Source organism: Photorhabdus sp. RW14-46 (genome assembly GCF_963887965.1).
GTDB lineage: Bacteria > Pseudomonadota > Gammaproteobacteria > Enterobacterales > Enterobacteriaceae > Photorhabdus > Photorhabdus laumondii.
The window spans coordinates 1-57,671 of the sequence record NZ_CAWPHH010000005.1 but is presented as its reverse complement, the minus strand read 5'-3'; the positions used below and the strand labels follow the sequence as shown (position 1 = coordinate 57,671).

40 protein-coding genes and 2 pseudogenes (1 of these 42 running past the window's edge) are annotated in these 57,671 nt (G+C 43.5%); 19 read left to right on the top strand and 23 right to left on the bottom strand.

The genetic code is table 11. The features are described 5' to 3' along the window. From guaB to AACQ38_RS24015, 3 genes and pseudogenes are all read left to right on the top strand, one after another. On the top strand, positions 1 to 701 hold the final stretch of the coding sequence (guaB, locus tag AACQ38_RS06040; protein WP_011146934.1) for an IMP dehydrogenase. It extends 766 nt beyond the left edge of the window; 701 of the gene's 1,467 nt are visible here — the last part of the coding sequence; its start codon lies beyond the left edge, outside the window; it ends in the stop codon at positions 699 to 701. 73 nt (positions 702 to 774) lie between these two features. Then, positions 775 to 2,352, top strand: a complete 1,578-nt coding sequence (gene guaA / locus AACQ38_RS06035) for a glutamine-hydrolyzing GMP synthase (RefSeq protein WP_011146933.1) — start codon at positions 775 to 777, stop codon at positions 2,350 to 2,352. A 996-nt stretch (positions 2,353 to 3,348) separates the two neighbouring features. After that, positions 3,349 to 3,764, top strand: a pseudogene (locus AACQ38_RS24015) (ISNCY family transposase); the annotation flags it as partial. 97 nt (positions 3,765 to 3,861) lie between these two features. Here AACQ38_RS24015 and AACQ38_RS06025 read toward each other — a convergent pair. Continuing rightward, positions 3,862 to 4,458, bottom strand: coding sequence for a type 1 glutamine amidotransferase family protein (locus tag AACQ38_RS06025; protein ID WP_165577670.1), 597 nt, complete (start codon positions 4,456 to 4,458; stop codon positions 3,862 to 3,864). Between the two features lie 706 nt (positions 4,459 to 5,164). Between AACQ38_RS06025 and AACQ38_RS06020 the strand changes: the two genes are divergently transcribed. Next, positions 5,165 to 7,348 (top strand): AAA family ATPase, encoded by a 2,184-nt coding sequence (locus AACQ38_RS06020; RefSeq protein WP_165577669.1) that lies wholly within the window; start codon positions 5,165 to 5,167, stop codon positions 7,346 to 7,348. On the opposite strand, the gene AACQ38_RS06015 is transcribed toward AACQ38_RS06020, so the two are convergent. Together AACQ38_RS06015 and AACQ38_RS06010 are read right to left on the bottom strand one after the other, a co-directional pair. Further along, a complete protein-coding gene (locus AACQ38_RS06015) occupies positions 7,345 to 7,593 on the bottom strand; it encodes a type II toxin-antitoxin system HicB family antitoxin (RefSeq protein WP_165577668.1) in 249 nt (82 codons plus the stop codon). The genes AACQ38_RS06020 and AACQ38_RS06015 overlap by 4 nt on opposite strands. Positions 7,594 to 7,973: 380 nt before the next feature. Then, complete coding sequence (locus AACQ38_RS06010) at positions 7,974 to 8,417, bottom strand: DUF2335 domain-containing protein (RefSeq protein WP_165577667.1); 444 nt, start codon at positions 8,415 to 8,417, stop codon at positions 7,974 to 7,976. Between the two features lie 662 nt (positions 8,418 to 9,079). On the opposite strand from AACQ38_RS06010, the gene rlmA reads away from it, so the two are divergent. Further along, positions 9,080 to 9,898, top strand: coding sequence for a 23S rRNA (guanine(745)-N(1))-methyltransferase (gene rlmA, locus AACQ38_RS06005; RefSeq protein ID WP_165577665.1), 819 nt, complete (start codon positions 9,080 to 9,082; stop codon positions 9,896 to 9,898). A 66-nt stretch (positions 9,899 to 9,964) separates the two neighbouring features. Here the strand turns inward: rlmA and mntP are convergent, their stop codons facing one another. The 9 genes from mntP to pabB all read right to left on the bottom strand — a co-directional run bounded on the left by mntP (position 9,965) and on the right by pabB (position 18,327). Then, the gene (mntP, locus tag AACQ38_RS06000; protein ID WP_011146923.1) at positions 9,965 to 10,546 is read right to left on the bottom strand and encodes a manganese efflux pump MntP; all 582 of its coding nucleotides are present in this window, start codon (positions 10,544 to 10,546) and stop codon (positions 9,965 to 9,967) included. Between the two features lie 425 nt (positions 10,547 to 10,971). Further along, the gene (locus AACQ38_RS05995) at positions 10,972 to 11,430 is read right to left on the bottom strand and encodes a DUF986 family protein (protein ID WP_011146922.1); all 459 of its coding nucleotides are present in this window, start codon (positions 11,428 to 11,430) and stop codon (positions 10,972 to 10,974) included. A gap of 82 nt (positions 11,431 to 11,512) precedes the next feature. Continuing rightward, positions 11,513 to 12,379 (bottom strand): PTS mannose transporter subunit IID, encoded by an 867-nt coding sequence (locus AACQ38_RS05990; RefSeq protein WP_011146921.1) that lies wholly within the window; start codon positions 12,377 to 12,379, stop codon positions 11,513 to 11,515. Between the two features lie 13 nt (positions 12,380 to 12,392). Further along, complete coding sequence (locus tag AACQ38_RS05985; protein ID WP_011146920.1) at positions 12,393 to 13,193, bottom strand: PTS mannose/fructose/sorbose transporter subunit IIC; 801 nt, start codon at positions 13,191 to 13,193, stop codon at positions 12,393 to 12,395. 58 nt (positions 13,194 to 13,251) lie between these two features. After that, positions 13,252 to 14,235: a PTS mannose transporter subunit IIAB gene (gene manX / locus AACQ38_RS05980; protein ID WP_011146919.1), complete on the bottom strand. Its 984-nt coding sequence runs from the start codon at positions 14,233 to 14,235 to the stop codon at positions 13,252 to 13,254. Further along, the gene (locus tag AACQ38_RS05975; RefSeq protein WP_255562913.1) at positions 14,192 to 14,317 is read right to left on the bottom strand and encodes a hypothetical protein; all 126 of its coding nucleotides are present in this window, start codon (positions 14,315 to 14,317) and stop codon (positions 14,192 to 14,194) included. Before AACQ38_RS05975 ends, manX begins: the two co-directional genes overlap by 44 nt. A 540-nt stretch (positions 14,318 to 14,857) precedes the next feature. After that, a complete protein-coding gene (locus tag AACQ38_RS05970; RefSeq protein ID WP_011146918.1) occupies positions 14,858 to 16,222 on the bottom strand; it encodes an L-serine ammonia-lyase in 1,365 nt (454 codons plus the stop codon). Positions 16,223 to 16,396: 174 nt separating this feature from the next. Further along, on the bottom strand, positions 16,397 to 16,960 hold the full coding sequence (locus AACQ38_RS05965) for a CoA pyrophosphatase (protein WP_011146917.1): 564 nt from the start codon (positions 16,958 to 16,960) through the stop codon (positions 16,397 to 16,399). Beyond that, positions 16,957 to 18,327, bottom strand: coding sequence for an aminodeoxychorismate synthase component 1 (gene pabB / locus AACQ38_RS05960; RefSeq protein ID WP_165577664.1), 1,371 nt, complete (start codon positions 18,325 to 18,327; stop codon positions 16,957 to 16,959). The genes AACQ38_RS05965 and pabB overlap by 4 nt, the downstream gene beginning before the upstream one ends. A 139-nt stretch (positions 18,328 to 18,466) precedes the next feature. On the opposite strand from pabB, the gene AACQ38_RS05955 reads away from it, so the two are divergent. The 3 genes from AACQ38_RS05955 to pip all read left to right on the top strand — a co-directional run bounded on the left by AACQ38_RS05955 (position 18,467) and on the right by pip (position 20,155). After that, positions 18,467 to 18,646 carry a YoaH family protein gene (locus AACQ38_RS05955; protein WP_011146915.1) on the top strand — a complete coding sequence of 60 codons (180 nt, stop codon included), beginning with the start codon at positions 18,467 to 18,469 and terminating at the stop codon, positions 18,644 to 18,646. 107 nt (positions 18,647 to 18,753) lie between these two features. After that, the gene (yebF, locus tag AACQ38_RS05950) at positions 18,754 to 19,128 is read left to right on the top strand and encodes a protein YebF (protein ID WP_011146914.1); all 375 of its coding nucleotides are present in this window, start codon (positions 18,754 to 18,756) and stop codon (positions 19,126 to 19,128) included. Between the two features lie 73 nt (positions 19,129 to 19,201). Beyond that, positions 19,202 to 20,155: a prolyl aminopeptidase gene (gene pip, locus AACQ38_RS05945; RefSeq protein WP_011146913.1), complete on the top strand. Its 954-nt coding sequence runs from the start codon at positions 19,202 to 19,204 to the stop codon at positions 20,153 to 20,155. A 177-nt stretch (positions 20,156 to 20,332) separates the two neighbouring features. Here the strand turns inward: pip and AACQ38_RS05940 are convergent, their stop codons facing one another. Next, positions 20,333 to 20,563, bottom strand: a complete 231-nt coding sequence (locus tag AACQ38_RS05940; protein WP_011146912.1) for a DNA polymerase III subunit theta — start codon at positions 20,561 to 20,563, stop codon at positions 20,333 to 20,335. 312 nt (positions 20,564 to 20,875) lie between these two features. Between AACQ38_RS05940 and ftnA the strand changes: the two genes are divergently transcribed. The 4 genes from ftnA to AACQ38_RS05920 all read left to right on the top strand — a co-directional run bounded on the left by ftnA (position 20,876) and on the right by AACQ38_RS05920 (position 23,409). Further along, positions 20,876 to 21,379: a non-heme ferritin gene (gene ftnA, locus AACQ38_RS05935; protein ID WP_011146911.1), complete on the top strand. Its 504-nt coding sequence runs from the start codon at positions 20,876 to 20,878 to the stop codon at positions 21,377 to 21,379. Positions 21,380 to 21,573: 194 nt separating this feature from the next. Further along, positions 21,574 to 21,960 (top strand): CopC domain-containing protein YobA, encoded by a 387-nt coding sequence (yobA, locus tag AACQ38_RS05930; protein ID WP_011146910.1) that lies wholly within the window; start codon positions 21,574 to 21,576, stop codon positions 21,958 to 21,960. Between the two features lie 2 nt (positions 21,961 to 21,962). Beyond that, positions 21,963 to 22,856 (top strand): copper homeostasis membrane protein CopD, encoded by an 894-nt coding sequence (copD, locus tag AACQ38_RS05925; protein ID WP_011146909.1) that lies wholly within the window; start codon positions 21,963 to 21,965, stop codon positions 22,854 to 22,856. Between the two features lie 211 nt (positions 22,857 to 23,067). Continuing rightward, positions 23,068 to 23,409: a YebY family protein gene (locus AACQ38_RS05920; protein ID WP_041380109.1), complete on the top strand. Its 342-nt coding sequence runs from the start codon at positions 23,068 to 23,070 to the stop codon at positions 23,407 to 23,409. A gap of 351 nt (positions 23,410 to 23,760) precedes the next feature. Here AACQ38_RS05920 and AACQ38_RS05915 read toward each other — a convergent pair whose 3' ends face one another. Continuing rightward, complete coding sequence (locus AACQ38_RS05915; protein WP_011146907.1) at positions 23,761 to 24,003, bottom strand: YebV family protein; 243 nt, start codon at positions 24,001 to 24,003, stop codon at positions 23,761 to 23,763. 665 nt (positions 24,004 to 24,668) lie between these two features. Between AACQ38_RS05915 and AACQ38_RS05910 the strand changes: the two genes are divergently transcribed. The 4 genes and pseudogenes from AACQ38_RS05910 to htpX all read left to right on the top strand — a co-directional run bounded on the left by AACQ38_RS05910 (position 24,669) and on the right by htpX (position 29,269). Beyond that, entirely contained in the window at positions 24,669 to 25,166 is a 498-nt protein-coding gene (locus AACQ38_RS05910) for a GAF domain-containing protein (RefSeq protein ID WP_011146906.1), read from the top strand. Between the two features lie 95 nt (positions 25,167 to 25,261). Continuing rightward, positions 25,262 to 25,981, top strand: a complete 720-nt coding sequence (proQ, locus tag AACQ38_RS05905) for an RNA chaperone ProQ (protein WP_011146905.1) — start codon at positions 25,262 to 25,264, stop codon at positions 25,979 to 25,981. A 115-nt stretch (positions 25,982 to 26,096) separates the two neighbouring features. Then, positions 26,097 to 28,052: pseudogene (gene prc, locus AACQ38_RS05900) on the top strand (carboxy terminal-processing peptidase); the annotation flags it as partial. Positions 28,053 to 28,381: 329 nt separating this feature from the next. Then, positions 28,382 to 29,269, top strand: a complete 888-nt coding sequence (gene htpX, locus AACQ38_RS05895) for a protease HtpX (protein ID WP_165577663.1) — start codon at positions 28,382 to 28,384, stop codon at positions 29,267 to 29,269. 67 nt (positions 29,270 to 29,336) lie between these two features. Here htpX and AACQ38_RS05890 read toward each other — a convergent pair whose 3' ends face one another. The 4 genes from AACQ38_RS05890 to hxpB all read right to left on the bottom strand — a co-directional run bounded on the left by AACQ38_RS05890 (position 29,337) and on the right by hxpB (position 32,467). Beyond that, positions 29,337 to 30,728: an L-cystine transporter gene (locus tag AACQ38_RS05890; RefSeq protein WP_165577662.1), complete on the bottom strand. Its 1,392-nt coding sequence runs from the start codon at positions 30,726 to 30,728 to the stop codon at positions 29,337 to 29,339. Positions 30,729 to 30,915: 187 nt separating this feature from the next. Then, complete coding sequence (locus tag AACQ38_RS05885) at positions 30,916 to 31,464, bottom strand: metal-dependent hydrolase (RefSeq protein ID WP_011146901.1); 549 nt, start codon at positions 31,462 to 31,464, stop codon at positions 30,916 to 30,918. 23 nt (positions 31,465 to 31,487) lie between these two features. Continuing rightward, entirely contained in the window at positions 31,488 to 31,628 is a 141-nt protein-coding gene (locus tag AACQ38_RS05880; protein WP_158536477.1) for a hypothetical protein, read from the bottom strand. A 173-nt stretch (positions 31,629 to 31,801) separates the two neighbouring features. Further along, the gene (gene hxpB / locus AACQ38_RS05875; RefSeq protein WP_165577661.1) at positions 31,802 to 32,467 is read right to left on the bottom strand and encodes a hexitol phosphatase HxpB; all 666 of its coding nucleotides are present in this window, start codon (positions 32,465 to 32,467) and stop codon (positions 31,802 to 31,804) included. Positions 32,468 to 32,653: 186 nt separating this feature from the next. Between hxpB and AACQ38_RS05870 the strand changes: the two genes are divergently transcribed. Further along, the gene (locus AACQ38_RS05870; RefSeq protein WP_011146899.1) at positions 32,654 to 33,196 is read left to right on the top strand and encodes a YniB family protein; all 543 of its coding nucleotides are present in this window, start codon (positions 32,654 to 32,656) and stop codon (positions 33,194 to 33,196) included. Positions 33,197 to 33,251: 55 nt separating this feature from the next. Here AACQ38_RS05870 and AACQ38_RS05865 read toward each other — a convergent pair whose 3' ends face one another. The 5 genes from AACQ38_RS05865 to AACQ38_RS05845 all read right to left on the bottom strand — a co-directional run bounded on the left by AACQ38_RS05865 (position 33,252) and on the right by AACQ38_RS05845 (position 37,761). Continuing rightward, positions 33,252 to 34,121 carry a fructosamine kinase family protein gene (locus AACQ38_RS05865; RefSeq protein WP_011146898.1) on the bottom strand — a complete coding sequence of 290 codons (870 nt, stop codon included), beginning with the start codon at positions 34,119 to 34,121 and terminating at the stop codon, positions 33,252 to 33,254. Positions 34,122 to 34,239: 118 nt separating this feature from the next. Next, positions 34,240 to 35,127: a metal ABC transporter permease gene (locus AACQ38_RS05860; RefSeq protein ID WP_011146897.1), complete on the bottom strand. Its 888-nt coding sequence runs from the start codon at positions 35,125 to 35,127 to the stop codon at positions 34,240 to 34,242. After that, on the bottom strand, positions 35,124 to 36,002 hold the full coding sequence (locus AACQ38_RS05855) for a metal ABC transporter permease (protein WP_011146896.1): 879 nt from the start codon (positions 36,000 to 36,002) through the stop codon (positions 35,124 to 35,126). The genes AACQ38_RS05860 and AACQ38_RS05855 overlap by 4 nt, the downstream gene beginning before the upstream one ends. Then, positions 35,999 to 36,895 (bottom strand): manganese/iron ABC transporter ATP-binding protein, encoded by an 897-nt coding sequence (locus AACQ38_RS05850; protein WP_011146895.1) that lies wholly within the window; start codon positions 36,893 to 36,895, stop codon positions 35,999 to 36,001. The genes AACQ38_RS05855 and AACQ38_RS05850 overlap by 4 nt, the downstream gene beginning before the upstream one ends. Then, positions 36,892 to 37,761, bottom strand: coding sequence for a metal ABC transporter substrate-binding protein (locus AACQ38_RS05845; RefSeq protein ID WP_228956983.1), 870 nt, complete (start codon positions 37,759 to 37,761; stop codon positions 36,892 to 36,894). The genes AACQ38_RS05850 and AACQ38_RS05845 overlap by 4 nt, the downstream gene beginning before the upstream one ends. A gap of 268 nt (positions 37,762 to 38,029) precedes the next feature. Here AACQ38_RS05845 and AACQ38_RS05840 point away from each other — a divergent pair, with 268 nt between their 5' ends. Both AACQ38_RS05840 and AACQ38_RS05835 read left to right on the top strand, forming a co-directional pair. Next, the gene (locus tag AACQ38_RS05840) at positions 38,030 to 38,701 is read left to right on the top strand and encodes a transglycosylase SLT domain-containing protein (RefSeq protein ID WP_165577660.1); all 672 of its coding nucleotides are present in this window, start codon (positions 38,030 to 38,032) and stop codon (positions 38,699 to 38,701) included. Positions 38,702 to 39,656: 955 nt separating this feature from the next. Further along, positions 39,657 to 57,671: non-ribosomal peptide synthetase (locus AACQ38_RS05835; RefSeq protein WP_165577659.1), on the top strand; the 18,015-nt coding region annotated here is incomplete at its 3' end.

Here is a 57,671-nt window from a genome sequence, read left to right as displayed (position 1 = left end):
GGGTGTTGCAACGTATCCGTGAAACCCGTGCTAAGTACCCGAATCTACAAATTATTGGTGGTAACGTGGCGACTGGAGAAGGCGCAAAAGCGCTGGTAGCGGCTGGCGTCAATGCGGTTAAAGTCGGTATTGGTCCCGGTTCTATCTGTACTACCCGTATTGTTACTGGTGTAGGGGTGCCACAAATTACCGCTATCTCTGATGCCGTTGAAGCGCTGGAAGGCACCGGTATTCCAGTTATTGCTGATGGTGGTATTCGTTTCTCTGGCGATATTGCCAAAGCCATCGCCGCGGGAGCGTCGTGTGTTATGGTGGGCTCTATGTTGGCAGGGACAGAAGAATCACCAGGAGAAATTGAGCTCTACCAAGGACGTTCATTTAAATCTTATCGTGGTATGGGATCATTGGGGGCGATGTCCAAAGGCTCTTCTGATCGATATTTCCAAACTGATAATGCCGCAGACAAACTGGTGCCGGAAGGTATTGAAGGCCGTGTTGCCTATAAAGGCTTGCTGAAAAACATTGTCCATCAGCAAATGGGAGGCTTGCGTTCCTGTATGGGGCTGACTGGTTGTGCAACTATTGATGAGTTGAGAACCAAAGCAGAATTTGTTCGCATCAGTAATGCCGGTATTCAGGAAAGCCACGTTCACGATGTCACTATCATCAAAGAGTCTCCAAACTACCGGTTAGGTTTGTAATCCATATTTATTGTGGCCCATATAAGGGCCACTTATCTTTATTTGTTACTTGTTTTTTTGGAATTCACCGCACATGACAACTAATATCCATCAGCACCGCATTCTTATCCTTGATTTTGGTTCGCAATATACTCAATTGATTGCTCGCCGTATCCGTGAAATCGGGGTTTATTGTGAACTTTGGGCATGGGATGTCACTGAAGAGCAAATCCGCGAATTTAACCCAAGCGGCATTATTCTTTCCGGTGGCCCGGAAAGTACCACAGCACAAGGAAGTCCACGTGCTCCTGAATATGTTTTCAACGCTGGCGTTCCGGTTCTGGGCGTTTGCTATGGCATGCAAACGATGTCAGTACAGTTTGGTGGTAAGGTAGAAGATTCTACTGAGCGTGAATTTGGGTATGCTCAGGTTGAGATTAAAGCGGAAAGTGCATTATTCCGTGGGATCCAAGATTCATTAAATGAGCAAGGTAAACCATCATTGGATGTATGGATGAGTCACGGTGATAAAGTTACCGCAATTCCCGAGGACTTTATCACTATCGCCAGCACTGATACCTGTCCATTTGCCATCATAGCAAATGAAGAAAAACGTTTTTATGGCGTGCAATTCCACCCGGAAGTCACTCATACCCATCAGGGACAGCGTATATTGGAACGTTTTGTACTGGATGTATGCCAATGTGAAGCGTTGTGGACGCCTGCTTCTATTATCGAAGATACCGTTGTACGCCTGCGTGAACAGGTTGGTGAGGATCACGTTATTTTGGGGCTGTCCGGTGGTGTTGATTCCTCTGTCACTGCATTGTTACTGCATCGTGCAATTGGTAACCGCCTGACCTGTGTATTTGTTGATAATGGTTTACTGCGTTTGAATGAAGCCACTCAAGTGATGGAAATGTTTGCCGGCAAATTTGGACTGAATATTGTTCATGTTCCCGCAGAAGATCGCTTCCTGACTGCACTGGCTGGCATTAATGATCCGGAAGAGAAGCGTAAAACAATTGGCCGTGTGTTTGTTGAAGTCTTTGATGAAGAGGCGAGCAAACAGGCTCAGGTTAAATGGCTGGCACAAGGCACTATTTACCCAGATGTTATCGAATCAGCGGCATCTGCGACCGGCAAAGCACACGTTATCAAATCTCATCATAACGTAGGTGGTTTGCCGGAAGAGATGAAATTGGGTCTGGTGGAACCGCTGAAAGAGTTGTTCAAAGATGAAGTACGTAAAATTGGTTTGGAATTGGGATTGCCTTATGACATGTTGAACCGTCATCCATTCCCAGGCCCAGGTTTGGGCGTTCGTGTACTGGGTGAAGTGAAGAAAGAGTACTGCGATCTGTTACGGCAGGCTGATGCTATTTTCATCGAAGAGCTGCACAAAGCTGATTTGTACAATAAAGTCAGTCAGGCGTTTACCGTATTCTTGCCAGTTCGCTCCGTGGGTGTGATGGGGGATGGTCGTAAATATGACTGGGTTGTTTCGTTGCGAGCAGTAGAAACGATTGATTTTATGACCGCACATTGGGCGCATTTACCATACGATTTCCTAGGCCGGGTTTCTAACCGGATCATCAATGAAGTCAATGGGATATCAAGAGTTGTCTATGATGTCAGCGGCAAACCACCTGCGACTATTGAGTGGGAATAAGTCCTTAGCGTCTATAAATATCCATTGAGATCCAAAAACACCAGTAAAATTAACGTATTTTCTGGTGTTTTTGTTTATGGAGGTCTGTTGAGATCCGTAATCCATAAAAGCTGTATGTTTATATTATGGCAGTATTAAAGATGGATGTAGAGGGCCAGATATTAATGAAAAGTGAGTTAAAATTATTACAGCTTAGAGGTAAGCACTTTGATCGAAATGGTATTCTTAAAGTCGAGATAGCCTAACTAGCAAAGAATAATGTTATCCTGAAAAAAGCGATAGCATTCTTTGTGTAGGAAAGCCTCTGAGGTACTCTAATGGGTTACTTAATTTCAGGATACCTTGAAATCGTACAGAATGACTTGTTCAATGAATAGAAAAGGCAATTGTTGTGATAGCGCGATAATGGAAAACTTTTATCACACACTGAGATCCGATTTGATGTTGGGTAAAGTTTTTCTTGCTAGGTACAGGTAATGAACGTGACATTTAATGATATCTAAGTGTTTTGTAATCAGTATTGTAAATACTCTAGATTGGGTTATTTGTTCTCGGTAGATTATGACTATTGAGTAATTGGGTGAGAATATAATTTCGAGAACAGATGATTTTTTTCAAGGCATTGGTATTATGCCGTATGAGAGTAGATAGTTAATCATGATGTGGTTGTGTAGCACAAATATAGTGCGGCATAAAGGATAAAGCCCTTTTGCTAGAAGAAGGATATTCAGATGTTGGTGATTATGTCAGATAAGGAATTAAATCGGGTTAACGTTATTCAGGCGGTTTCTGAGAAATGCTTGAGACGGAGTGATACTGCGCTCAACTGAAACTGACAGAACGGTAGGTTCAACGGCTCGTCAATCGTTATCGTGAATCAGATACTGCTGCATTAGCTCACGGTCATCGGGGAAAACAGGGCACTACCTGAATCATTTAAACTTCGGGTGTTGGCTCTGCTGCATGAGAATTACAGTAATTTTGGTCCGACATACCGAAAGCGCCGAAGAACTTGATGATATGTTTGCTTGGCAAGAGACTCGTAAGCTGACTAAATCGTTAACCTTCCGATATGACAAAATGATTTATTTGATTGAACCGACAAAAGAAAACTTAAGAATTGCCGGAGAAAATATCAAAGTCTATGACTATCCAGATGGCACATTAGCGTTTAAATATGGCTATTGGTCACTGAATTATCAAGTCTTCGATGAGCTCGATTGTATTAAACAAGGACAAGTCGTTGATAATAAAAGTTTTGGCACGATATTAAAATTCGCTCAGGACAAAATGGATGAATTGGAACGTCAGGGTAAACGAGACAGAAGTCAGAGTATGCCAAACGCCGGGCTCAGGTGCGTTATCAGGAGCAACTCAGAACCATAAATTCTTTACTGTTCAATTCTGAATAATTTAAAGTCAGTTTCAAATTATAACCGAAAGTTGAAAAGTTAATGCAGAAAAAAGGTATGTTAAATATCTATTCAATATTACTGGACTGATGTCTGTCTATTTAAATGGATCTTCTTCATATTGAAGAAGATAATTGTAATAGCCTATTCGAAACAACTCATGATCTTTTTTAATTATATCTGGTGTTTCAAAATTTAGATTTTTTAGTATGTACTCTGAGAATTCAATACATGCCGTACCATTTGCTGTGATTAAATTTCTATCAACAACTACTTGTTTTAAAATAAAATTATCATCATTTTTATATTTATTATAATCTCTCCATAAATATGGGGAATTTCCAGTGTGTTTATAATCATTTAATATTCCATTCCTCGCCAAAAAATCAACAGCCCCACAAATTGCAGCAACAACAACTCCATCATTGAGATAAATGGAAATAAGTTTATTTAGTTTACTTGATTCTATATGCCATGAATTTCCTCCGATCAAGACAAAAAGATCAACGTAGCAGGGAAGGGTATCAATGGAATGATCAATCATGGTGGTGAAACCACCTATTGATTTACAGGTTCCTTTTTCTAGAGAAACAGTCTCTACTGTCCACTCTTTGCTTGCATTCAGCCTACTAGCAAGAAAGGCACCTTCCCAATCTGCATAGTTATCCAGTAAGAAAAAAAAAGCTTTTTTCATCCGCAACTTCCTTTTGTATTTGGACTTAAAATCATTAACCCGCATCCCTATTCTTTCAGATAAAAGGTGACATTTCTGCCTTGCAGGATTGGGTGGCATTTTAAACTTGCAATAACAGGGGGTTGGTTGTTGTCTAGAACGAGAACTAAATATCAGTTAGTATCGGATCTATGTCTTGTTTACAGTTTCGACGTATCGTAACAGATCGATAAGTATTAAATAAGGAACCTCTCCACTGTCATTATCAATGTAATTAATGGGTTGCAAGGAAGAGTGAGCCGCCGCTTACTTAATCATTAACGTCTAGGCCAAGAACGGAAGTGCTGAATCACATTTTCCCACTGCCCATAACGAAAACGACGGTATTTACGAACGAAGACTGACTTTTGTCTGTTCATATTTCCTCCGTTATTTCTAACGACAGTGCGGACCACTGACAATCCTTAAACCTAACAGTTACAAGCATGTAATCTGGATAGCTAAGGAAAATAGGAAAAACGACAGCTCACAATGGATAGTATACAATAAATGTAAAGATATGGAAGTGTTATAATTACATGAAATTGAGAATTATTATGGCTAATTCGTGTGACACTCGACCATACCGGTGGTATAGGTATGTAGTCAATTGAATTTATAAGGTGTTTAAAAATATTAGTTTTTATGTTAAAACATGGGAATTTCGTGTATTTAGAGAGAAAATGATATGATTAAATCGTTGACTATATCTGGAGTTGCTACATATTTGAAAGAGCATGTTGTTGAAATTGATACAAATAAAAAAGTGAACTTATTTTATGGGCAAAATGGTTCTGGGAAATCTACTCTAGGGCGTTATCTGCAATCAATTGATGACAGCCAATTTTTGAATTGCTTGCATGAGCCGAGAAAGAATCAGTTAGATATATTAGTATATAATAATGAATTTATCGAAAGAAATTTTTATACTCATAGTCATCCGGGAATTTTCACTTTGAATGAGGAAAATATAGAAGCAAAAAAAATAATAGAAAGTAAAAGAAATAATAATTCTACTTTAAATGAGAGAAGGAATGTCTTATCTAATAATATTAATGAGTCTAAAGGAGAGATTTCTAGGCTCAAAAGTGAATTGAAAAATTTAGTTTGGGATTATGCTGCGGATTATCGAGATAATAGTAATCCATTGCATCATTATCTGAGAGGTTATAAGAAGAGCAAAGATAAATTTTTCGAAAAAATTCTTGAGTATTCCTGTGATATACAACAAGACATATCACGCTATTCCTTGGAAAAAGAAGTAAATGAATTATTTTCTAATGAGGTAAACTCACTGAATTATTGCACTGAAATTGATAATTATATATATGAAATTGAAACTGATGAAATATTTAATGAGATGATATTAGGTACTAACGATTCATATCTTTCAGCTCTCATAATCAATTTAAATAGCTCTGATTGGATTAAGAAAGGATTGGATTATTTAAGTCTTAGTGATAATAAGTGTCCATTTTGTCAGAAAATTATTCCAATCGATTTTGGGTTAGAAATAAATAAAATATTCAATAATACATATGATAAAAAAATAAATTCAATTAAGGAAAAACTTACTTCATATCAATTTAAGTGTGATAATATTTTTAACGTATTAAAGCAGATTAATCTAGATGAAAGGTTTTTTGATAAAGATAATTTCTATAAATTAACATCTGAGTTGAAAAAAGAAATTCATAATAATATTAGTCTGATTAAGGAAAAAATAACAACACCTAGCAAATGTCTTGAGTTAACTAAAACTAATTATCTTATTTGTGAGATAAATAAGATAATTAATAATATTAACTTAAAGATTAAGGAGTATAATTTAAGATTATCAAACAGAGAGAATTATAAGAAAGAGCTGGAGGTTAAATTTTGGTCGATGCTAAAGAATGGCCTTGTTTCTTATTTCAATTCTTATAAGTTAGAAGTAATAGAATTGGAAAATAAGATAAAAAACTATAATGCAGAGTTAGATAGTATTATTAGTGATATTGATGAAAATAAAAAAATAATAGCTGATAATTTAGCCAGAGTAATTAACATTGATGCTTCAATTGAGAATATTAACAACACACTTCTTAAGATTGGTATTACTGGGTTTCATCTTGAGAAAGTTCATGAGAACTCTGATACATATAAACTAGTACGAAAAGATAGATTAGAGAATGATGTCTACAAGAGTCTTAGTGAAGGAGAAAAGACATTAATAGTTTTCCTTTATTTTATTGAGTATTGTAGTGGCTCAATTCAGAAAGATAATTTTTCACAGAATTCTGATAAGATTATTGTAATAGATGATCCTATTTCTAGCCTTTCACACAATCATGTATATGATGTGGCATCTTTAATTCAACAAAAAATAATAGATGGTGGATTTTCACAGATTTTTATTTTAACACATAATTTATTCTTCTTTCACGAGCTAATTAAAATTAAATGCCATAATTCAGAATGTCCTAAAAATTATAATTTATTTAGAGTGACTAAGAATGAGTATAGTATAATTTCCGAAATGAAACCCAATGAAATAAAGAATGATTATCAGTCATTTTGGCAAGCATTGAAGGATGCAAAAGCAGGAGTAACATCACCTGTTGTTATACCTAATATGATGAGAAATATATTAGAGTATTATTTTACTTTTATCCATCAAGAGGATAGCTTAAGAAAAGCTATCGATAAGATATGTGAAAAAGAACCTGAATACAAAGCGCTGTATCGTTTTATTACTAGAGGATCTCACTCTGATGGTATCAATATTAATGATTATGGGCAAATAGATATACGGCTTTATTTTAATAAATTTAAAAAAGTATTTGAGGAAACTGGATTTCATTCTCATTATGATAAAATGATGAAAGATTAAGGATTCGTTAAGATTGGAGAGGGAATACGTAAGCTGATTTTACCACTGGCTGTGCGTTGAGGGCTGAGTCCATGTTCAGCATAGTAAGTCAAATAATCATCTATTGTCTTTTCAAAAGCAGTGAGTAATTCGCTCACACTATCAGCATGAAAATCGGTCACATCACTAATGCCAGCAATATGACCGATTAAACATTGATCTTCATCGCTATATTCAATTTTTGCAGCATAGCCTTTATATATCATATATTCATGGTGTGATTCCTATAACCTTAAGAAATATATTGGCATCACGTACCGGATAGGGTTTATCTTCCTTAAGTTATATTAAGATATCTCAATTATCAATTTATCTGATATTTGTGACTATTCTACTAATGAAAACGATTAAATTAATGATAAAAAATTTATTATAAGACATTATATTGATTTTTTATGAAGTAAAATTTTAATAAATGATGAGGTAATAGAGTGAGAATTATATATAACCACCAATAGCTTACTGATGGTGCTCCTCTTTTTACTAGCCCTAATTGTTAGGCAGAGTAAAAGTTTATGACAATATACCCGTTATCTTTCAAGTTGCTTCTTTGTTGGCTGCACTCACTTACCCCGGACATCGTTATCTATGCTCCCGGGGATTCCCTCCCTTGCTGCCGCGATGCATCTTGAAATCCATAGGGTATAAATGGTTGCGGATTTCTATTTAAAACATAAATAATCAGAATCGTTGTTACAGTGCCGCTTCCGATAATTGCTGCTAACCAATTATGTCCGTTTAAACCTAAAATTAAAGCGACAGACAGAGAGATAAAAGTAAGTAATAGCCCATAATTTTGTCCTCTTATATTTTTTCTTATCGTTTGTTCTAAAACGACTTTTTCCATCTCGTGTCTGTGCTTCTGTTGTTGTTCGATCAGCGTTAGAAATCGGTCAGCGGCTCCCTTTGTATGTTGTTCATAAAGCGTTAATATTTCTGAATCAGGCAATTGATAATGTAATGGATTGATACCACCTTGATTAGATTGTTTTGCTATTTTAGGGTGTTTTCCGATGACTATTTTTCTCATATATCGTCTCTTTCCCTGTAGATAATATGATTTCATCATTGAATTGTTTTAATACCGTAGCAAAGTCTGCACGGACTTTATCCAGATCATCTGCTAGAGTTTCAACGTCACTTTTCTGTGAGATAAGTTCACAATAGTTTGTGTTGGGCATAATATCGAATTTCGGTGAAATTGATCTTAATTTATTAAAATATTGTATGAAAATGTTCATTATATTATCTGCATTATTAGCTGTTTCTATTAGTTAAATGACTTACTGCCTATCCCAATAGAGCTATTTTATTTGCCCTTCTTTGCCATAAAGAGCGAACCTGGGCAGTGCTCAAAATCCTCACGTACTACGTGTACGCACCGGTTTTTCCGCGCTGTCCGTGTTCACTTTTCATTGATAAGAATGGTCTGCAACAATTACGCCTATTGAGATAGGTTCTTATTAACAATGATATTTTATTTTGATTGAAGAATCATACCCGATAAATATATTTATGCCATAGAAATATTGCGGGCCGTTTCAAAAAAAGGACTGAAAATAATGGAATATAATTTCATTCAAGATAATGATTAGTTGTTTATATAGAATTATTAATTAACATGATTTACGACGATAAGTATCAGAATATGCTATAGTGCTGGCTGGTTTTCGCTGATATTTTTGGAATCTTATGTCTTACCAATGTCCCTTATGTCATCAATCTTTATTGCTCATTCGACAGCAATGGCGCTGTGAGAATAATCATCAGTTTGATTGTGCTAAAGAAGGGTATGTTAATCTGATGCCCGTTCAGCATAAAAGGTCCAAGGAACCGGGGGATAGCCCGGAGATGATGCAATCAAGAAGAGTGTTTTTGGATTCAGGGCATTATCAACCATTACAACGACGGGTTTCGGAATTACTGGAAAAGTATCTGCCAGAAAATGCGGAGAGTTTGTTGGATATAGGATGCGGTGAAGGTTATTACACTGCTGCGGTTGAAGCACAGTTAAGCAAGAGACGTAATTTTAAAATCTATGGGTTAGATGTTGCTAAGATTGCGGTTCGTTATGGCGCTAAGCGCTATCCGGTTGTTAGCTTTTGTGTTGCGTCGAGCCATCGCTTGCCATTTGCCGATCAATCGCTTGCCGGGGTGTTAAGAATTTATGCGCCTTGTAAAGCGGAAGAGTTGGCAAGGGTGGTTAAGCCACAGGGAATTGTTTTGACAGTCACTCCCGGTCCTCGCCATCTTTATCAGCTCAAGGAGTTGATTTATCAAAATATTCATCTTCATCCATTGAAGGCGGAACCGTTGGAAGGATTTGAATTGATAACCGATGAATCGTTATCTTATCCAATGAAATTAGATGGTCTGCAAGCGTATCATTTATTACAGATGACCCCATTTGCCTGGCAAGCAACAGAAGATGTGAAAAATAAGTTGGCAGATAGAGCGCTGTTTGAATGTGAAACTGATTTTATATTGCGGGTCTATCAACGCCTTAATTGATCAAGATTTCAGCCCAAAATATATACCCTATGGCTTTACAGGTGTAAATATTTTGGGCTGGCGGCGTTATTTTGCGTACATAAATAATTCTAGATGTTCAAACAAGATATTGAAGCCAATTGCAATTAGAATCAGCCCACCAATAAGTTCAGCGCGTTTGCCTAACCGTGGGCCAATATAACGGCCAATTAACATACCCAATGTTGCCATAATCATTGTCATCATTCCGATAGCCATCGCAGTATGTACGATATTGACTTCAAGGAACGCTAGCCCAATACCAATTGCCATTGCATCCAGGCTGGTGGCAATGGCTGTTGTTATCAACACAATTGAATTATGGCGGCAGGGTGACTCACACTTTTTTTCCTGCTTTGTTTTGAAACTCTCTGTAATCATTCTACAACCCAGAATGAATAACAGAGTGAAAGCAACCCAGTGATCCCACTCTATAATATATTGGCTGGCATAAAGCCCTAGAGACCAGCCAATCAATGGGGTACAGGCTTCTGCCAAACCAAATATTAAACCGGTACGGATTGCTTCACGAAAATGCGGTCTATGTAGTGCGGCCCCTTTACAAATTGAAGCAGCAAAGGCATCCATTGAAAGTGCTAAAGCTAGGATGAGGGTTGCGTACATATTCATTAATATAGCCTCGGTTGGGTGTTTCCATATACATATAACCCACCCCCAACCAATGATGGTGCTATATGCAATGGTCTTGCCAACCGAATTAATAGCTATCTCATTAGACTATTTCATTTGCTATTTTTAGCAACAATAATGCCTGTTAAGATAGCAATAAGGTTACCCGCACCACGTTTATTTTGTAACGAGCGTGTTGATACGGGCTTTTCAGAAAAATTAACTAAATCGTTTCTCTGAAACAGGCTACTCCCCATGACAATTTAAAAGATAGCACAATAATTCAAAAAGGGAAAATAATATTATTTTTAGGGTTAAGGTATGATATTGATAATAATTATCATTATCTGTTTTATGGGAAAAATAAAAGTCAGCGTAAGGCTGACTGTTTATTGTCTATTTTTTTATTTATTATTTTTTCTTATCTATCTGTTTTCGATGAGAAATTTATAAATTCTTTCTAAATCATCAATTTGGCTTACTGATATATATAATTTCTTGTTTTCTAAACCAATAACCAGAATGCCATCTTCAGATAAATTCATGGTTTTTATCCGGCTATAGGAAATAAAGGTATTTGCATAGAAGAAACCGTTATTTTTAAAAAATAATTTAGGCGAACGTATATAGGCAATATAAATAGTCACCAAGATAGTAAACAGCAATAAATATGTGGTTAAACGGCTACCATAAACAGTAATATTATTATAAACAACAATAAGTATCAGGATAATAAAGATGAGTGCATCAATTTTATGTTTTCTTTTTAGCTTTATTTGTAAGTGAGTTTTCCCTTTTAGAAAATTCACCACGAATTCATCATAAACAGCAAAAGCTAGCATGAGTACGATTAAACCAGTTAATGCTATATCATTAAGGTTCATTCCTTATCCCTGCATTGTTATAAAAAAGAAAATATGGGGAGGAGTGCCTCCCCGAATGATATTGTACTAAAAGATCATTGTACTAGAGACCAAGGAAACCAAATCTGGCACCAATAATCCCCAGAATAAAGAAGCCAATAATGATCCACAGCGCATTGACTTTATGTCGTAATAACCACATACAAGCAAATGTCAGTAAAAGTGGTACCAAGCCTGGCATCAATTGATCGAGGATATTTTGAACCGTGGTTATTGTCTTTTCACCTGTCTGTTGGTTAGGAATTTCTGATACAACCAGCGGGATATTGACTTTCGTCCATTTATTAACTAACGCCCCCATAACAAATAGACCAAGGATTGATGCTCCTTCGGTCATTTTTTGCAGGAAGCCACCACCCATATCCTGAACGATATTGATCCCTTTCTTATAACCATAAGAGATACCTGAATAAAGAACCAACAGGCGTACTAGGTTGAATAAGAAGAAGAATAAGACAGGCCCAAGCCAGCTACCGCTCATTGCCAAGCCCGCACCCAAAGCAGCAAATACTGGGCGGACTGTCCCCCAGAAAATAGGGTCACCAACACCGGCCAATGGCCCCATCAGACCGACTTTGATACCGTTAATCGCACCATCATCGATCGTTGCGCCATTAGCACGCTGTTCCTCCATTGCCAGGGTGACACCCAGTACAGGTGCGACGACGTAAGGGTGAGTGTTAAAGAATTCAAGGTGGCGTTTGAGTGCCTGTTTACGCTCATCGGTATTTTCTGGATACAAACGACGAAGAGCTGGCACCATAGAGAAACAGAAACCCAAAGCCTGCATACGTTCAAAGTTCCATGAACCTTGAAACACATTAGAACGGAGAAATACACCACGGATATCACTGGGTGTCAGTTTTTTCTGGCCTGCTGTCTGAGCAGTCGTTTTTGTTGTATCTAACATGTTGCTCATCCTTTTAATCTAATTCGTTATCAAGGTCGTTATTGGTGTGTCCAGGGGCAGCCGCTACCTGAGATTTGTTATATTTAGGGCTTAGCTGGATGTACAGCACGGCCATAACAATACCAATAATGCCTAATGCAACCAGGTTAAAATCAGTGAATGCTGCTGTGACGAAACCGAGATAGAAGAAGGGCATTAGGTAACCGGCACGCATCATGTTGATAACCATGGCGTAACCCACAACGACGATCATTCCCCCAGCGATATTCAAGCCATCGGTTACCACTTTTGGAATAGAAGCAAGTAACTGCTGGACTTCGTTGGTGCCAACCGATAGTGCAACGATTAGGGCAGGGATGGCGATACGCATAGCCTGGAGCAGTAATGCGGATAGATGGATAAAGCTAATCGCACGCAGGCTGCCACGTTCTGCCGCGTTGTCAGCAGCATGCTGAAAGGCGACTGTGATGGTACGTACAATGATAGTCAGCACTTGCCCCGCTGCTGCCAGTGGAATGGCCAAAGCGATACCTTCACCAATATCACGACCACCCGCGATGACCAAAATCGTTGAGATGATTGATGCTAAGGCCGCATCCGGGGCAATTGCAGCACCGATATTCATCCAGCCAAGAGCGATCATCTCTAGTGTACCGCCGATAATGATACCGGTTGTCATGTCACCAAGAATGATCCCGATTAAGGTACAAGCCACGAGTGGGCGGTGGAATTGAAATTCATCAAGAATGGAATCCATTCCGGCTATACAAGCTACGATGAATATCAATGCAATTTGAACAACGGTAATTTCCATTGTTTGTCTCCTGTAACCAAATTAAATTTGGTAAGAAATTTTTGTCGTTGAGTAATAGTTAAATTGCTCTGATCTGATTTTCGTTTTTAACCTTCTGGAGTAGATCCATCATTTGTAAGCGGCTGTCACTGGCAACTTTGCGGGCTTCAAGTTCAATGCCTCGTTCATTTAGTTTTTTGAAGGCTGCAATATCGGTTTCATCAACGGATATTGCGTTGTTAACTTGCGTTTTTCCTTGACGGAAAGCCATTCCACCAATGTTGACAGAAGTGATATCGACACCGTCTTCGACTAAACGCAAAACATCTGTTGGGTTTGTAAACAGCAACATGACACGCTCATTGGCATATTTCGGGTTGTTATAAACGCGAACACATTTTGCAACATCAACAACGTGAGCACTGAGCCCCGGTGGAGCAACTTGTTTTAGCAAGGTGGTACGGACAGTATCAGCAGCAACTTCATCGCTGACGACAATGATCCGTTTGACATTGGTTTCTTTTGTCCAACGAGTAGCAACCTGACCATGAATGAGGCGGTCGTCAATTCGAGCCAGTGCAATTTTCATATGACCACCGGCTGATGGTGCAAATGAAGGTGCCGCAACGGATGCCACGGGCTTGGCGGGTTCAGCTATTTGAGGTTCTTCTGTTTTCAGGGCCCGGATGCCTTCTTTCCCGGTTTCCAGAGCAACGGAAACCAGTTCTGCCAGAGATGGGTCATCATCTCGACACATAAAGGTTTCAACCAACATTGGAACGTTAACTCCGGTGATGATCTCATAATTCTCTTTATCTACGGCGATACGGCTAGCCGCATTGAATGGACTTCCTCCCCATGTATCGACAAGAAACAGTACACCTTGCTCTGTATTAAGCGTTTCCAGTTTACTGTTGTATTTTTCAAATAAGGTATCGGCATTTTCACCAGGAACGAAGTCAATGTAAGAGACATTTTCTTGCTCTCCAATTAACATCTCTGCGGTATGAAGCAGTTGCTCAGCCGCAGCTCCGTGTGTGCCAATCATAATGGCTATACTCACCTGTTTTCCCCTCTATTAACAATATATACCCGTTATCTTTCAAGTTGCCTCTTTGTTGGCTGCACTCACTCACCCCGGTCACATAATTATCTATACTCCCGGGGATTCGCTCCCTTGCCGTCGCGATCCATCTTGAAACCCATAGGGTATAAACGCAGGATTATTACACAGTTACTGCAATAAATTTGATGAATCATTCCTCCAATAAAAATCTTATTTGTACGAATAATGACCTTTTATCAATATGATACCTAAATATTTGACTTGATTTAGACTTTATCTCTTATTGACTGAAAAAATCGGCTGTTAGATTAACATTAGAAATACCAGAGGAAAATTGCTGTCAGTCAGAAAAAATGAAATAGATAAAAATGTTAACCACAAAACAATTTAATAAGCTAAAAATTGCAAAATTAATTTATAATTATCTGTAATTTGCTTATTGTTAGATATTTATTCTGCCATCGGTAGCATCTTATTAATTTAAAATTGAAAAAATATTCATCTTTTTAGATCAAAAGATGATCATTTTAAGTTTTGGTCAAAAAATATCCCAACCATAGGGTTGGGATATTTTCATTGCAGAAGCATTTACTGATTAAAAAACAGGTTATTTATTTGATTAATCACACTGAACCTTAATTGCCAACCCACCGCGGGATGTTTCACGATATTTGGCGTTCATGTCTTTGCCTGTTTCGTACATGGTTTCAATAACTTTATCGAGAGAAACGCGCGGTTCACTGGTACGGCGCAAAGCCATGCGTGCAGCATTGATTGCTTTTACTGAAGCAATGGCATTTCGTTCAATACAAGGTACTTGTACTTGGCCTGCCACCGGGTCACAGGTAAGGCCGAGGTTATGTTCCATACCGATTTCAGCCGCAATACAGACCTGTTCAGCGCTGCCACCGAGCAGTTCAGCAAGGCCGGCTGCGGCCATTGAGCAGGCAACACCTACTTCCCCTTGGCAACCCACTTCAGCGCCAGATATCGATGCATTCATTTTATATAGGATGCCAATAGCGCCAGAAGCCAGGAAATAGCGGATATAGAGCTCTGGTGTTACAGGTTCAATACAATGGTTGTAATAAGCGAGTACGGCAGGAACAATGCCACAAGCGCCGTTGGTTGGTGCGGTAACAACACGCCCACCCGCAGCATTTTCTTCATTGACTGCCAAGGCAAACATATTCACCAAATCCACGACATTCATTGGATCATTAGACAAATTGTTTGATGAGGTCAGCATACGATGTAATGCCGCTGCCCGGCGTGGTACACGCAGTGGGCCAGGTAAAATCCCTTCGGTGTTCAAACCACGTTCAATACAAGCCTGCATGGTATCCCAGACATCGGCAAAATAGGCATTAATTTCTTCTTTGCTGTGGAGATCCAGTTCGTTTTTCATCATTAAACCGGAAATAGATAACCCGGTTTTATTACAATTCATCAGTAATTCTTTTGCTGAATTGAATGGATATGAAACCGGTTTGGTATCCTGAGAGGGTTTACCAAAGTGCTCTTCATCAACAATAAAACCACCACCAATCGAGTAGTAGGTTTTGCTATAAACTTTTTTGTCCCCCGCGAATGCGTGAATTTGCATGCCGTTTTCATGTAATGACAGATTATCACTTCGGAAAACCATGCCGCTATCACGTGGGAAATCGACTTCATGTAAACCGTTGGCTAGTTTAATACGCTGTGTTTGCTCTACATCACGAATAAAACCGGGGATCGAATCAATATCAACGGTGGCGGGTAAATTACCTGCCAGACCCATGATAATGGCGATATCCGTATGATGACCCTTGCCGGTTAATGAGAGTGAGCCGTAAACATCGACGGCTACACGCGTGATAGAAGGCATTAATCCCTGGTTTACCAGATCGTCGACAAACTGTTTGCCGGCTTTCATCGGGCCAACCGTATGAGAGCTAGATGGGCCAATACCGACCTTAAACATGTCGAAAACGCTAATCACGCTAGACTCCTTAAAAAAGATAGAAATGATATAGTTATATATATTGAGGTACGCTACTTTACTGTGATTTAGTAGTGTTGATAAGGGAGTTTACAGGTTTTTTTGAATTATGATAGCAACAGCGATAAAGATGGGTAAAAAAAATACAAATTTGTTATCCTTAAATGATTTGGATCAAACCTGAACTTGTTGAGCTAATTGATGAATTATTGTCGCTGTTAATCCCCAAATGAGATGCTGCTGATACCAGTAAAAATAGACACGATGCTGCTGACCACGGCGACTAACATCAAGATAATGATAACTCGAAAGTGAAAGTGCTTCAGATAGAGGAACTTCGAATATTTTGGCAACTTCTGCCGGGTTGCTGTGGAGGGATAATCCGGGGGGCAATAATCCGACAATAGGCGTTACCAGATAGCCGCCGCTGCTATTTAAAGGGGCGAGTTGTCCCAGAACCTGAACTTTCTGATGAGGTATGTTAACTTCTTCTTCCGCTTCCCGTAGTGCTGTCGCGATTATTGATTTATCTTTAGGATCAGCAACGCCCCCTGGAAAGGCGACTTGACCGGCATGTGATCGTAAAGTGGCTGAGCGTCGGGTCAATAATAACGTTGGCTTCGGTTTGCAGATGATTGGTAATAACACCGCAGCATGGCGGTTGTTATCTGAAAGCCGTTTAGGTGGTGGTGGAAGTTGTAACTGAAATCTGTTAACGAAATCAGACAGTGATATCATATTACTTTTATTTTCCCTAGTTGCGGTAAGATACGATTCAACTTATCAAATGTTTCCTGATACTCTTTTTCAGCAATGCTGTCGGCAACGATTCCGCCACCGGCCCAGCAATATATTTTTTCTTTCTCAGTTAAGAGGGTACGTATGGTGATATTGCTGTCCATTGTGCCACAGAAACTAATATAGCCAATTGAACCACAATATCCATGTCGGCGGTGAGGTTCAAGCTCTTCTATTATTTCCATTGCTCTGATTTTAGGCGCTCCGGTAATAGAACCACCGGGAAAGCAGGCGCGTAATAAATCCGTAGCATGTTGTTCATTTGGCAGTGTTGCGGTGATTGTGCTAACCAGATGATGAACGGCAGGGAATTGTTCAACTAAAAACAATTCAGGAACTTTAACTGACCCCGGTGTGGCTACCCGGCCAATATCATTACGCAATAAATCGACGATCATCAAATTTTCAGCCTGGTCTTTTTTCGAGGCGGCCAGTTTTACAGCTTGCAGTACGTCCTTTTCTGTATCACTTAAGCGCGGTAATGTTCCCTTAATCGGGCGAGTTTGAATTTGTTTATTCTCCAGGAGTAAAAAACGTTCAGGAGAGACGCTGATAACGCTGTTTTCCGGTAAACGAATAAAGGCGGAAAAAGGTGCACGGTTGTTCTCATTAAGTTTTATGAATGCTTGCCATTCATCTCCTTGGTAATCAGCGCAAAATCGTTGTGCCAGGTTAACTTGATAACAATCACCACTTAACAGATAGTGATGAATGCAGTTAATTTTCTCATGATATTGTTTGGCACTCATATTTGATTGCCACTCACTGGTCAACGTAAAAGCCATTTTTGGCGAAACTTGGTGAGAAGTAAGCCAGTTCAGGTGCGTGTCAACATCACTGTAGCTGAATAAAATCACCTCTTTTTTGTGATGATCAACAATCAGCGCCCAGTCATAAATACCGATTGCCATATCTGGAAATGACAACTCATTTTTGGCTTGTGATGGTAACTCTTCAAGGTAGCGCCCAAGATCATATCCCCATAGACCTAGCGCACCGCCCTGAAATGGCAAATCAGGATCACGCTTTGCTGTAATATTTAATTTTTCTAGTTGTCTTTTTAGCAGGTAAAAGGGATCTTCCTCAGTAATATAGCTATCGCCATCTTCATTTATTTCAGTTGATTTATTATGACTAAGCAGTGTTATCCGTGGTTCTGCAACCAGAATATCGAACCGATTATGAGGATGGTTGGCAGCACCAGAATGGAGCAGCATTGCCCAAGACTGATTTGAAATCGGCGCAAAATAGTTGATGGCAGCGTCTGGTTGATAGGGTAATTGCCGTTTTTGTAGTGAAATGCTCATTATCGTGTTGGTTTAGCAGTTGTAATGCAAAAGTGAGTCTTGATTTTAATCCTTACAGATTAACATAGAAATCCATTCCTTACTTGAGTTAAAAATCGCTATACTCTTCGGCATAGATCACTTTATAGAGGTTATTATCATGTTTTCAGCGATGCCAGCTTTATCCCATGAGGAACAGCAACGAGCAGTAGAAAAAATTCAGCAATTGATGGTTGAAGGAATGAGCAGTGGCGAAGCGATTGCGTTGGTTGCACAAGAACTTCGTGAGCGGCATCGAGGAAAAGAGCAGGTTAATGTGGTGTTTGATGATGAAAAATGAACATAATTAAATTATTTATTTAACAATAATCACACATTTGTTTTACCTGACATGTTAGGTTAGCTCCATATTTAATCTCTTATTTTGAGATATTAACGGGAGGTAGTATGAAAACATGTCATATCATTAACAGAGTTGGCCTATCAGGTGTTGCACTTTTGCTCACTGTTTCATTCACAGTATCTGCTGTGTCGGAGAACAAACGTGTTGATAAATTTATTTCTTGTGACAATTTAACTAAATCGCAAATTGCCGCTCAAGTAAAGCGTGATTTTCTGCAAAACCGCATTAACCATTGGTCAGAAGATAGAAAGCAATTGGGAACTTCTAAACCAGTGGTGTGGGTAAAGGCGGAAAATATCACTGGCGATAAAGAGATATTAAAAATTCCGCTGACTGTTCGTGGTTCTAAGCGTGACAAAGATTACCGTGTTGTCGTTGATTGTCAGCAAAATACGATTAGCTATAGTGAATTGAAATAACATTTTCTGATAGTTATCTCTACCCGTCATTTGACGGATACCAGATTTGGTGTTAGCCAGTAAAGGAAATGTTATGTCAGAATTGAAAAAATTATATCCGGCTTGTGAAGCTTATCGTTCGGGGTATTTGGATACAGGCGACGGTCATCAAATTTATTGGGAATTGTGTGGTAATCCTGTAGGTAAGCCGGCTGTATTTATTCATGGTGGGCCGGGCGGTGGTATTGCCTCTTATCACCGTCGGTTATTCGACCCAAAGAAATATCATGTCATGTTATTTGATCAGCGTGGTTGTGGGCGTTCAAAACCTCATGCCAGCTTGGAAAATAATACCACTTGGCATTTAGTTGAAGATATTGAGCGTTTACGTCAATTGATGGGAGTCGAAAAATGGCTGGTATTTGGTGGTTCGTGGGGTTCAACTTTATCTTTAGTTTACGCCCAAACTCATCCTCAACACGTTTCTGAATTAATTCTTCGGGGAATTTTCTTACTGAGGCCACAAGAGTTGCACTGGTATTATCAGGATGGTGCTTCTAATTTCTTCCCTGACAAGTGGCAACGAACGGTATCTATTTTATCGGAGGAAGAACGAAAGGATGTGATCAAAGCGTATAATAAGCGGCTGACTAATCATGATCTTCGGGTGCAATTAGAAGCCGCGCGTCTCTGGAGTTTGTGGGAAGGAGAGACGGTAACATTGCTTCCTTCAAATAGTGTAGAGTGCTTTACGGAAGATGAGTTTGCTTTGGCATTTGCTCGGATTGAGAACCACTATTTTATCAATGAGGGTTTTATGAATGAGGAGCAGCAACTGTTGAATAATATTGACGTTATACGGGATATTCCGGCAGTTATCATTCATGGCCGGTATGATATGGCTTGCCGGGTGCAAAATGCCTGGGATCTGGCGCAGGCATGGCCGGAAGCGGAATTACATATTATTGAAGGAGCAGGGCATTCATTTGATGAGCCGGGTATTTTACATCAGCTTATTAGTGCAACAGATAGGTTTGCCGCTCAGTAATTGGATATATACCCAATGGATTTCAAGATGGATTGCGACGGCAAGGGAGTGAATCCCCAGGCTCATAGAGAACTATGTGACTGGGGTGAGCGAGTGCAGCCAACAAAGAGGCAACTTGAAAGATAACGGGTATAACCACCGGTTATCCGGTGGTTATACCTAATTCTTACTGGATGATCAGCGGCCTTTGGGTTCGTAGGGTAAATTGGAAAGTTGTTTGGATAATTGGCGATAATGGACTAAACGTTGTTGAAAATATTGCCGCAGATGTTCGGGTTGTTCTTGTTCAACTGTATCAGGAAGTACTGGCATATTGTAACGTTCCTTAAAGGCTACGCCAGAAGCTGCCAAATCAACATTCACTTTGTCCATATTCTCTGTAGAAAGTTCGGCCAGATTGTGTTTCATCAGTGTCTCTCTCATTTACAAAGTGATAAAGCTAATCCAGACTGGTTTTTCTGGCAAGGTATGAATTGATTATTTTATAAAGATAAATAATATTCATTATCATTAAATATAAAAATTCCTTAATGAAGATTATTTTGTAAATGTAATTCATTTTCATTTGAATATATTAAATGAGATTCATTTTCATTTTTTTATTAAAAATATATTTATATTTCAATGTGATATCTGTTTTTGATTTATTTTTATTATTTGGTTTTATTATTTTCATTTAATTGGCATAATATAGTTCAATTAATAACTGGAGTATCTATTATGTTAAATCAAGAAGTGGTTAATAAATTAAATGAGCAGATGAATCTGGAGTTCTATTCTGCGAATTTATATCTGCAAATGAGTGCATGGTGTAGTGAACAAGGGTTACCAGGTGCCGCTGCGTTTTTTAAATCGCATTCTCAGGAAGAGATGCAGCATATGCATCGCTTGTTTGAGTATCTGAGTGATACAGGCACAATGCCACGTTTGGGGCAAATTGATGCACCTTCGGCCGATTATGAATCTATATCTCATGTACTCAATAGAACTTATGATCACGAGAGATTTATTACTGCCGAAATTAATAAACTTGCTCATTTGGCGATAACCACGCAGGATTATTCTACTTTTAATTTTCTGCAATGGTATGTAGCAGAACAGCATGAAGAAGAGAAATTGTTTAAATCTATCCTTGATAAACTGGATATGGTTGGTGAGGATGGTAAAGCACTTTTCTTATTAGATAAGGATCTGAAAGGTCTGGCTGCTGCAAATCCTGTCTAATGAAATGGAATTAATTCACCGCAGTAGTCGCAATAACTTTAGGTATTTAAAGTCAATACTGCGGTTTTCCTTTATTTTTGCGCGATAGTTCACAAGACGAAATTCTTATTGTAAGTTATCGCAGATAAAATAACTCTTTTGATATAAAATGATGACAATTCATAGAGATTCATTTGAAAATTAAGAGGTTATTGATGACCATTAGCACAATCCGCTCTTTTGGCCGAAAACTATCTGCTTTAATTGTCCTTTTTGTTGCCATATCTTGCCAGCAAGCTTTGGCCCATGCGCATTTAACAGAACAAATTCCGGCAGAAGATACTACAGTAGAAAATACACCTCAGGTGATCACGCTAAGCTTTTCGGAAGGTATTGAGCTGAGTTTTAGTAAAGTAAAAGTGATTGGTCCTGAAAATAAACCCATTAAAACGGGAAAGTTAAAGCTTGATCCGGCAACTAATACAAAACTTATTCTTCCTATCGAAGATAAACTGACGACAGGGAGATATGATGTTAACTGGAGCGTGGTCTCTGTTGATGGGCATAAGACTAAAGGTGTCTATAGCTTTACAGTGAAATAATTATGTCTCTAGCGGCGCTGTATGTTCTTTGTCGCTTCACGCATTTCGTGGCAGTTATGTTAGTGTTTGGCTTTAGCATATTTACTGCCATATTGGTTCCTGAGCGTTTATCTGTTCTGATTGATGCGCGCCTTCGTTTAGGGGTAATTATCAGTACAGTTGTGACATTAGTAACAACAATTGGATGGTTGGCAATTCAATCGGGAATAATGGGTGATGGTTGGCAGGATATTTGTAATCTAGAAATCTGGTTGGCAGTATTGGGAACAACTTTTGGTAAAGTTTGGCAATGGCAAATACTGGTTTCAATAGTTGCTACAGGGTTTTTGTTTATCAGTAAACAAAAAGTCAGAAATATTTTGATGTTAATCAGTTCTGCTGTTTTACTCTCCTGCCATGCCTTTATCGGCCATTCGGTGATGCATGATGGGATAACAGGTGTTTTTTCTCAGATTAATCAGGTAATTCACTTAGTGAGTGTTGGATACTGGTTTGGTGGATTATGGCCGTTTTTGTTATGCTTGCAATTTTTACGGATACAAAATGAATTGGCTATAGGGTTGGATAAACAGATTATGATCTCTATGATGCGTTTTTCCACATATGGTCACGTTGCTGTAACCCTGATTATCATTACTGGCATTATAAGCAGCTTAATTTTGCTGCCGAACTGGCCGAAATATAGCGGTAGTGAATATCAATCCATGCTATGGCTGAAGATAGCATTGGTGGTGGGTATGGTGATGCTTGCATTAATTAACCGCTATATCCTGGTTCCTAAACTGAAGCAACCTGGCCGCTATCAATTGTTGATTATCAATAGTTGGGTTGAAATTATTCTTGGGGCATTGGTTCTATTATGTGTTGCTGTTTTTGCTACTTATCAGCCGATTTGATGTTCTTAATTAAGCGCCTATCTCAATATACCCTATGGATTTCAAGATCCATTTCGCTTGCTTTTATACCCGTCATCTTTCAAGTTGCCTCTTTGTTGGCTGCACTCCCTCACCCCGGTCACATCGTTATCTATGCTCCCGGGGATTCGCTCCCTTGCCGTCGCGATGCAGCTTGAAATCTATAAGGTATATATCTACATTGGTAACTATTATGAAACGTTTACTTTTATTACTTTCCTTATTTTGTCTCTCTTTTCAAAATGTTGCTGCACCGATTGAAACGGTGAGTAAACTACAATTTGGTGATAAATGGGCATTTACGCGGGAAGAGGTGATGTTGGATTGCCGAGCAAATAAGGCTCTGTTTGTGATTAATCCAAGTACGTTAGTGCAATACCCATTGAATGATATAGCCACGGATATGATGAAGGTAGGGAAAGTGAATGCTAAGTCTTTGGATATTATTCTATTGGCTGATAGCAAAAATCCGACTCAAAAAATGAGTATAGAGCCATTCCAACAAGCCGCTTTAGCATTGTGCGATAAGAGATAATGTCATTGAGTAAGCAATATACCCGTTATCTTTCAAGTTGCCTCTTTGTTGGCTGCGCTCGCTCACCCCGGTCACATCGTTATCTATGCTCCCGGGGATTCACTCTCTTGCCGTCGCGATGCATCTTGAAATCCGTAGGGTATAGCGTCTATTTTGGCTTAATGGAAGATGTTGTTTTTGATTATTTATTATCCAAAAAGTTGGTAAAAGGCAAGTATGTCAGCTATTCTTTAAATTGTAAGTTGTTTTTCGTCTCAATGACACTTTTAGCGCACGGCTCTTAAGAGCCATTTTCCCTAGGCCGAGTAGAGGAGTCAACTCGGCCTTTTTTTATCACAAGTTTTGTGGACATCAGACCACCCTCATAACCCATGCATGTTTTTGTCTATCATAATGCTTTCGGTAGAGAAGAATGTGTTTATCGTTGAGTAAGGCGGGAATACTGGTATGTTCATCCCATCCATCCAACTGCATACAAAGTTCCTGGTCGGAATTACAAGGAATACTAATGGTGATATCGTCTTCTTGGGAAGGTGAAGAGAGAATAGCATCATCAATTTCGTAGCTGGAAATTCTTAATTTTGTCTGGTTCATTATCGCTCCTTAACTTTTAGATAACAGGTAAGACCAGTGGGGCCATCATTGAGAATAGATCAAATAGCTGAGATTGCCAGTAATAATATTTTCTGTGTTGGATAATCGGTAGATGATATTGCTGTTATAATGATCTGTTCTAAAACTTACTCTTGTCATATTGCTTTTTTTATCTCTGCTATTCTTTGACCTTTTATACATTCAGTAGGAAATATTTATTTGGTGTGGTAGTAAGGACTCAAAGTGTTGGTGATGGTGTGGTAACTGCAATAATTCTATGGATAAATTGTTTGAATGTTTTGTTTTTTTACTACACCACTAGTCAACTCTCAAATGAAAGAGGCTAATGAACGACACTACTATCAGATAATTGATCTTTATAATTGTGTAAGAACTCAATTTGATTTTATTGTATGAGGGCATAGAGGCACTAACAGTGAATCATATTCATACTGGTTGTACCTCTGATAATGTTTTGGTGAAGTAGTGTTATCTCACTAGCCTTTGCAAGCACTTAATAAATATAATTAAAGAATATCTTATTAAAGGCAGTAAAAAATTTACGTCAGTGTGACAGACTGTTAACCTTATTGTTATGGGCATTTGATGTTTTTTTGATATAAAAATAGAGATGCGTTTTGTGAATTTCATCGGATAGGTCAATTATGAATAAAAATGAGTTCTATCGGGAGCTTACGGGGGACCTAAAAGCTCTGTTGTCTGGTGAGTATGACTTAATAGCGACGCTGGCTAATGCCAGTGCATTGTTGTATGAACGTTTGCATGACGTTAACTGGGTTGGCTTTTACTTGATTGATGGTAATACGTTGGTGTTAGGCCCATTTCAAGGAAAAGTTGCTTGTGTCAGAATACCTGTTGGCAAGGGGGTATGCGGAACGGCTGTATTGGAAAAGCGTATCCAGCGTGTTGATGATGTTCATGCGTTCCCTGGTCATATCGCCTGTGATGTTGCTAGTAACGCTGAAATTGTGTTGCCGTTGATCGTAAGCGATAGAATTATCGGTGTATTGGATATTGATAGTACGGTCTTTAATAGGTTCGACGAGAAAGACGAATTTGGCTTACAAGCTCTTATTGATGGGCTTTGTGCTCATTTAGAACAGTGCGTTGTGCCGAAATATGTTGAATTGAATGTAACTTAACATATGGATAACGTGGCATTTATCAGCAACGCTATTATAATGACGCCAGTTCATGCCTATGCTGGTTGGCAAAACCGTTGTAATCAGGAAATTTCATGGAAAATCAACCTAAGTTGAATAGTAGTAAAGAGATTATTGCTTTTTTAGCTGAGCGTTTCCCGCTCTGTTTCGTAGCCGAAGGTGAAGCTCGTCCCTTAAAGATCGGTATTTTTCAAGATATCGTTGAACGTATTCAGGACGAAGAGTGTTTAAGTAAAACACAACTGCGCTCCGCCTTACGTCTGTACACATCAAGTTGGCGTTACCTGTATGGTGTGAAAGAAGGTGCCCAGCGTGTTGACCTTGATGGTAATTCATGCGGTGAATTGGAAGCGGAACACATTGAGCACGCTCTCCAGCAACTGACTGAAGCCAAAGCACGGGTTCAGGCACAGCGTGCAGAGCAAAGAGCTAAAAAACGTGAAGCTGAAAATGTGGCTGCTGGTGAAAAAAATGAACGGCCCACAGCCAAGAAACCCGCTCCTCGTCGCCGTGCTAATAATACTGAGGGGGAAAAGCGGCAGCCACCACGCCCGCAAAAGCGCCCTCAGCAAGCACGTAAACCAGTTGCTAAACCTGTTCAAGCTAAACCTATTCAAGCTGCACCGATTCAGATTGTCGATGTTTCATCGCTGAAAATTGGTCAGGAAATTAAAGTAAGAGTGGGTAAAAGTTCAGTGGATGCTTCTGTGCTTGAAGTCGCCAAAGATGGTGTACGGGTACAATTGCCTTCCGGTTTGGCAATGATTGTACGCGCAGAACATTTACAGTTCTGATACGGAGGCCGACCTGGGCATGAACAAATTCGTCAGACTGGCTTTTGTCTTAGGTGTTTCAATTTTTGGTACTTGTTATGCAAATACAAACAGTCCAGTGGCTGTTCCTGTTGGTATTGAACAATTACCTATATTGAAGCAAGAACCTCAGCATTCAACAGTTAGCGAGCGGGTAACATCCCGCTTCACTCGTTCTCATTATCGCCAATTTGATTTAAATGGTGATTTTTCGGCAAAAATATTTGACCGCTATCTCAATATACTGGATTACAGCCATAACATATTATTGGCGTCAGATGTTGCTCAGTATGCCGATAAGAAAAAGTTGTTAGGCAAGGAATTGGAAAATGGGAATCTGGAAATTCCGTATGACTTGTTTAATTTGTTACAGAAACGTCGCTTTGAGCGTTATCAGTACGCTTTATCGCGTCTTGAACAGCCAATGAGTTTTGATGGTAACGATACAATTGATGTTGATCGTTCCAAAGCCCCTTGGCCACAGAGTGTGGAAGAGCTAAATAAACTTTGGGATGCTAAAGTTAAATATGATTGGCTCAACCTCAAGCTCAGCGGCAAAGAGGACAATAAAATCAAAGAGATGCTTACCAAACGCTATCAATCCGCGTTAAAACGTCTGACACAAAGCCAGAGTGAAGATGTTTTCCAATTGATTATGACAGCGTTTGCCCGTGAAATTGATCCTCATACCAATTATCTTTCACCACGCAATACTGAACAGTTTAACTCAGAAATGAGTCTTTCCCTGGAAGGGATTGGTGCTGTTTTGCAAATAGATGATGACTACACGGTTATAAATTCTTTGGTTGCTGGTGGACCTGCTGCTAAAAGCAAAGCACTAAACGTAGGTGATAAGATTATCGGCGTTGCCCAGTCAGGAAAGTCTATGGTGGATATTATTGGCTGGCGTTTGGATGATGTGGTTGCGCTGATTAAAGGACCTAAAGGGAGCAAAGTACGGCTTGAGGTTGTTTCTGATACCAAAGGGGCAAAACCACGTACTGTTATTTTAACTCGCGAACAGATCCGTTTGGAAGATCGGGCTGTGAAGATGTCAGTTAAGACAATCGGTCAGGAAAAAGTGGGCGTGCTTGATATCCCCGGTTTTTATGTTGGTTTGACTGATAATGTTAAAACTCAATTACAAAAACTGACCAAACAGCATGTCAGTGCTATTGTCATTGATTTGCGTAGCAATGGTGGTGGTGCACTGACAGAGGCGGTTTCTTTATCAGGCTTGTTTCTCCCAAGTGGCCCGGTTGTCCAGGTTAGAGATAATAATGGGAAAGTTCGTCAGGATTCTGATACTGATGAAGTGGTGTACTATAAAGGACCTTTGGTTGTTCTGGTGGACCATTTTAGTGCTTCTGCTTCTGAAATTTTTGCCGCAGCAATGCAGGATTATGGGCGAGCGTTGATTGTTGGTGAACCGACTTTTGGTAAAGGTACAGTTCAGCAATACCGTTCTTTGAGTCGTATTTATGATCAAATGATGCGCCCTGATTGGCCATCACTGGGGTCTGTCCAATATACGATTCAGAAGTTTTATCGTGTGGATGGCGGTAGTACTCAGCGTAAAGGGGTGACTCCTGATATCGTAATGCCTACGGGGGTTGATCCGGCAGAAACCGGCGAAAGTTTCGAAGATAATGCTTTGCCTTGGGATAGCATTCCTCCTGCCCGTTATACAGGGTCTAAAGTTATTGCTGCATTGGTTCCTCAGTTGAATGTTGTTCACAATATCCGCATTACAACTGATCCAGAATTCAAGTATATCAATGAGGATATTGCTCACTATAAGGCGCTGAAAGAGCATAAAAATATTGTTTCTCTGAACTATGCACAAAGAGAAAAAGAAAATAAAGAAGCGGATGCTCTGAAGTTGAATCGCATAAATGATCGCTTTAAACGCGAAGGTAAAAAACCGTTAACTTCACTGGATGATTTGCCTAAAGATTATCAGGGGCCAGATCCCTATCTTGATGAATCAGTGAAGATTGCACTTGATTTAGCGCACCAACCTGCTGAGAAAATGTTGGCTAAATCTAAGTAAAATAATGGGTTAAAGCTTGTTAATGATTAATGTCCAATATCGTTCGCTTGGGATGTTTTGAGTGAACGATATTGTGCTGTCAGTAATATGAACAGTCTTTTTCTTTTCAGGAAAGATGAATTATTTCACATTTTCTCAGCATTACCAGGTATTAGCGTGTTTTGTTTAACCAATTGGTGTTAGGCTAATGTAGGTTTTTTTATGATTTTGTAAAGTTGTGTTGGTTTTATCGCTTAACAGGCTAAAAGCCTTGAATATAGTAAGAACAGCCTTATTTATAGAGTAGTTCTGAAAGTGCATTGATTTATTAATAAAGGAAGCCGGTTTTTATGATGCGAATTGTTTTGTTCCTCCTCACTAACCTCGCTGTTATGTTGGTGTTCGGGATAATACTTTCTTTGACAGGAATTCAGGGGAGTAGTGTACAAGGTTTGATGATTATGGCTGGCCTGTTCGGTTTCGGTGGGGCGTTTGTTTCTCTGCTGATGTCCAAATGGATGGCCCTGCGTTCTGTGGGTGGTCAGGTCATCGAACAGCCAGCAAACGAAGTTGAACATTGGTTAGTTGAAACTGTTCGCCGTCAAGCGGAACAAGTCAATATTGCCATGCCCCAGGTTGCGATTTATGCCGCGTCTGATATTAACGCATTCGCTACCGGAGCGCGTCGTAATGCTTCTCTGGTTGCTGTCAGCAGCGGTCTATTGGATAACATGAGTAGGGCAGAAGCAGAAGCTGTTATTGCTCATGAGATTAGTCATATTGCTAATGGTGATATGGTGACGATGACCTTGTTGCAAGGGATAGTAAATACTTTCGTTATCTTTATTTCCCGTCTACTGGCTCAAGCTGTATCAAGTTTCCTGTCTGGCAATAGTGACGAGGAAGAGAGTAACTCCTCTGGCAATCCGATTGTTTACATGGTTGCTTCAATGGTGTTGGAAATAGTATTTGGTATTCTGGCGAGCATTATCACGATGTGGTTCTCGCGTTATCGCGAATTCCATGCAGATGCAGGTTCTGCTAAGTTGGTCGGTCGTGAGAAAATGATCGCTGCTTTACAGCGTCTGAAAACCAGTTATGAACCGCAGGAAGAAGGCAGTATGATGGCGTTCTGTATTAATGGTAAATCAAAGACATTCAGTGAGCTGTTCATGTCTCACCCGCCATTGGACAAACGTATTGAAGCACTGCGTAGTGGGCAATACCTGAATAAATAATATTGTGAATCAAATAAAAGCCGGGGAAATCAAATCCCGGCTTTTTTACAGTTTTTGAAGTTTTAAATTATAGCTGACTTAATTCAACATGTTCTTCCTGATCGAAGATAGTTTTATCAGTTTGTCCCATCAGTTGGCTGGTAATAGTGCCAGCAGTCATTGAACCACTTACATTCAGTGCCGTACGGCCCATATCAATGAGAGGCTCAACAGAAATCAATAAAGCAATCAACGTTACAGGTAATCCCATTGCGGGTAAGACAATCAGTGCTGCAAACGTAGCACCGCCACCCACACCGGCAACGCCAGCAGAGCTGATAGTGACAATGCCAACGAGTGTTGCAATCCACATCGGGTCGAGTGGGTTTATGCCCACTGTTGGCGCAACCATTGCGGCCAACATGGCGGGATAAATCCCGGCACAGCCATTCTGACCGATTGTTGCTCCAAAAGATGCTGAAAAGCTGGCGATTGATTCTGGTACGCCAATACGGAGTGTCTGGGTTTCGACATTCAGTGGAATACTGGCAGCACTGGAACGGCTGCTGAATGCAAAAGTCAACACTGGCCAAGTTTTTTTGAAAAATCTGAGTGGATTGATGCCGAAGAGAGAAAGTAGAAACCCATGAGCAACAAATACTAGTGCTAGTGCAATGTAGGATGCGATAACAAAGGTTCCCAGTTTTGCAATTTCATAGATATTAGAGTTGGCGACAACTTTGGTCATCAGGGCCATAACACCATACGGTGTTAAGCGCATAACCAGACGAACCAGTTTCATTACCCATGCCTGTATAGTGTCAATAGCGATTAATATGCGTTCACCCCTCTCATGATCATCTTTCAACATTTGCAGGGCAGCGATACCTAAGAAGGTTGCAAAAATAACAATGCTGATAACAGAAGTTGGGTTAGCGCCGGTTAAATCTGCGAACGGATTTTTAGGAATAAAAGATAAAATCAATTGTGGTACAGATAAGTCAGAGACTTTGCTGACATAGTTGTTTTCGATAGCAGACAGACGTGTTGTTTCTTGGGGACCTTGAATCAGACCTTCAGCAGTCAGGCCGAACAGGTTGATAATCATGATACCGATAAGCGCTGCAATCATTGTCGTGAATAACAACGTCCCGATAGTCAGAAAGCTGATTTTTCCTAGAGAAGATGCTTTGTGTAATTTGGCAACTGCACTCAAAATAGAGGCAAATACCAGAGGCATAATGACCATTTGTAGAAGTTGTACGTAGCCATTACCTACAATGTTGAACCATGATATGGATTCCTTCACTATGGTATTATCAGAACCATAAACTAGTTGCAGTGCTAAGCCAAAAATAATGCCAATGGCAAGGCCCGCAAAAACCTTTTTCGACAGGTTCCATTGCCGTGAACTGGCTTTTGACAATAGCAAAAGCAGTGCTACGAAGACGAGCACATTCGAAATGAGTGGTAAATTCATCCCCAAACTCCAGAATTCAATTTAGTTAAGTTATAAGTTGTATCGAATCGTGTAGGTTTGCAAACGAACACATTACAACAAGCAGTTGGGGAATATAGTATCAGCTTAAACTATTCTCATTTATAACTATAAAGAATTTAATATAACAAATGTGACTTTTAAGATTTATTTTTAGTCAATTAAAGCATTAGAAATAGAGATCTTTGATGCGATTTATATAAAAAAGTATAGAAGATTCAATATCTTCTGGTAGAAAAACGGCAATGACAATTAATAAGGCAGAAATAAACCTTTCTGCTTTCTTATTTCCTTGCTTGCCAAGCACAGGTAGACAGAAACGTATTTTGATTGGCCATAATAACGGCACACCAGCAGGTGTTAGCATATCTGCAATCAGATGGCTCAAATAGCCAACAATCATGGCATGAAAAAAATCAGTTGGGATTAGCCACTCTTCGGGGATTTTTAGCCAAAATAAAGTAATCCCTAATATGAGAGCAAGTAAACTGTGAGTAAAGCCTCTATGACCACAGAGTTTGGCAATAGGAATGGAGATAAATCTGAATAATCTACCCAAGGTTGAATTAGGGTGATCGATATCGGGTAACAAGGCAGTAAGCAGTACCCCTGGTAGCATATGCAGCCAATCTCCATTAGCTATCTCTGGTGTTATTTCTAGCTTGTGTGCCAAGATAATGCTGGCAACTGAAAATAAAAGATGCCCTTCTGCGGTCATAAATTCCTCTGACTAATAACTGTCTATCCATACAGTCGGCGAAGTATAGAGGGTTTTATGTGGGTAAGATAGAGGGTGAAAAGCAAAAATATCTTATTTATTAATATATACCCGTCATCTTTCAAGTTGCCTCTTTGTTGGCTGCACTCACTCACCCCAGTCACATAGTTAGCTATGCTCCCGGGGATTCGCTCCCTTGCCGTCGCGATGCAGCTTGAAATCCATAGGGTATATAGCGTTAATTTTTTGTTTGACAGAATAAGACATAAGCGCTATGGCTGCTATGTGAACAATAAGAAGCTGCCATCGGCATAAGTGATGGCAGCTAAAGTGATAATCAGGTGATGTTCATGGCAGTGAGTTGTTCGAGAGAATGCAGTTTAATATCTGCGAGAACCCAACGTGGATCATCAAAGTGATGAGCAGATGGCACAACGATTGAACGCATTCTTGCAGCTTTTGTTGCTATCATTCCATTGAATGAATCTTCCAGGGCCACACAATTTATCGGAGCGACATCCAATTGTTCAGCAGCGCGTAAATAAACTTCGGGATTAGGTTTACTGTGAGGTAATTTGGCAGCAGAAACGACAGTATCAAAATAGTGATTAAGACTGAACATTTCGAGTACTTGTTCCAGCATATATTGTGGAGAAGCTGAGGCCAGGCCGATTTTCAGTCCTTGTTTGCGGCAAAGGTTTAAAGCATATTCAACACCTGGGAGTAAGGGACGGTTTTCTTTTACCAAATCGATAACATGGTCGGTAATTCGCTGTTCCACGTCTGATTTTGATACCCCTTGCCAGGGAGAAGCCTGGTACCAAAGTTCCACAACTTGATCAATTCGCAACCCAAGAGTATCTGGTAGTTTTTCTGCTAAAGAAAAATCCAGACCTAATTCACTAAATACTTCTTTTTCTCCTTGGGTCCAATAGGGTTCAGAGTCAATCAGTAAGCCGTCCATATCGAAAATGGCCGCTTTTATTGGTAAATGAAAAGACATTTAAGTATCTCTCTCTGGTCAGACAGTTAGCGAAAGCTGATTGTAACAATCTCAGTAGGTGAAATCTTTTCCTGATCGGGAACATGGTAAGAAATGCTTAGTTAATTAAATATAAAGTTAAATTTGGTGATTGATGGGCTATGATTAGCCAAAAATAAAATCTGCTTATTGTTATGAGGGGTATCGATGACTTACCAAAAAGCCGGATACATCGCTATTATTAAGCGAGTTTTAGGTTGGATGATTTTTGTTCCGGCACTTTTATCGACTATTGTTTCTGTGATTAACCTTGCCTGGTTGCACGGTATTAAAGGTGATGGTATCAATGCTGTTTTGGATGATTTCCTGAAAATGATGGCTGAAGTGGTGCGTTTTAATACCCCATTTCTGGATTTCTTCTGGAAAAATTCACCAACACCTGATCGTCTGGCTGGTTTTACCGGATCAACGCTTGGTTTCCTGATTATCTATTTTCTTATTTTTTTCGGCCTTGCTATGAATGCGTCAGGTCAACGGATATACAGACAAGTGAAGTTTATACGAGAAAACATTGAAGATCAGCTTATTATTGAAAAAGCTAAAGGCAATGATAGCCTGACAAGAGAACAGATTGAATTAAAAATTAAACTTCCTCGTCATACATTGTTCAGTCAGATTTATATCTTATATATTTCACCGGTAATTATCGGTGCAATTTTTTATTTTCTATTGAAAATCTTAGGCTGGTAGATTCTCCGGTTGGCTATAGCTGCGGAATAAGTATTTTCGCAGCCTGATTGCCCATCTATTGGCTATTTTCAGTCAAAATATTATCGATAATATTTTGAGCCGTAATAAGATTATCACCACCAAATAGATTACACCGGTTAAGCAAATAATAGAGCTGATATACAGGTTGCCGTTCAATAAAGTTGGTAGGGAGTGGCCATATACTCTGATAGCCATCAAAAATTTGCATTGGTAAATCAGGGTATAACGGTAACATAGCGAAATCACATTCACGATCTCCCCAATAACAGGCTGGGTCGAAGGCAACGGCTTGGTCATCCAGCGAAGCACAATTAGCAGGCCAGAGATCGCCATGTAACAGAGAGGGTTGTGGCTGATGGTGTTGAAGTTTGTTACTTATAGCTTGAACGATATTGTCAATATCACCAAATATCATGTTTTTTTCTGCTGCGATTTGTAATTGCCAACCAACCCGCTTTTCCGCATAAAATTGATGCCAACGTCGTTGCCAGCTATTAGGTTGTGGAGTTGTTGCCAGCATATTGTCAAAATCAAAGCCGAATTGAGGTTGTTCACTCCATTGATGAAGTTTTGCCAGTTGTTGACCGAAGCAATAGGCACTGTGAAGGTCAAAAGATTTTAAAGGCAGAAATTCAAGCAATAGAAAGCTATGGTCACGAGTGTTGCCAATACCATAAACAGTTGGAACACGGATAGTTTGGCTGCGTGCCAGGAGTTCAAGCTGTTCTGATTCTGCTTTGAAGACAGGGAGCATTTCGCGCAGATTTGATTTGACAAAAACTTGTTGTTTTCCATGTGTGACTCGCCAAGCTTGGTGGATGTCTCCTCCGGCTAACTCAGTTTTATCGTGAATTTCAGCAACACCGAAATGTTCGTTTAACAAACGATTTACTGTCTGCCACATGGTTCACCTCTCTATGTCGTCAATTACTTTATGAACAATTATAGTCAGAGAAAACATATGATCAGGTAAAAAAGATGATTAACAGGGTTATATCTCAAAACAGATATAACCCTTTTTGTTATTGATTGGGCTCGTTAGAGATTTGTAGGGCTGCTTGATACGTTTTACGTTTGGATTTTGCTCTTACAAGTTTTATCTGACTGTAAGCCAGTGCCAGTGTAAAGAAGATAGCCTGAACAATAACAATGCATGGCCCCGTTGCACCATCAATGTGGAAACTGATCAGAGTACCCAGGACACTGGAACTGACTGATGCAATGATAGCGACAATTAACATTCGGTCAAAACTGCGGCATAACATGAAAGCGATAATGCCTGGTGATATCAACATTGCGATAACCAAAATCATTCCCACGGCTTGCAGGGAAGCGACGATGGTCATGGACAGCAGGCAAAGCAAACCGTAATGCAAAAGTTTAACAGGCAATCCTACTACGCGTGCTTGGTTCGGATCGAAGCAATAAAGCATGAAGTCTTTGCGCTTTAGCAGTATCACCGCCATAGTGATGCAGGTAATCCATAATGTTTGATGCAACTCATCTTTAGTGATCCCTAGTATATTTCCGAACAGAATATGAGTCAGATGTTGGTCGGTATCTATGCGGGCAAAAAGAACTAAACCAAAGGCAAACATGCCTGAAAAAACAATTCCCATGACAGTATCTTCTTTTATCCGGCTATGTTCTTTCAGATATCCTGTTGCAACAGCACAAAAGATACCGGAAAGGAATGCGCCAATAGCCAGCGGTATACCGGCAGCAAAAGCCAGCACAATACCTGGTAATACCGCGTGAGAAATGGCGTCCCCCATTAACGACCAGCCTTTAAGAACCAGATAACAAGAGAGTATTGCACATACCGCGCCTGTTACAATCGCTGCGAATATTGCCCGTTGCATAAATGGAAACATAAACGGCTCAGTGAGTAACTGTGTCAACTCATTCATAATTGTGTTGTCTCCTGAGCCAAGGCTGAGGATTCTTTTCTGGCACGTATACGTGAAGCGAATAGCCCATGCTTTGGTGCAAAGAAGAATGCTAGTAGGAAAATAATGGTTTGCAGCGTGACAATGACACCACCAGTAGCGCCGTTAAGGAAGAAGCTTAGGTAAGCGCCAAATGCACTGGTCAGGGAACCAATAGTAACGGCAATGATCAGCAGGTGCTTAAAACGATCTGTTAATAAGTAAGCTGTTGCGCCTGGAGTGACAACCATTGCAATCACCAGAATAGCGCCGACAGTTTGTAAGGCTGCGACAGTACAAGCACTCAACAAAGTAAAAAAAATGATTTTCATCCGCAAGGGAGATAAGCCGATAGAGCGAGCATGCGTTTCATCAAAAAATACAATTAGCAAATCTTTCCAGATAAACATGAGCACGATAAATGAAATCGCAATAATGATTTCAACTTGGAGAACATCTTCATCCGCGATGCCAAGGATATTGCCGAAAATAATAGTTTGTACGTTAACTGATGTAGGATTGAGGGAAACGATTAATAAGCCGGCCGCAAAGAAAGTGGAAAAAATGAACCCGATTACTGCATCTTCACGTAACCGAGTGATATGACGAACTAAAGTCATAGATAGAGCTGCCAGCATTCCGGTAAAAAAAGCACCACCTGCATAAGGAAGACCCAGCGCATAAGCACCAGCGACGCCAGGCACAACTGAGTGAGAGAGCGCGTCTCCCATCAATGACCAGCCTTTTAACATCAGGTAGGAAGAAAGGAAGGCACAGACAGCACCGACAATGGCACTAACCCAGATGGCTTTTACCATGTAATTATAGTGAAAAGGTTGCAGCAAAAGTTCTGTCATGATTGACGCTTCTCCTTATGCTGACCCTGCCTTGGCGGAACATGATGATCACGACCATAAAATACGGCTGCGCGTTCATCATCAGTAATAACAGTCAAGGAGCGTGGATCATCATCATCATGTAATTCCGGACCGGATAGATTAATATGACGAAGCACGCCACCAAAAGTCATCTCTAAATTTTTTTGGGTGAACGTTGTTTCTGTTGGGCCACTTGCTAGAACCGTTCGGTTGATGAGGATAACATGATCGCAGAATTCAGGCACGCTACCGAGGTTATGTGTAGAAACCAGAACTAGATGGCCCTCATCACGTAAATCACACAACAGGTCGATGATGGCATTCTCTGTTTTTACATCAACACCAGTAAAAGGTTCATCTAGTAATAGAACTTTACCTTCCTGAGCCAGAGCCCTTGCAAGAAAAACCCGTTTTTTCTGTCCGCCTGAGAGTTCGCCAATCTGTCGGTTGCGTAAGGCCGTTAAGCCGACACGTTCAAGTGCTTTATCAACAGCTTGGTGATCTCTTTTACTTGGGATTCTCAGGAATCCCATTTTCCCATAGCGGCCCATCATAACGACATCAGAAACCAATACTGGAAAGTTCCAGTCGACTTCTTCTGTTTGAGGGACATATGCAATAATATTTTTCTTCAAAGCATTTTTGACTGGCATATCACTCAGCGTTACTTTTCCCTGAGATGGACTTACCAGTCCCATGATAGTCTTAAACAATGTGGATTTACCACTACCGTTAATGCCCACCAACGCACAAATAGTTCCACCGGTGATAGAAAAACTTGCATCATAAATAGCTGTGTGACCGTTGTTATAAGTCACAGTGGCGTCATCAACGACTAAATGAGGACGTTCGAACAGTATATTGCTATTCATTGATTAAATCCTTTTGCGATTGTATCTACAGTTTTGTTCAGTAAATCAATATAAGTTGGTACTGGGCCACTACTGCCGGAGAGTGAATCTACATAAAGAACGCCACCATAACGGGCATCTGTTTCTTTACTGACTTGTTTAGCCGGTTTATCTGAAATTGTACTTTCGCTAAATACAACGGGGATTTTGTTTGCTCTTACAGTATCAATGACATGACGAACTTGTTGTGGTGAACCTTGTTCTTCCGCATTAATTGGCCATAGATAAACTTCCTTGAATTGGTAATCTTTAGCTAAATAGCTAAAAGCCCCTTCACTAGTGACTAGCCAACGCTGATCCTGTGGAATACGGGAAAGACGTTCTCTCAGTGGAGAATCCAGTTGTGCGATTTTTTCAGCATAGGCTTTGGCATTCTTATTATAAGTTTCTGTATTTTTAGGATCGTATTTCACAAATGCTTGGCGAATATTCTCAATATAGATTAAAGCATTTGTGGGTGACATCCAGGCGTGGGGATTAGGGTTCCCGTTGTAAGGCCCTTCACGGATAGGGAGTGGTTCAATGCCGTCAGTAATAACAACGGCAGGTACATCTTTAAGGTTTTCAAAGAAGCGTTCAAACCAGCGTTCTAGATTTAGCCCATTCCAAAGGATCAAATCAGCATGTTGAGATTTTATAATATCTTTGGGAGTGGGTTGGTAATCATGGATTTCGGCACCAGGTTTAGTAATTGATTCAACAATTGCTGCATCACCCGCTACATTTTGTGCGATATCTTGAATGATAGTAAAGGTCGTGACAACTTTAAATTGTTTGGCGGCGGATACCGGATGACTAAATAGAATGACAGATAAGAGAATCAACATAATTCCCAGAACAGGAGGAGAAAGTAACAGCAGAGAAAGTTTTTTCTTCATAAATTCAAACCTTACTTGTTATAAGTATATGATAACGATTATCAATATCATTTAAGTAAAGTCAAGATGATAAAATTTGGAAACAACGATTGTTGTGATAGTCATTCCATATGATATGAACATGAATACAGTGAAAAGTTAAGTAAAAATATTTTTAGATTGTAAACGAAATTGTATATGCTGCGCTTTAGTAACATTTGATCCAGAGGATTATAGGGTGAAATTAAAACTGAGCTTTGTGGCACTGGTCGTGCTGTTAGTCGGTTGTGCTGAGAGAAATGTTCAGCAAACAAATGTTGGCAAACAGTCCGGTCAGCAACGTATGCTTAGCAATACTGCCAACGCAGCTAGAATTTCTTCTTCTTTCCCGTCGACGCCTTTTGATACCTTTATTCAACAAGCATCCAATCGGTACGGTGTTGATGAAACGCTGATCAGAGCGATTATTCAAGTTGAATCCGGTTTTCGTCCTAATGCAGTCAGTAAATCGAATGCAATTGGCCTTATGCAAATTAAAGCATCGACAGCAGGTCGGGATGTGTATCGACAGAAAGGGCGTTCTGGTCAGCCAACAACGCGTGAGTTGAAAGATCCTAAAACTAATATTGATCTTGGCACGGCTTATATCAGTATCCTGAAAGAGCAACATCTGGCAGGTATTGATAACCCTGAAACTCTCTACTACGCCACTATTGTTGCCTACGTAAATGGTGCGGGTGCTCTTTTACGTACTTTTAATGCAGATCGTCAATTAGCCGTTAATAAAATAAACCGCATGACGCCGGATGAGTTTTATCAGTATGTTCAGGATAATCATCCAGCACCTCAGGCTCCGCGCTATTTGTGGAAGGTGAAAAAGGCTTATCGTTCGTTAGTAATGGTAGATTGAGTCGCTGGTAAAAATGACGATTCTATTTACGACAACCTCACATTGGACAAGGGCTTACGGCAGTTTTTGCTAAATTTAACTGCGAAAGGCTTGCACTCAATCTGTAGTGGATTCTGGAAGATAAAATGATCCCTTCTTTGATGCTAATTGTGGAGGAGGGGGCTTTAATATATGTGTTCACTGGTGTTTACAAGCTAAAAGGTATGAGACCTCATTTCAATTTACATCATGCGATGGTAAATATCGTTTGATATCCGATAATTCATATCTAAAGAAGGGCTCTCTTCGAATATGTTTCTTAATGATCAATACGGTATTTAACCAATGTTGAACTCAGCTATATTATAACAAAACAATATAGCTAGATTGATTCTAATTAGAAATTGTTTTCTTATGGGGTTAAAGATAACTAACTTCTACATTAACTATAGCGATTTATTACCATTAAATAACATGTACTAAAATTGATTTTAGCCTGAACTTATATTTTAAAGTAATTAAATATACGGGGTACCTTTGTAAATGTTTAATAAATTGTACTTTATGTGGCATTTTATCTGCACCTTGTTTGAAGGGGATATGTTATTTTTCAATAAATTACCTAATTTTCCCGTGTTAATGTTAATAGTCGTTGATGATTTTAGTCTAAGCTATGGAATTAAGTGTCAATCAAAAGTGCTTATCCAAAAAATAAGGATGAAATAGAACATATAGTTACGTTTCATGAATAACAATTTCCCGTTCTTAGGAAAGTTATCATTACAGAATTGCTAATAATTAAGTTATTTACATCCAATTCCAGAGAGAAAGCATTTCCTGAGTATTTTAATTAATGCTTAACGTACCCGTTTTTATTTCACCGAGGGTGGGTGGGACAACAGTTAAGAAAAAACACTTGTGACGACTGTCAAGAATGACAGTTGCCAAATATCTAACAGATTTGTTGAGGTAGTAGATGAAAGATAGCATTACTAAAAAAGCGGAAAGTATCCTTAAAGCCGAACTTCTCTCTCAGACACCAGAAAATATAACCAATAACGTAAAGAATATACCTGCTCTGCCACGTAGCTGCATCATAGTCGGGGGAACGACTCTTGCGGTGTTCTGTGCCGAACAAATTCAGGCGGCTGGGCATACGATACAAGCAATGCTGACTACCGATACCGTTCTGCAAACATGGGCTGCCGGGCAAGGGATCGTTTGTGTGAATTCCGTCGAAGCATTACAAGCACAAATTGCGCAACACCCTGTGGACTGGCTTTTCTCAATCGTTAATCCGATTATCCTGCCTGTATCACTGATTGGGCAGATTCGCGGCGGCGCTTTTAATTATCACAATAGCCCACTACCACGTTATGCGGGCAGTCATGCAACTTCTTGGGCGCTGTTAGCACGGGAGACACACTATGCCGTTTCGTGGCATTGCATTGAGGAGGGGGTAGATACCGGTGATATTGCCGTGCAATGGCCAGTATCTATTGAGGAGCACGATAATGCGTTTTCATTGAATCTGAAATGCTATCAGGCGGCTCAGGAAGGGTTTATTAAGCTGCTTCGGGATCTTGATCAGGGTGAGTTGGTGACTCATCCGCAAGATCTGACACGACGGAGTTTTTATACTCAGTCTCGTCGTCCCGATGGTGGGGGATATTTGTGTTGGCAGCAGCCGGGTGAGGCACTTTCAGCTTTAGTACGCGCGTTAGATTTTGGCGAAAATTATTTAAATCCACTGGGTTGCCCGAAACTGTTACTGAAATGGGGCACAGTACGGATTTCCTGGCTTCAACGGCTGAATCACTATTCTGGGGGGGCACCCGGTACGTTGATTGCTGTAGAAGAGGGTGCTTGGCAGGTAACAACCGGAAGTGAGGATGTCAGGATCGGAGGGTTTGCCACACTTGAGGGTAAATTACTCTCCGCCGGGGAGCTTGCCGATATATCAGAACTCAAGCCGGGCAAACAGTTGCCTCTGCTTTCTTCGCAACAGGCTCAGAATGTAAAAGATATCCTCCAGGCACTTGCACCCAGTGAATCATTCTGGCGTGAGCGTCTTGCCTCTTTGATATCGCTGCAATTACCTTTCGAAACTGCCGGAAAATCAGCAGCCCCTAAATGGGCATTAAGTGCCTGGCAATCTCCGCTATTAGAAAATAGTGAAAAGTTAAAAAATGGTGAAAAAGCCCCATTGCCGATACTGTTACAGACATTCGCTATTTATCTTGCGCGTTTGACTCATCAGACCGAATTCCAAATCGGCTGGTGTGTGGATAGGGTGAAAAATGAACCAGACCTGTTGTCTGGTTTGGCGCCGGTGGTGCCAATGACTGTTAAGGTGGAGTTTGATCAGCCATGGTGTACGGTAGCGAACTGGATGAATGATGAGTTTGCACGGCTGGTGCAGCATCGTACATTTTGCCGCGATCTCCTTTCTCGTTCTCCTTCACTGTGTGCTATCTCGGCATTAACAACAAGCCGCCCGTGGCGAGTTGCGGTCTCTTTCATACCGGATGACAAGCCGTGGGAGCAGAATGCGTTAGGTGAATTGTTGACACTCCAGATGAATACTCAGGGTGGTTTTCGCTGGATCTACGATACAAACCGTTTGAGTGCGGAAGTGGTTCAGCGGATGAGTGAACATTTACAGGTGTTGTCATCATCGGCGGAAGAAAAGGATGATATTCCCGTCTGGCAACTTAATTTGTTGCCTGAAGCTGAACGCACGCTGCTACTGGAAACCTGGAATGCAACCCAAACACGATACCCTGACCAAACATGTATTCACCGGTTGTTTGAGCAACAGGCAGAGAAAACCCCGGATGCCACGGCGCTGGTGTATGAAGAACACATTCTCAGTTATGCCGAATTAAATGCCCGTGCTAATCGGCTGGCGCATCAACTGATAACGTTGGGAGTCGCACCAGAGCAGCAGGTGGCAATTTGTGTCGCGAGTTCACCGGCGCGGATCGTGGGACTGCTGGCAGTACTGAAAGCCGGGGGGGCCTATGTACCGCTAGATCCGGCTTATCCGGGGGAACGTCTGGTTCATATTTTAACCGATGCTGTGCCAGCTATTGTGCTGGCAGATAATACGGGACGTGCCGCGTTAGGCGAAAAAGTGCTGGCAGCGTTAACTGTACTGTATCCGAATAGTTTGCCTGATCAGCCGGATAGCAACCCGCAAGTATCGGCATTAACCCCACGCCATCTGGCGTATGTGATTTATACCTCCGGTTCGACCGGCATACCAAAGGGCGTGATGGTTGAACACCGTGGGCTGGTTAACCTGATTCAGGAAAAAATCGTTCAGTTTGAGATTCATCCGGGTAGCCGGATGTTGCAGTTTGCCTCATTTGGCTTTGATGCCAGTGTCTGGGAAACCATGATGGCATTGTGCAGTGGGGCCACTTTGGCGATCCCGGCTGATACGGTTCGTCAGGAGCCCCGTTATCTCTGGCATTATCTGGAAGAGCAGGCGATAACTCACGCCTGTCTGACCCCGGCCCTGCTCCGGGAGGGGACTGATTTACCGGAAATGACGATAAGACCGACGCTGATACTCGGTGGTGAGGCACCCAGCGCAACGCTGCTTCAAGCCCTGAGCCGTCGGGCAACGGTGTTTAATGCCTATGGCCCGACGGAAATCACGGTGTGTGCGACCACCTGGCGTTGTCCGTCAGACTACACTGAGGGTGTCATTGCGATTGGACGTCCGACAGTTAACACACAGGTTTATTTGCTGAATACTGACGGCCAGCCGGTGCCGTTAGGGGCAGTCGGAGAGCTCTATATTGGCGGTATCGGGGTAGCGCGAGGCTATCTCAACCGGCCTGATTTGACGGCGGAACGTTTTCTGGCCGATCCATTTAGCGATAAGCCGGATGCCCGTCTGTACCGGACCGGGGATTTAGCCCGCTACCTGCCGGATGGCAATCTGGAATTCCTGGGCCGTAATGACCAGCAGGTGAAAATCCGCGGTTTTCGCATTGAACCGGGGGAAATCGAAGCCCGATTAATGGAACACCCGGCGGTGAGCGAAGCGCTGGTGCTGGCTTTGAACGATGGTCAGGATAAACGGTTGGTGGCTTATGTGATGGCAGAAGCGGATGACCAGTTGGTTAACAGCTTGCGTGCCTATCTGAGTGCCATTTTACCGGATTACATGGTGCCGACAGCCTTTGTACGCCTGGATACCTTCCCGTTGACGCCGAACGGCAAACTGGATCGCCGGGCACTGCCCGCGCCGGGGGAGGAAGCTTTTGCCCGTCAGGCTTATGCAGCGCCGCAAGGGGAGACAGAATCTCTGCTGTCTGCTGTCTGGGGTGAGTTGTTGGGCATTGAACAGGTTAGTCGGCATGACAGCTTCTTTGCTCTGGGAGGTCATTCATTGCTGGCGGTGCGGATGGTTGAACGTTTGCGTAATGCGGGGTTAACGCTGGCAGTACGTGATTTATTCCAATCTCCAGTGTTATCTGAATTTGCCCAAACAGTAGGGCAGTCACAGGCGGTGATAGTGCCGGCAAATATCATGACTCCTGCGATCACAGCACTGACACCCGAGATGTTGCCGTTGATTGATCTCACTCAGTCTGAGATTGACCATATTGTGGCGCAGGTACCGGGTGGGGTTGCCAATATTCAGGATATTTATGGTTTGTCACCGTTGCAGGACGGCATCCTGTTCCACCATCTGCTGGCGAATAAAGGTGACCCGTATCTATTTGTTAGCAAGATGGTTTTTGCTGACCGCGCCCTGTTGGATAGCTATTTAGTGGCAGTGCAACAAGTGGTTAATCGCCACGATATCCTGCGTACCGCCTTTGTTTGGCAAGGATTATCAGCGCCGGTACAAGTCGTTTGGCGTCAGGCGCAATTATCAGTCACTGAATTGACATTAGACCCGGTTGATGGGCCGGTCCGTGATCAGTTAGCTCAGTATTTTGACCTACATCACCATCGCCTCGACTTGAACCAAGCACCTTTGTTGCACTTTGGGGTAGCGCAGGAGGAGGATGGTCGCTGGAGCGTACTGCAATTGCTGCATCATCTGATTGGCGACCATACGACGCTGGAAGTGATGAACGGTGAAATTCAGGCTTATCTTGCCGGACAGGAAGGGAACTTACCTGTGCCGATCCCTTTCCGCAATCTGGTGGCTCAGGCCCGGTTGGGGGTGAGTCAAGCCGAACATACCCGCTTCTTTACTGAGATGTTGGCTGAGGTGGATCAACCGACGCTGCCATTCGGGTTGATGGAGGTACATCGGGATGGTTCTCAGGTGACGGAATCGTACCGGATGTTACCCGCTACATTGAATGACCGTCTGCGCAGTCAGGCCCAGCGTCTGGGTGTCAGTTTGGCGACTTTGTGCCATTTGGCCTGGGCACAGGTGTTGTCACATACCAGCGGACAGGAGAAAGTGGTGTTCGGCACCGTGTTGTTTGGGCGGATGCAGGTAGGGCAAGGCGCTGACAGCGGTATGGGGCTGTTTATCAATACCTTGCCGTTACGACTGGATATAAATGATGCTTCGGTACAGGACAGTGTACAGGCTGTGCATACCCGGCTGGCGGAATTGCTGGATCATGAACATATGTCACTGGCATTGGCCCAGCGTTGCAGTAGGGTGCCAGGGGAAATTCCGCTCTTCAGTGCTTTGCTGAACTATCGACATAATGATCAACCAACACTCCCAAATAAAGAGGTGCCAGGTATTGAATTCCTAGGCGCACAGGAACGAACCAACTATCCGTTTGTGCTGTCAGTCGAGGACGGTGGGTCTACTTTGGGATTGACTGCTCAGGTGGTACAGCCGTTTGAGTCGGAACGAGTATGCGGTTATATGCAACAGGCGCTGGAAAGTCTGGCTGAGGCCCTTGAACAGCGTCCGGAGACACCGGTACGAACACTGAATATCTTGCCGGCAGCAGAGAAAAAGCTGTTGCTGGAAACTTGGAATGCAACTGCAACCGAAACGTCGTATCCAGATCACAGTTGTATTCACCGACTGTTTGAACAATGGGCAAAGAAAAGTCCGGATGCCACAGCACTGGTGTATGAAGAACAGATCCTCAGCTATGCCAATCTCAATGCCTGCGCCAACCGTCTGGCGCATCAACTGATCGCGTTGGGAGTCACACCGGACCAACGGGTGGCGGTTTGCGTGTCACGTTCACCGGCAATGGTGGCGGGGGTATTAGCCGTGCTGAAAGCGGGTGGAGCTTATGTGCCGCTAGATCCAGCTTATCCTAGTGCGCGTTTGGCACATATTCTGACCGATGCTGCCCCGGCTGTTGTGCTGGCGGATAAGGCCGGCAAGGTTGCACTGGGTGAGGAAGCACTTACTGGACTAACGGTACTGGACCCCAATATTTTGCCTAACCAAGTAGACAGCAACCCGCAGATATCTGGACTGACTTCGCGGCATCTGGCCTATGTGATTTATACCTCCGGTTCCACTGGGGTGCCCAAAGGGGTGATGATTGAGCACCGCAATACGGTTAACTTTCTGTATTGGGCTCAGCAGGCTTTTGAAACGGAAGAGATCCGGGAGGTGCTTTTCTCGACGTCAATGAATTTCGACCTGTCCATTTTTGAATGTTTTGTGCCGTTGTCCCAAGGGGCGACAATTCATCTGGTGGAGGATGCCCTGTCATTGATGCAGCATGCCTTGCCGGTGACCTTGATCAACTCAGTCCCGTCTGCGATGAAACCGTTATTGCAGGCTCAGGCGCTGATGGCGTCGGTTCATACCGTTAATCTGGCGGGGGAACCGCTTAAAGGTGCCTTAATTGAACAGATTTTCGAAAAAACGCAAATACAACGGTTGTGTAATCTCTATGGACCTTCTGAAACGACAACCTATTCTGCCTGGTTGCCAATACAGCGGGGTGACAGGATTATTGAAAGTATCGGCCGTCCGATAGCCAATACCCGCCTTTACTTACTGGACGAGAATGGTCAGCCGGTACCGTTGGGCGTGGTGGGGGAAATTTATATTGGGGGGGCGGGAGTGGCACGTGGCTACTTCAATCGCCCTGATTTAACGGCGGAACGGTTCTTGATTGATCCGTTTAGTGATGTGCCGGATGCCCGTATGTACCGTACCGGGGATTTGGCTCGTTATTTTCCAGACGGTAATCTGGAGTTCCTGGGCCGCAATGACCAGCAGGTGAAAATCCGTGGTTTCCGCATTGAGCCGGGGGAAATCGAAGCCCGATTAATGGAACACCCAGCGGTGAGTGAGGCGGTTGTACTGGCACTGGATGATGATCAGGATAAACGGTTGGTGGCTTATGTGGTGGCAGAAGCGGATGAGGCATTGATTAACCGTCTGCATGCGCACTTAAGTGCGGTTTTACCAGATTATATGGTGCCAGCCGCTTTTGTCTGTCTGGATGCCTTCCCGCTGACGCCAAATGGCAAACTGGATCGGCGGGCATTACCAGCCCTAGGGGAAGAAGATTTTGCCCGGCAGATTTACGCTGCACCGTCAGGGGAGATGGAAACCACATTGGCGGCTATCTGGCGTGAATTACTCGGTGTTGAGCGGGTCAGTCGGTATGATAACTTTTTCGCACTGGGTGGTCATTCGCTGTTGGCGGTGAGGATGATGAATCGGATAGCCGCGTTGGGGATTGAATTACCGCTGTCCACGCTGTTTACATTCCCGTCTTTGATAGCTTTTGCTGAAGTGATGCGTACCCAGTTTGATGAGTCAGGCGCGGCATTGCCCGCTATCGTTCCGCTATCCCGTGAGGATCACCAATTGCCGTTGTCATTTGCGCAACAACGGCTTTGGTTCCTGGCCCAGCTTAACGGCGTGAGTGAGACCTATCATATTCCATTGGCCCTGCGTTTGCGTGGTCGATTGGATATCACCGCTTGGCAACAGGCGCTTGATAAGTTGTTTGCCCGCCATGAAGCATTGCGTTCTGTTTTTGTTGCTGTTGACGGCCAGCCACAGGTGGAATTGTTGCCGGTGGCATCAAGCTTGCTGATGAAAAAATATGATCTGCGTGACACGCCTGATGTGGATGACCAGCTTGCATTTCTCTCTGCTCAGGAAGCCAGTGCGCCGTTTGATCTTGCCCGTGGCCCATTAATTCGTTCCAGTCTGGTACAACTGGCTGACAATGAACACGTTTTCTTGCTGACCCAGCATCATATTGTTTCCGATGGCTGGTCTTTAGGGATACTAAAATCAGAATTGGAGGCGCTTTATTCGGCTCACTTGAATCAACAGCCGGATCCGTTGCCACCGTTGACAATTCAGTACCCTGATTACGCCGCCTGGCAGCGTCAATGGTTGTCGGCTGAACGCATACAGTCCCAATCTGATTATTGGCGCACGAGGCTGGTTGATGCACCGATTCTTCTGGATTTGCCTACTGACCGGCCACGTCCGCCTCAGCAGTCGTTTGCCGGGGCCTTATTGCCCGTCAATCTGGATGCGGAGTTAACCCAATCCCTTAAGCGCCTGAGTGAGCAACAGGGTGTCACGTTGTTTATGACCCTGTTGGCGGCTTGGACAGCAGTTCTATCGCGCCTGTCAGGTCAGGAAGATTTGGTTGTCGGTACGCCAAGCGCGGGCCGTAGTCGGCAGGAAGTAGAATCTTTAATCGGTTTCTTTGTGAATACGCTGGCGTTGCGGATGGATTTATCCGGTGCACCGAATGTGACGGAATTGCTGGCGCGCGTACGACAAACTGCACTGGCGGCACAGGAACATCAGGATCTCCCGTTTGAACAGGTGGTGGAAATTGTGCAACCGCCGCGCCGACTAGCGCATACTCCGCTATTTCAGGTGATATTTGCCTGGCAGAACAATGAAAACATAGAATGGCGGTTGCCAGGGTTGGCGGTTTCACTTGCGGATCAACCTATTGATATCGCTAAGTTTGATCTTGAATTGAGCCTGTCTGAAGTGGACGGCAGAGTTGTCGGTTATCTGAATTATGCTACGGCGCTATTTGATCAAGCGACCATTGAGCGGCAGGTGGGCTATCTCCATACCGTATTGCGGGGGATGGCAACTAACCCTCAACAGCCGGTCGGGAAAATCGATATCCTGACCGTGACGGAGCGCAAGTTGTTATTGGAAACTTGGAACGCGACCAAAACGTCGTATCCAGATCACGGTTGTATTCACCGACTATTTGAGCAACAGGCAGAGAAAACCCCTGATGCGATAGCGCTGGTGTATGAAAAATACATTCTCAGTTATGCCGAATTAAATGCCCGTGCTAATCGGCTGGCGCATCAACTGATAACGTTGGGAGTCGCACCAGAGCAGCGGGTGGCAATTTGCGTCGCGAGTTCGCCGGCGCGGATAGTGGGACTGCTGGCAGTACTGAAAGCTGGGGGTGCCTATGTACCGCTAGACCCGGCTTATCCGGGGGAACGTCTGATTCATATTTTAACCGATGCTGCCCCCGCTATTGTACTGGCAGATAATACGGGACGTGCCGCGTTAGGCGAAAAAGTGCTGGCAGCGTTAACTGTACTGGATCCGAATAGCCTGCCTGATCAACCGGATAGCAACCCGCAAGTACCGGTATTAACCCCACATCATCTGGCGTATGTGATTTATACCTCCGGTTCAACCGGCATACCAAAGGGAGTGATGGTTGAACATCGTGGGCTGGTTAACCTGATTCAGGAAAAAATCGTTCAGTTTGATATTCATCCGGGTAGCCGGATGTTGCAGTTTGCCTCATTTGGCTTTGATGCCGGCGTTTGGGAAACCATGATGGCATTGTGTAGTGGAGCCACTTTGGCGATCCCGGCTGATACGGTTCGTCAGGAGCCTCGTTATCTCTGGCATTATCTGGAAGAGCAGGAGATAACTCACGCCTGTCTGACCCCGGCCCTGCTCCGGGAGGGGACTGATTTGCCGGAAATGACGATAAGACCGACGCTGATACTCGGTGGTGAAGCACCCAGTACAACGTTGCTTCAAGCACTGTGTCGTCGGGCAACGGTGTTTAATGCGTATGGCCCAACAGAAATTACGGTGTGTGCGGCCACCTGGCGTTGTCCGTCAGACTACACTGAGGGTGTCATTGCGATTGGGCGTCCGACAGCTAACACACAGATTTATTTGCTGAATACTGACGGCCAGCCGGTGCCGTTAGGGGCAGTTGGTGAGCTCTATATTGGTGGTATCGGGGTAGCGCGAGGCTATCTCAACCGACCTGATTTGACGGCGGAACGTTTTCTGGCCGATCCGTTTAGCGATAAGCCGGATGCCCGCCTGTATCGGACTGGGGATTTAGCCCGCTATCTACCGGATGGCAATCTGGAATTCCTGGGCCGCAATGACCAACAGGTGAAAATCCGTGGTTTCCGCATTGAACCAGGAGAAATCGAGGCCCGATTGTTGGAGTACCCGGCGGTGAGTGAAGCGCTGGTGCTAGCTTTAGGTGACGGTCAGGATAAACGGTTGGTGGCTTATGTAGCAGCAGAAGCGAATGACCAGTTGGTTAACCATCTGCGTACTCACCTGAGCGCCATTTTGCCGGATTACATGGTACCGGCAGCCTTTGTACGTTTGGATGCCTTCCCGTTGACGCCAAATGGCAAACTGGATCGCCGGGCTCTACCAGCGCCGGGGGCGGAAGCCTTTGCCCGTCAGGTTTATGCAGCGCCGCAAGGGGAGACCGAAACCCTGATGGCTGCTATCTGGAGCGAGTTGTTGGGCATTGAACAGGTTAGTCGGCATGACAGCTTCTTTGCTCTGGGTGGTCATTCATTGCTGGCGGTGCGGATGGTTGAACGTTTGCGTAATGCGGGGTTAACGCTGGCAGTACGTGATTTATTCCAATCCCCAGTGTTATCTGAATTTGCCCAAACAGTAGGGCAATCACCGGTGGTGGTGGTGCCGGCAAATGTCATTACCCCGGCGATCACAACACTTACACCCGAAATGTTGCCATTGATTGATCTCACTCAGTCTGAAATTGACCATATCATTGAACAAGTACCGGGTGGGGTGGCCAATATTCAAGATATCTATGCCCTGTCACCATTGCAGGACGGCATCTTGTTCCACCATTTGCTGGCGAATAAAGGTGACCCATATCTATTGGTCAGCCAAATGATTTTTGCTGATCGTTCGTTGTTGGATCGTTATCTGGCGGCAGTGCAACAGGTGGTTAATCGCCACGATATTTTGCGTACCGCCTTTGTTTGGCAAGGATTATCAGCGCCGGTACAAGTCGTTTGGCGTCAGGCTCAATTGTCAGTCACGGAACTGACATTAGACCCGGTTGATGGGCCGGTCCGAGACCAGTTAGCTCAACATTTTGACCCACGCCATCATCGCCTCGACTTGAACCAAGCACCTTTGTTGCATTTTGCGATAGCGCAGGAGGACGATGGTCGCTGGAGTGTACTGCAATTGCTGCATCACCTGATTGGCGACCATACGACGCTGGAAGTGATGAACGGTGAGGTTCAGGCTTATCTTGCAGGACAGGAAGAGAGCTTGCCTGCGCCAGCCCCTTTCCGCAATCTGGTGGCTCAGGCCCGGTTGGGCGTGAGTCAGGCTGAGCATACCCGCTTCTTTACTGACATGCTGGCAGAAGTGGACGAACCGACGCTGCCGTTCGGGTTGACGGAGATATATCGGGATGGTTCGCAGGTGACAGAATTTCACCGAATGTTACCTGCTAAGTTGAATGACCGCCTGCGCAGTCAGGCTCGGCGTCTGGACGTCAGTTTGGCGACTTTGTGCCATTTGGCCTGGGCACAGGTGTTGTCGCGTACCAGTGGACGGGAACAAGTGGTGTTCGGCACCGTGCTGTTTGGGCGGATGCAGGCCGGGCAAGGCGCTGATAGTGGCATGGGGCTGTTTATCAATACCTTACCGTTACGATTAGATATGGATGAGACCTCGGTGCAGGACAGTGTGCGGTTAGCCCATACCCGGTTAGCCGGATTGCTGGAGCATGAACATGCTTCACTGGCACTGGCTCAACGTTGCAGTGGGGTATTGGGGGAAGTGCCTCTCTTTAGCGCGTTACTGAACTACCGGCATAGTACGCAGCCGGTTACCACGGATGCAATCATCAGCGGTATTGAATTCCTTAGCGAGCAAGAGCGCACTAACTATCCGTTTGTCTTGTCGGTAGAGGATTTTGGTCATGCACTGGGGCTGACGACGCAAATTGTTCAACCGATTGATCCAGAGCGAATATGTGGTTATATGCAACAGGCGCTGGAAAGTTTGGTGGAAGCACTTGAACAGGCACCGGAAACACCGATACGGGCATTGAATATCTTGCCAGCAGCGGAAAAAAGGTTGTTGCTGGAGACTTGGAATGCAACTCAGGTGCCATATCCTGACCAATGTTGTGTTCACCAGCTATTTGAACAACAGGCAGGAAACACGCCTGATGCGATAGCGCTGGTGTATGGAGAACACATTCTCAGCTACGCCGAATTAAATGCTCGTGCCAACTGGTTGGCACACTGGTTAATTGGGCAGGGGATCCAGCCGGATGACCGGGTCGCTGTGCAGTTAGAACGTTCTATTGAACTGGTGGTGGCTCAATTGGCTATCCTCAAGGCCGGGGCCGTTTATGTACCGATCGATCCCCGCGTACCGGATGAACGGAAGTACTGGCTGATAAGCGACTGTGCAGCCAAATTATTGCTTACGGATATCCCGGTTGACTTGGCCGATAAGATCGGCGCTATCAGTGGGGAAGATTACCCCAATCCTGACTTGCCCCGCATCAGTACTGAGCTGGCTTATATTATGTATACCTCCGGCTCGACTGGTACCCCAAAAGGGGTGTTGGTACCGCATCGTGCGGTGGCCCGGCTGGTCATCAATAATGGTTATGCCGAAATCGGACCGGATGATCGGGTCGCGTTTGGAGCTAACCCGTCTTTCGATGCCAGCACCTTTGAAGTTTGGGCTCCTTTGCTGAATGGTGGTGCGTTGGTGGTTATTGATCATGCCACTGTGCTAACGCCCAAAGAGTTTGCCCTGGCATTACAGACTTATCGCATTACTGTGTTGTGGTTAAGTGTCGGGCTATTTAACCGGCTGGTAGCAGAGTTGTCCCCGGTTCTCCCGCAGCTCAAAATCCTGATTGTCGGCGGTGATGTGCTAGATCCGCATGTGATGGCGCAAGTTCTACGTGATAACCCGCCGCAACAGTTATTAAGTGCTTATGGACCCAGTGAGGGCACCACCTTTACCACCACCTACTGTATTACAGCGTTACCGTCGGTAGTGGCGAGAATCCCCATTGGCCGGCCGATAGCCAATGCACGCATTTATCTGCTGGATACTTACGGTCAGCCGGTACCGTTGGGTGCGATCGGTGAGATTTATGTGGGGGGAGATGGGGTCGCTTGTGGCTATCTTAATCGTCCTGACCAGACTGCTGAGCGTTTCCTGACAGATCCATTTAGTGATCAACCGGATGCCCGTATGTACCGGACTGGGGATCTGGCCCGTTATCTACCAGACGGTAATTTGGAATTTCTGGGCCGTAATGACCAACAGGTGAAAATTCGCGGTTTCCGCATTGAACCGGGGGAAGTTGAAGCCCGATTGCTGGAACACCCGGCAGTGCATGAAGCGGTTGTGCTAGTGGTGGATGACGGTCAGGACAAACGGCTGGTGGCTTATGTGGTGGCAGAAGCGGATGAGATGCTGGTTAACCATCTGCGTGATCACTTAAGTGCGGTGTTGCCGGATTATATGGTACCGGCTGCTTTTGTCTGTTTGGATGCCTTCCCGCTGACGCCGAACGGCAAGCTGGACCGTCGGGCGCTACCGGTACCGGGGGAAGAAGATTTTGCCCGGCAAATTTACGCTGTACCGTCAGGGGAAATGGAAACCACATTGGCGGCTATCTGGCGTGAATTATTGGGTGTTGAGCGGATTAGCCGGTATGACAACTTTTTCGCACTGGGTGGTCATTCGCTGTTGGCGGTGCGAATGATAAACCGGATAGCGGCTTTGGGGATCGAATTACCGCTGTCTACGTTGTTTAAATTTCCGTCTTTGATGGCTTTTGCTGAAGTGATGCATGCCCAGTTTGATGAGTCGGACAGAATATTACCCGCTATCATTCCACTATCCCGTGAAGGCCAATTGCCGTTGTCATTTGCGCAACAGCGTCTGTGGCTCCTGGCGCAGTTTGAGGGGGTGAGTGAGACCTATCATATTCCGCTGGCTCTGCGTTTGTGTGGTCGGCTGGATATCGCCACCTGGCAACAGGCGCTTGATACGCTGTTTGCCCGTCACGAAGCGTTGCGCTCTGTTTTTGTTGCTGTTGACGGCCAGCCGCAGGTGGAATTGTTGCCGGCGGCATTAGGTTGGCCGATGAAAAAATATGATCTGCGTAACACACCTGACGTGGATGCGCAGCTTGCCTCTCTCTCTACTCAGGAAGCTGGTACGCCGTTTGATCTTGCCCGTGGTCCATTAATTCGTTCTGCTCTGGTACAACTGGCTAATGATGAACATGTCTTCCTGCTGACCCTGCATCATATTATTTTCGATGGCTGGTCTGTCAGCGTATTGATGCGTGAATTGAACGCCCTTTATATCGCTTTTTTTACCGGGCAACCGGATCCGTTGTCTCCGTTGACGATTCAGTATCCTGATTACGCCGCTTGGCAGCGTCAATGGCTATCGGCTGAACGCATACAGTTTCAATCTGATTATTGGCGCGCGAGACTGGTTGATGCACCGGTTCTACTGGATTTGCCTACTGATCGGCCACGTCCACCTCGGCAGTCATTTACCGGAAATATCTTGCCCGTCAGTCTGGATGCGGAGTTAACGCAATCCCTTAAACGCTTGAGTGAGCAACAAGGTGTCACGTTATTTATGACCCTGTTAGCGGCTTGGGCGACGGTTTTATCGCGCTTATCAGGTCAGGAAGATCTGGTTATCGGTACGCCGAGTGCCGGTCGCAGTCGGCAAGAAGTGGAATCCCTGATTGGTTTCTTTGTGAATACACTGGCGTTGCGGATGGATTTATCCGGTGCACCGAATGTAACAGAATTGTTGGCGCATGTGCGACAAACTGCATTGGCGGCCCAGGAGCATCAGGACCTACCCTTTGAACAGGTGGTAGAAATCGTGCAACCGCTGCGCCGATTAGCGCATACTCCGCTATTTCAGGTGATATTTGCTTGGCAGAGTAATGAGAATACGGAATGGCAATTGCCGGGACTGACGGTTTTACCTGCCGATCAACTCATCGATATCGCTAAATTTGATCTTGAATTGAGCCTATCTGAGGTGGACGGAAGAATTGTCGGTTATCTGAATTATGCCACTGCTCTATTTGATCAGGCGACCATTGAGCGGCAGGTGGGTTATCTCCATACCGTATTGCGGGCGATGGCGGCTAACCCTCAACAGCTGGTCGGGAAAATCGATATCCTGACTGTAGCGGAACGTAAGCTGTTATTGGAAACCTGGAGCACGACCGAAACGTCGTATCCAGATCACGGTTGTATTCACCGACTATTTGAGCAATGGGCAGAGAAGAATCCGGATGCTACGGCACTGATGTATGAAGGGCAAGCCATCAGTTATGCCGAATTAAATACGAGTGCTAATCGGCTGGCGCACCAACTGATTACGTTGGGTGTGGTGCCGGATCAGCGAGTGGCGATTTGTGTGGCGCGTTCACCAGCAATGATAGTCGGGTTGTTAGCGGTGCTGAAAGCGGGTGGTGCTTATGTGCCACTGGATCCGGCTTATTCGGGCGAGCGTCTGGGGCATATTCTGGTTGATGCCAAACCGGCTATTTTGTTGGCGGATAATACTGGACGTGCTGCGTTGGGTGAGAAAGCACTTGCAGACTTGATTATGCTCGATCCGAATATCCTGTTTGACCAAGCGGACAGTAATCCGCTGATACCTGAATTGACTGAACGACATTTGGCCTATGTGGTTTACACCTCGGGCTCGACTGGCACGCCGAAAGGGGTGATGGTGGAACATCGTGGGGTAGTTAACTTGGCTCTGGCTCAAATTACCCGGTTTAGCGTTGATGAAACCAGTCGAATATTGCAATTTGCCTCATCGGGTTTTGATGCCAGTGTCTCGGAGATCATGACAGCGTTAAGTGGCGGGGCCTGTTTGGTTATTCCTACCGATATTATCCGCCAGGACCCGCGTCGTCTTTGGTCTTATCTGGAAAAACAAGCAGTAACGCACGCTTTCCTGCCACCGGCTCTGTTCCGGGAAGAGAGCGATTTACCGGTAATAACGATAAAGCCTACGTTAATATTTGCAGGAGAAGCACCGGGTTCAACCCTGTTCCGGGCGTTGTGTGATCGGGTAAATTTGTTCAATGATTATGGCCCGACGGAAATTACGGTTTGCGCCACCTCTTGGTCTTGCCCATCAGACTATACGGATGCATGGGTTCCTATTGGGCGTCCAACAACCAACACACGGGTTTATCTGCTGGATACTTATGGTCAGCCGGTACCATTGGGGACGGTGGGGGAACTGTATATCGGTGGCGTAGGTGTCGCACGTGGTTATCTCAATTATCCTGAGTTGACTGCTGAACGTTTCCTAACTGATCCGTTCAGTAATGAACCTGATGCCCGCTTGTATCGCACCGGGGATTTGGCTCGTTACCTGCCGGACGGCAATCTGATATTCGTTGGTCGTAACGATCAACAGGTTAAAATCAGGGGGTTCCGTATTGAGCCGCAAGAAATTGAAGCGCGGCTGATGGAGCATACTGCGGTAAGTGGAGCATTGGTACTGGCGTTAAGTGACGGGCAGTACAAACGGCTGGTGGCTTATGTAGTGGCAGAGCCAGATGACGGATTGACGGCGAGCTTGCGTGGATATCTGAGTGCTATTTTGCCTGATTATATGGTGCCGGCCGCTTTTGTACGCCTGAATGCCTTCCCGCTGACCCCAAACGGCAAGCTGGATCATCGGGCACTGCCAGCGCCGGAGGCGGATGCCTTTGCTCGTCAGGTTTATGCCGCGCCGCAAGGGGAAACAGAAATCCTATTGGCCACTATCTGGAGCGAGTTGTTGGGTATTGAACAGATTAGTCGGCACGACAGCTTCTTTGCCTTGGGCGGCCATTCTCTGCTTGCAGTGCGGATGATTGAACGTCTGCGTAATGCGGGATTAACGCTGGCGGTGCATGATCTATTCCAATCCCCGGTGTTATCGGCATTTGCCGAAACAGTAGGGCAGTCACAAGCGGTGGTGGTGCCGGAGAATGTTATTACCCCGGCGACCACGGCACTCACACCTGAGATGTTGCCGTTGATTGAGCTGACCCAAACTGAGATTGACTATATTGTGCAACAAATGCCGGGTGGAATAGTTAATATTCAGGATATCTATGCCCTGTCGCCGTTACAGGACGGTATTCTGTTCCACCACTTATTAACCAATGAAGGCGACCCGTATCTGTTAGTCAGCCAGATGGCCTTTGCTGATCGTTCGTTGCTGGATAGTTATCTGGTGGCGGTGCAACAGGTGGTTAATCGCCACGATACTCTGCGTACCGCCTTTATTTGGCAAGGATTATCTGCACCGGTTCAGGTTGTTTGGCGTCAGGCACCGTTATCAGTTGTGGAACTGATATTAGATCCTGCTGACGGACCGGTTTATGAGCAATTGGCTCAACGTTTTAATCCGCGTCAGCATCGTCTCGATCTGGGCCAAGCGCCACTGTTACGTTTTGTTATTGCACAGGAAATGGATGGTCGTTGGATTGCACTGCAATTACAGCATCATTTGATTGGCGACCATACGACACTGGAAGTGATGAACCGCGAAGTTCAGGCGTACCTTACCGGGCAGGAAGAGAGCCTGCCTGTGCCGGTCCCTTTCCGCAATCTGGTGGCTCAGGTTCGTCTGGGGGTGAATCAGGCCGAGCATACCCGCTTCTTTACTGACATGTTAGCTGAGGTGGATCAACCGACGTTGCCATTCGGATTGACGGAAGTACATCGGGATGGTTCTCAGATGACCCAATCGTACCGAATGTTGCCCGCCATACTGAACAACCGCTTGCGTAGTCAGGCCCGGCGTCTGGGTGTCAGTCTAGCAGCGCTGTGCCATCTAGCCTGGGCACAGGTATTGTCGCGTACCAGTGGACAGGAGAAAGTGGTATTCGGCACCGTATTGTTTGGACGGATGCAGACCGGGCAAGGGACTGACAGCAGTATGGGGCTGTTTATCAATACCTTGCCGTTACGGCTAGATATGGATGATACCCCAGTACGAGGGCGTGTACAGGCAGCACACGCCCGGCTAGCCGAGTTACTGGAGCATGAACATGCTTCACTGGCGATGGCTCAACGTTGCAGTGGGATACAAGGTGAAGTTCCACTCTTTAGTGCTTTGTTGAATTACCGGCATAGTGCGTTATCCGCGACTTCGAATGAAATCATGAATGGTGTTGAGTTTCTTGGCGCGCAGGAACGTACCAACTATCCGTTTACTCTATCGGTGGAGGATTTTGGTAATGCGTTGGGGCTAACAACGCAAATTGTCCAGCCATTTGATCCGGAACGGGTGTGCGGTTATATGCAACAAGCGCTGGAAAGTTTGGCAGAAACACTTGAGCTGGCCCCGGAAACGCCGGTACGGACGTTGGAAATTTTGCCCGAGGCTGAACGCACTTTGTTATTAAAAACCTGGAATGAGACAGAAATTGCCTATTCTGACCCGCTGTGTATCCATCAATTATTTGAACAACAAGTGGAGAAAAACCCGGACGCCACAGCACTGGTGTATGAAGAACAGACGTACAGCTATGCGGAACTGAATACCCGCGCTAACCGACTAGCCCATCAACTGATTGCGCTGGGTATTGTGCCAGACCAGCGAGTAGCGATTTGCGTGACACGTTCACCGACGATGATTGTGGGCTTGCTGGCGGTGTTGAAAGCGGGTGGTGCCTATGTTCCATTGGACCCGGCTTATCCAGGGGAACGTTTGGCA

Coding starts and splice junctions, on each gene's coding strand:
- guaA (WP_011146933.1), top strand. CDS start 775: ATGACAACTAATATCCATCAGCACCGCATTCTTATCCTTGATTTTGGT.
- AACQ38_RS06025 (WP_165577670.1), bottom strand. CDS start 4,458: ATGAAAAAAGCTTTTTTTTTCTTACTGGATAACTATGCAGATTGGGAA.
- AACQ38_RS06020 (WP_165577669.1), top strand. CDS start 5,165: ATGATTAAATCGTTGACTATATCTGGAGTTGCTACATATTTGAAAGAG.
- AACQ38_RS06015 (WP_165577668.1), bottom strand. CDS start 7,593: ATGATATATAAAGGCTATGCTGCAAAAATTGAATATAGCGATGAAGAT.
- AACQ38_RS06010 (WP_165577667.1), bottom strand. CDS start 8,417: ATGAGAAAAATAGTCATCGGAAAACACCCTAAAATAGCAAAACAATCT.
- rlmA (WP_165577665.1), top strand. CDS start 9,080: ATGTCTTACCAATGTCCCTTATGTCATCAATCTTTATTGCTCATTCGA.
- mntP (WP_011146923.1), bottom strand. CDS start 10,546: ATGAATATGTACGCAACCCTCATCCTAGCTTTAGCACTTTCAATGGAT.
- AACQ38_RS05995 (WP_011146922.1), bottom strand. CDS start 11,430: ATGAACCTTAATGATATAGCATTAACTGGTTTAATCGTACTCATGCTA.
- AACQ38_RS05990 (WP_011146921.1), bottom strand. CDS start 12,379: ATGTTAGATACAACAAAAACGACTGCTCAGACAGCAGGCCAGAAAAAA.
- AACQ38_RS05985 (WP_011146920.1), bottom strand. CDS start 13,193: ATGGAAATTACCGTTGTTCAAATTGCATTGATATTCATCGTAGCTTGT.
- AACQ38_RS05965 (WP_011146917.1), bottom strand. CDS start 16,960: ATGATATCACTGTCTGATTTCGTTAACAGATTTCAGTTACAACTTCCA.
- pabB (WP_165577664.1), bottom strand. CDS start 18,327: ATGAGCATTTCACTACAAAAACGGCAATTACCCTATCAACCAGACGCT.
- AACQ38_RS05955 (WP_011146915.1), top strand. CDS start 18,467: ATGTTTTCAGCGATGCCAGCTTTATCCCATGAGGAACAGCAACGAGCA.
- yebF (WP_011146914.1), top strand. CDS start 18,754: ATGAAAACATGTCATATCATTAACAGAGTTGGCCTATCAGGTGTTGCA.
- pip (WP_011146913.1), top strand. CDS start 19,202: ATGTCAGAATTGAAAAAATTATATCCGGCTTGTGAAGCTTATCGTTCG.
- AACQ38_RS05940 (WP_011146912.1), bottom strand. CDS start 20,563: ATGAAACACAATCTGGCCGAACTTTCTACAGAGAATATGGACAAAGTG.
- ftnA (WP_011146911.1), top strand. CDS start 20,876: ATGTTAAATCAAGAAGTGGTTAATAAATTAAATGAGCAGATGAATCTG.
- yobA (WP_011146910.1), top strand. CDS start 21,574: ATGACCATTAGCACAATCCGCTCTTTTGGCCGAAAACTATCTGCTTTA.
- copD (WP_011146909.1), top strand. CDS start 21,963: ATGTCTCTAGCGGCGCTGTATGTTCTTTGTCGCTTCACGCATTTCGTG.
- AACQ38_RS05920 (WP_041380109.1), top strand. CDS start 23,068: ATGAAACGTTTACTTTTATTACTTTCCTTATTTTGTCTCTCTTTTCAA.
- AACQ38_RS05915 (WP_011146907.1), bottom strand. CDS start 24,003: ATGAACCAGACAAAATTAAGAATTTCCAGCTACGAAATTGATGATGCT.
- AACQ38_RS05910 (WP_011146906.1), top strand. CDS start 24,669: ATGAATAAAAATGAGTTCTATCGGGAGCTTACGGGGGACCTAAAAGCT.
- proQ (WP_011146905.1), top strand. CDS start 25,262: ATGGAAAATCAACCTAAGTTGAATAGTAGTAAAGAGATTATTGCTTTT.
- htpX (WP_165577663.1), top strand. CDS start 28,382: ATGATGCGAATTGTTTTGTTCCTCCTCACTAACCTCGCTGTTATGTTG.
- AACQ38_RS05890 (WP_165577662.1), bottom strand. CDS start 30,728: ATGAATTTACCACTCATTTCGAATGTGCTCGTCTTCGTAGCACTGCTT.
- AACQ38_RS05885 (WP_011146901.1), bottom strand. CDS start 31,464: ATGACCGCAGAAGGGCATCTTTTATTTTCAGTTGCCAGCATTATCTTG.
- hxpB (WP_165577661.1), bottom strand. CDS start 32,467: ATGTCTTTTCATTTACCAATAAAAGCGGCCATTTTCGATATGGACGGC.
- AACQ38_RS05870 (WP_011146899.1), top strand. CDS start 32,654: ATGACTTACCAAAAAGCCGGATACATCGCTATTATTAAGCGAGTTTTA.
- AACQ38_RS05865 (WP_011146898.1), bottom strand. CDS start 34,121: ATGTGGCAGACAGTAAATCGTTTGTTAAACGAACATTTCGGTGTTGCT.
- AACQ38_RS05860 (WP_011146897.1), bottom strand. CDS start 35,127: ATGAATGAGTTGACACAGTTACTCACTGAGCCGTTTATGTTTCCATTT.
- AACQ38_RS05855 (WP_011146896.1), bottom strand. CDS start 36,002: ATGACAGAACTTTTGCTGCAACCTTTTCACTATAATTACATGGTAAAA.
- AACQ38_RS05850 (WP_011146895.1), bottom strand. CDS start 36,895: ATGAATAGCAATATACTGTTCGAACGTCCTCATTTAGTCGTTGATGAC.
- AACQ38_RS05845 (WP_228956983.1), bottom strand. CDS start 37,761: ATGTTGATTCTCTTATCTGTCATTCTATTTAGTCATCCGGTATCCGCC.